Annotated in this window: 54 protein-coding genes (1 of these 54 only partly in view); 23 read left to right on the top strand and 31 right to left on the bottom strand. The window is 66.8% G+C overall.

What is annotated here, in order from left to right; genetic code table 11:
- Together tssM and HW466_RS24175 are read right to left on the bottom strand one after the other, a co-directional pair.
- Positions 1-437, bottom strand: the start of a protein-coding gene (gene tssM / locus HW466_RS24180; RefSeq protein ID WP_174905648.1) for a type VI secretion system membrane subunit TssM. The gene continues 3,523 nt to the left of window position 1, outside the view; 437 of the gene's 3,960 nt are visible here — the first part of the coding sequence; the start codon lies at positions 435-437; its stop codon lies off the left edge, out of view.
- Between the two features lie 301 nt (positions 438-738).
- Positions 739-1,584 carry a M15 family metallopeptidase gene (locus HW466_RS24175; protein WP_059449776.1) on the bottom strand — a complete coding sequence of 282 codons (846 nt, stop codon included), beginning with the start codon at positions 1,582-1,584 and terminating at the stop codon, positions 739-741.
- A 121-nt stretch (positions 1,585-1,705) separates the two neighbouring features.
- On the opposite strand from HW466_RS24175, the gene HW466_RS24170 reads away from it, so the two are divergent.
- Positions 1,706-2,665, top strand: coding sequence for a hypothetical protein (locus HW466_RS24170; protein WP_059805313.1), 960 nt, complete (start codon positions 1,706-1,708; stop codon positions 2,663-2,665).
- A 206-nt stretch (positions 2,666-2,871) separates the two neighbouring features.
- Entirely contained in the window at positions 2,872-3,900 is a 1,029-nt protein-coding gene (locus HW466_RS24165; protein ID WP_059449774.1) for a transporter, read from the top strand.
- 111 nt (positions 3,901-4,011) lie between these two features.
- On the opposite strand, the gene HW466_RS24160 is transcribed toward HW466_RS24165, so the two are convergent.
- A complete protein-coding gene (locus HW466_RS24160) occupies positions 4,012-6,180 on the bottom strand; it encodes a M1 family metallopeptidase (RefSeq protein ID WP_174905647.1) in 2,169 nt (722 codons plus the stop codon).
- 643 nt (positions 6,181-6,823) lie between these two features.
- On the opposite strand from HW466_RS24160, the gene HW466_RS24155 reads away from it, so the two are divergent.
- From HW466_RS24155 to HW466_RS24145, 3 genes are all read left to right on the top strand, one after another.
- Entirely contained in the window at positions 6,824-7,318 is a 495-nt protein-coding gene (locus HW466_RS24155) for an LEA/WHy family protein (RefSeq protein ID WP_059771531.1), read from the top strand.
- Positions 7,319-7,443: 125 nt separating this feature from the next.
- Positions 7,444-8,577: a methyltransferase gene (locus HW466_RS24150; RefSeq protein WP_174905646.1), complete on the top strand. Its 1,134-nt coding sequence runs from the start codon at positions 7,444-7,446 to the stop codon at positions 8,575-8,577.
- An 89-nt stretch (positions 8,578-8,666) separates the two neighbouring features.
- Positions 8,667-9,557 carry a class I SAM-dependent methyltransferase gene (locus HW466_RS24145; protein ID WP_059449770.1) on the top strand — a complete coding sequence of 297 codons (891 nt, stop codon included), beginning with the start codon at positions 8,667-8,669 and terminating at the stop codon, positions 9,555-9,557.
- Positions 9,558-9,629: 72 nt separating this feature from the next.
- On the opposite strand, the gene HW466_RS24140 is transcribed toward HW466_RS24145, so the two are convergent.
- Both HW466_RS24140 and HW466_RS24135 read right to left on the bottom strand, forming a co-directional pair.
- The gene (locus HW466_RS24140; protein WP_059449769.1) at positions 9,630-10,202 is read right to left on the bottom strand and encodes a DUF1415 domain-containing protein; all 573 of its coding nucleotides are present in this window, start codon (positions 10,200-10,202) and stop codon (positions 9,630-9,632) included.
- Positions 10,203-10,284: 82 nt separating this feature from the next.
- Entirely contained in the window at positions 10,285-10,908 is a 624-nt protein-coding gene (locus tag HW466_RS24135) for a TetR/AcrR family transcriptional regulator (protein WP_059504687.1), read from the bottom strand.
- Positions 10,909-11,125: 217 nt separating this feature from the next.
- On the opposite strand from HW466_RS24135, the gene HW466_RS24130 reads away from it, so the two are divergent.
- From HW466_RS24130 to HW466_RS24120, 3 genes are all read left to right on the top strand, one after another.
- Positions 11,126-12,409, top strand: coding sequence for an MFS transporter (locus HW466_RS24130; RefSeq protein ID WP_059449767.1), 1,284 nt, complete (start codon positions 11,126-11,128; stop codon positions 12,407-12,409).
- A 157-nt stretch (positions 12,410-12,566) separates the two neighbouring features.
- Positions 12,567-13,172 (top strand): nitroreductase family protein, encoded by a 606-nt coding sequence (locus HW466_RS24125; protein ID WP_059449766.1) that lies wholly within the window; start codon positions 12,567-12,569, stop codon positions 13,170-13,172.
- Positions 13,173-13,425: 253 nt separating this feature from the next.
- Positions 13,426-14,676, top strand: a complete 1,251-nt coding sequence (locus tag HW466_RS24120; protein ID WP_059449765.1) for an Hsp70 family protein — start codon at positions 13,426-13,428, stop codon at positions 14,674-14,676.
- Between the two features lie 102 nt (positions 14,677-14,778).
- On the opposite strand, the gene HW466_RS24115 is transcribed toward HW466_RS24120, so the two are convergent.
- The gene (locus tag HW466_RS24115) at positions 14,779-14,982 is read right to left on the bottom strand and encodes a cold-shock protein (RefSeq protein WP_006477070.1); all 204 of its coding nucleotides are present in this window, start codon (positions 14,980-14,982) and stop codon (positions 14,779-14,781) included.
- A 420-nt stretch (positions 14,983-15,402) separates the two neighbouring features.
- On the opposite strand from HW466_RS24115, the gene HW466_RS24105 reads away from it, so the two are divergent.
- Entirely contained in the window at positions 15,403-17,001 is a 1,599-nt protein-coding gene (locus tag HW466_RS24105; RefSeq protein ID WP_059799561.1) for an APC family permease, read from the top strand.
- Positions 17,002-17,106: 105 nt separating this feature from the next.
- Here the strand turns inward: HW466_RS24105 and HW466_RS24100 are convergent, their stop codons facing one another.
- The 7 genes from HW466_RS24100 to HW466_RS24070 all read right to left on the bottom strand — a co-directional run bounded on the left by HW466_RS24100 (position 17,107) and on the right by HW466_RS24070 (position 23,216).
- Positions 17,107-17,898: a DODA-type extradiol aromatic ring-opening family dioxygenase gene (locus HW466_RS24100; RefSeq protein WP_151005103.1), complete on the bottom strand. Its 792-nt coding sequence runs from the start codon at positions 17,896-17,898 to the stop codon at positions 17,107-17,109.
- Between the two features lie 217 nt (positions 17,899-18,115).
- Positions 18,116-18,712 carry a UbiX family flavin prenyltransferase gene (locus tag HW466_RS24095; protein ID WP_059504692.1) on the bottom strand — a complete coding sequence of 199 codons (597 nt, stop codon included), beginning with the start codon at positions 18,710-18,712 and terminating at the stop codon, positions 18,116-18,118.
- A 24-nt stretch (positions 18,713-18,736) separates the two neighbouring features.
- Positions 18,737-19,048, bottom strand: coding sequence for a Grx4 family monothiol glutaredoxin (gene grxD / locus HW466_RS24090; protein ID WP_011883132.1), 312 nt, complete (start codon positions 19,046-19,048; stop codon positions 18,737-18,739).
- Between the two features lie 67 nt (positions 19,049-19,115).
- The gene (gene prmC / locus HW466_RS24085; RefSeq protein WP_059449761.1) at positions 19,116-19,958 is read right to left on the bottom strand and encodes a peptide chain release factor N(5)-glutamine methyltransferase; all 843 of its coding nucleotides are present in this window, start codon (positions 19,956-19,958) and stop codon (positions 19,116-19,118) included.
- A 7-nt stretch (positions 19,959-19,965) separates the two neighbouring features.
- Entirely contained in the window at positions 19,966-21,048 is a 1,083-nt protein-coding gene (gene prfA, locus HW466_RS24080) for a peptide chain release factor 1 (protein WP_059449760.1), read from the bottom strand.
- A gap of 81 nt (positions 21,049-21,129) precedes the next feature.
- A complete protein-coding gene (gene hemA, locus HW466_RS24075) occupies positions 21,130-22,428 on the bottom strand; it encodes a glutamyl-tRNA reductase (RefSeq protein ID WP_059449759.1) in 1,299 nt (432 codons plus the stop codon).
- Between the two features lie 26 nt (positions 22,429-22,454).
- Positions 22,455-23,216, bottom strand: a complete 762-nt coding sequence (locus HW466_RS24070; RefSeq protein WP_059504695.1) for a response regulator transcription factor — start codon at positions 23,214-23,216, stop codon at positions 22,455-22,457.
- Between the two features lie 171 nt (positions 23,217-23,387).
- Here HW466_RS24070 and HW466_RS24065 point away from each other — a divergent pair, with 171 nt between their 5' ends.
- The 4 genes from HW466_RS24065 (at position 23,388) to HW466_RS24050 (ending at position 26,710) form a co-directional block, all read left to right on the top strand.
- On the top strand, positions 23,388-23,642 hold the full coding sequence (locus tag HW466_RS24065) for a hypothetical protein (protein WP_059449757.1): 255 nt from the start codon (positions 23,388-23,390) through the stop codon (positions 23,640-23,642).
- A 19-nt stretch (positions 23,643-23,661) separates the two neighbouring features.
- On the top strand, positions 23,662-25,476 hold the full coding sequence (locus tag HW466_RS24060; protein ID WP_059504697.1) for an aminopeptidase P family protein: 1,815 nt from the start codon (positions 23,662-23,664) through the stop codon (positions 25,474-25,476).
- Positions 25,477-25,538: 62 nt separating this feature from the next.
- A complete protein-coding gene (locus HW466_RS24055) occupies positions 25,539-26,090 on the top strand; it encodes a cysteine hydrolase family protein (RefSeq protein WP_060348847.1) in 552 nt (183 codons plus the stop codon).
- The gene (locus HW466_RS24050; protein WP_059504702.1) at positions 26,087-26,710 is read left to right on the top strand and encodes an HAD family hydrolase; all 624 of its coding nucleotides are present in this window, start codon (positions 26,087-26,089) and stop codon (positions 26,708-26,710) included. Before HW466_RS24055 ends, HW466_RS24050 begins: the two co-directional genes overlap by 4 nt.
- 132 nt (positions 26,711-26,842) lie before the next feature.
- On the opposite strand, the gene ettA is transcribed toward HW466_RS24050, so the two are convergent.
- The 3 genes from ettA to gcvA all read right to left on the bottom strand — a co-directional run bounded on the left by ettA (position 26,843) and on the right by gcvA (position 30,015).
- Positions 26,843-28,510, bottom strand: coding sequence for an energy-dependent translational throttle protein EttA (gene ettA, locus HW466_RS24045; protein ID WP_059504704.1), 1,668 nt, complete (start codon positions 28,508-28,510; stop codon positions 26,843-26,845).
- Positions 28,511-28,699: 189 nt separating this feature from the next.
- Complete coding sequence (locus HW466_RS24040; RefSeq protein WP_060348846.1) at positions 28,700-29,008, bottom strand: DUF3761 domain-containing protein; 309 nt, start codon at positions 29,006-29,008, stop codon at positions 28,700-28,702.
- Positions 29,009-29,097: 89 nt separating this feature from the next.
- Positions 29,098-30,015 carry a transcriptional regulator GcvA gene (gene gcvA / locus HW466_RS24035; protein ID WP_151005997.1) on the bottom strand — a complete coding sequence of 306 codons (918 nt, stop codon included), beginning with the start codon at positions 30,013-30,015 and terminating at the stop codon, positions 29,098-29,100.
- 193 nt (positions 30,016-30,208) lie between these two features.
- Here gcvA and HW466_RS24030 point away from each other — a divergent pair, with 193 nt between their 5' ends.
- From HW466_RS24030 to gabP, 3 genes are all read left to right on the top strand, one after another.
- The gene (locus tag HW466_RS24030) at positions 30,209-31,471 is read left to right on the top strand and encodes an MFS transporter (protein ID WP_059771552.1); all 1,263 of its coding nucleotides are present in this window, start codon (positions 30,209-30,211) and stop codon (positions 31,469-31,471) included.
- 82 nt (positions 31,472-31,553) lie between these two features.
- Positions 31,554-31,898 carry an MmcQ/YjbR family DNA-binding protein gene (locus HW466_RS24025; RefSeq protein ID WP_059449848.1) on the top strand — a complete coding sequence of 115 codons (345 nt, stop codon included), beginning with the start codon at positions 31,554-31,556 and terminating at the stop codon, positions 31,896-31,898.
- 467 nt (positions 31,899-32,365) lie between these two features.
- Entirely contained in the window at positions 32,366-33,757 is a 1,392-nt protein-coding gene (gene gabP, locus HW466_RS24020; protein ID WP_059545088.1) for a GABA permease, read from the top strand.
- Positions 33,758-33,923: 166 nt separating this feature from the next.
- On the opposite strand, the gene ychF is transcribed toward gabP, so the two are convergent.
- The gene (gene ychF / locus HW466_RS24015; RefSeq protein ID WP_059504714.1) at positions 33,924-35,018 is read right to left on the bottom strand and encodes a redox-regulated ATPase YchF; all 1,095 of its coding nucleotides are present in this window, start codon (positions 35,016-35,018) and stop codon (positions 33,924-33,926) included.
- A 247-nt stretch (positions 35,019-35,265) separates the two neighbouring features.
- Here ychF and HW466_RS24010 point away from each other — a divergent pair, with 247 nt between their 5' ends.
- The 4 genes from HW466_RS24010 (at position 35,266) to HW466_RS23995 (ending at position 39,934) form a co-directional block, all read left to right on the top strand.
- Positions 35,266-36,444: a UbiH/UbiF family hydroxylase gene (locus HW466_RS24010; RefSeq protein ID WP_060348842.1), complete on the top strand. Its 1,179-nt coding sequence runs from the start codon at positions 35,266-35,268 to the stop codon at positions 36,442-36,444.
- A 90-nt stretch (positions 36,445-36,534) separates the two neighbouring features.
- The gene (locus HW466_RS24005; RefSeq protein WP_059449747.1) at positions 36,535-37,263 is read left to right on the top strand and encodes a DsbC family protein; all 729 of its coding nucleotides are present in this window, start codon (positions 36,535-36,537) and stop codon (positions 37,261-37,263) included.
- Positions 37,264-37,390: 127 nt separating this feature from the next.
- Complete coding sequence (locus tag HW466_RS24000) at positions 37,391-39,190, top strand: M61 family metallopeptidase (protein WP_174905645.1); 1,800 nt, start codon at positions 37,391-37,393, stop codon at positions 39,188-39,190.
- Between the two features lie 147 nt (positions 39,191-39,337).
- On the top strand, positions 39,338-39,934 hold the full coding sequence (locus HW466_RS23995) for an FMN-dependent NADH-azoreductase (protein WP_059449745.1): 597 nt from the start codon (positions 39,338-39,340) through the stop codon (positions 39,932-39,934).
- Between the two features lie 119 nt (positions 39,935-40,053).
- Here HW466_RS23995 and HW466_RS23990 read toward each other — a convergent pair whose 3' ends face one another.
- The 8 genes from HW466_RS23990 to rpe form a co-directional block, all read right to left on the bottom strand.
- Complete coding sequence (locus tag HW466_RS23990; RefSeq protein ID WP_174905644.1) at positions 40,054-40,974, bottom strand: uracil-DNA glycosylase; 921 nt, start codon at positions 40,972-40,974, stop codon at positions 40,054-40,056.
- Positions 40,975-40,987: 13 nt separating this feature from the next.
- On the bottom strand, positions 40,988-41,614 hold the full coding sequence (locus HW466_RS23985; RefSeq protein WP_059449743.1) for a CYTH domain-containing protein: 627 nt from the start codon (positions 41,612-41,614) through the stop codon (positions 40,988-40,990).
- Positions 41,614-42,399, bottom strand: coding sequence for an indole-3-glycerol phosphate synthase TrpC (gene trpC / locus HW466_RS23980; RefSeq protein WP_059449742.1), 786 nt, complete (start codon positions 42,397-42,399; stop codon positions 41,614-41,616). Before trpC ends, HW466_RS23985 begins: the two co-directional genes overlap by 1 nt.
- A 29-nt stretch (positions 42,400-42,428) precedes the next feature.
- Positions 42,429-43,460, bottom strand: a complete 1,032-nt coding sequence (gene trpD, locus HW466_RS23975; RefSeq protein WP_059545097.1) for an anthranilate phosphoribosyltransferase — start codon at positions 43,458-43,460, stop codon at positions 42,429-42,431.
- A gap of 13 nt (positions 43,461-43,473) precedes the next feature.
- A complete protein-coding gene (locus HW466_RS23970; RefSeq protein WP_059504726.1) occupies positions 43,474-44,073 on the bottom strand; it encodes an aminodeoxychorismate/anthranilate synthase component II in 600 nt (199 codons plus the stop codon).
- Between the two features lie 13 nt (positions 44,074-44,086).
- Positions 44,087-45,580 (bottom strand): anthranilate synthase component I, encoded by a 1,494-nt coding sequence (gene trpE, locus HW466_RS23965; RefSeq protein ID WP_059449739.1) that lies wholly within the window; start codon positions 45,578-45,580, stop codon positions 44,087-44,089.
- 358 nt (positions 45,581-45,938) lie between these two features.
- Complete coding sequence (locus HW466_RS23960; RefSeq protein WP_151005758.1) at positions 45,939-46,694, bottom strand: phosphoglycolate phosphatase; 756 nt, start codon at positions 46,692-46,694, stop codon at positions 45,939-45,941.
- A 4-nt stretch (positions 46,695-46,698) separates the two neighbouring features.
- Complete coding sequence (rpe, locus tag HW466_RS23955) at positions 46,699-47,385, bottom strand: ribulose-phosphate 3-epimerase (protein ID WP_151005756.1); 687 nt, start codon at positions 47,383-47,385, stop codon at positions 46,699-46,701.
- A 177-nt stretch (positions 47,386-47,562) separates the two neighbouring features.
- Between rpe and apaG the strand changes: the two genes are divergently transcribed.
- Complete coding sequence (apaG, locus tag HW466_RS23950) at positions 47,563-47,937, top strand: Co2+/Mg2+ efflux protein ApaG (protein WP_057924835.1); 375 nt, start codon at positions 47,563-47,565, stop codon at positions 47,935-47,937.
- A 14-nt stretch (positions 47,938-47,951) separates the two neighbouring features.
- Here apaG and HW466_RS31940 read toward each other — a convergent pair whose 3' ends face one another.
- A complete protein-coding gene (locus HW466_RS31940; RefSeq protein WP_230938212.1) occupies positions 47,952-48,095 on the bottom strand; it encodes a hypothetical protein in 144 nt (47 codons plus the stop codon).
- Between the two features lie 28 nt (positions 48,096-48,123).
- On the opposite strand from HW466_RS31940, the gene mltA reads away from it, so the two are divergent.
- On the top strand, positions 48,124-49,248 hold the full coding sequence (gene mltA / locus HW466_RS23945; protein ID WP_230939795.1) for a murein transglycosylase A: 1,125 nt from the start codon (positions 48,124-48,126) through the stop codon (positions 49,246-49,248).
- 131 nt (positions 49,249-49,379) lie between these two features.
- Here the strand turns inward: mltA and paaK are convergent, their stop codons facing one another.
- The 5 genes from paaK to paaN all read right to left on the bottom strand — a co-directional run bounded on the left by paaK (position 49,380) and on the right by paaN (position 55,003).
- Complete coding sequence (gene paaK, locus HW466_RS23940; protein ID WP_151005523.1) at positions 49,380-50,678, bottom strand: phenylacetate--CoA ligase PaaK; 1,299 nt, start codon at positions 50,676-50,678, stop codon at positions 49,380-49,382.
- A gap of 37 nt (positions 50,679-50,715) precedes the next feature.
- Positions 50,716-51,168: a hydroxyphenylacetyl-CoA thioesterase PaaI gene (paaI, locus tag HW466_RS23935; protein WP_059545100.1), complete on the bottom strand. Its 453-nt coding sequence runs from the start codon at positions 51,166-51,168 to the stop codon at positions 50,716-50,718.
- A 1-nt stretch (position 51,169) separates the two neighbouring features.
- Entirely contained in the window at positions 51,170-51,961 is a 792-nt protein-coding gene (gene paaG / locus HW466_RS23930; RefSeq protein WP_059771565.1) for a 2-(1,2-epoxy-1,2-dihydrophenyl)acetyl-CoA isomerase PaaG, read from the bottom strand.
- 45 nt (positions 51,962-52,006) lie between these two features.
- Entirely contained in the window at positions 52,007-53,209 is a 1,203-nt protein-coding gene (gene pcaF, locus HW466_RS23925) for a 3-oxoadipyl-CoA thiolase (RefSeq protein WP_151005521.1), read from the bottom strand.
- 87 nt (positions 53,210-53,296) lie between these two features.
- Positions 53,297-55,003 carry a phenylacetic acid degradation protein PaaN gene (gene paaN / locus HW466_RS23920; RefSeq protein WP_151005519.1) on the bottom strand — a complete coding sequence of 569 codons (1,707 nt, stop codon included), beginning with the start codon at positions 55,001-55,003 and terminating at the stop codon, positions 53,297-53,299.
- A 129-nt stretch (positions 55,004-55,132) separates the two neighbouring features.
- Between paaN and HW466_RS23915 the strand changes: the two genes are divergently transcribed.
- On the top strand, positions 55,133-55,909 hold the full coding sequence (locus tag HW466_RS23915; RefSeq protein ID WP_151005517.1) for an enoyl-CoA hydratase: 777 nt from the start codon (positions 55,133-55,135) through the stop codon (positions 55,907-55,909).
- Positions 55,910-56,208: the final 299 nt, after the last annotated feature.

The raw sequence follows: 56,208 nt of genomic DNA, 5'->3' as shown, positions 1-56,208 counted from the left end.
GCGCTGCTCTTGCCAGCGGCCGGGTTGCCGATCACGATGTACCACGGCAGCTCGTACAGCGCGGAGCCGCCCGACACCTGCCCGATCTTCGACGTCTTGATCGTCTTGACCGCGTCGGACAGGCGCGTGCGCAGCACGTCGAGGTCGGCGGTCTTCGTGTCGGGGGCCAGCGCGGCCGCGGCCGGCGCGGCGATCTTGCCGGTTTCCGCCTGCTCTTCGAGCACCTGGCCGAGCTGCTGGTTCGCGCGCTTCACGCGCCAGCGGCGCACCAGCGCGACGCCGAGCCACAGCACGAGGATCGCCGCGAAGGCGACTGCCGCCCACAGGAGCGGCAGCTGCAGCATGTCGGCGACGATGAAGAGAATCGCCGCTAGCGCGACGATCCCGACGATCGAGAGCGTACGCGGATGAGTCAGCACGTTGAGGATGCGTTGCATAGGACGTTCAGGTTCCGGTGCGATTCGGTGAGGCGACGCAGGCGCGCCGAGCGGCAAGCGTGGCGCCGCGATGTGTCGCCATGCTGTCAAACGGGATGAAGGGGGCTGGCATCAGTGCGCCCGCGGCATCGGAGAAGGCGCGCGCAATAATGAAAGGACGCTGTGAGAATTTAAACGGAAGCGGCGGCCTGAAAAAATCGCGCAACGGAATGCCCGATCGATTGCGCCGCCCAAATCGTTTCCTGCCGGGTGATTAAAAAGCCCCATGCCGCCCTCATTATTTCTTGTCCGGCAGCCCTGACTAGCTGCCGCGTCCCAGTTTAAAACCGGGTTTATGGTATTCCACGTGTCCGAGGTCCATCATTTTCCATCGGCCTCCCCAGGTCAGGCCGACCTGCTCGGCAACCTGTCCGTACAACTGGTAGCCGCGCATCGCCCAGGGATCTTTCTCGGAAATGACCAGCTTGCCATCGCGCAGAAATGCGTTGTCGGCCGCGAGCCCGAACTGGTGATAACTCTGGAAGGCCGCCGCATTGGTCACGTTGGTGCCCATTTGCGCGAGCCGGTTCTGACGTTCCGGGCTCCGATAACCTTCCAGCAGCGCCATTTCGTAACCATATTGTTCGTGCATGATCTTGTAGACCAGCAGCAAACGCGTGCGGAAATCGGGATCCAGCAGATTCCAGTCGCGGCTCGCATCCTTCAGTGCCGGCCGCACCTGTTCGACTTCCTTCGTGGCAAAGACTTCCGGCGGCAACGGCGGGGGCGGCACGAGTTGTTCGCCCTGCAACAGCGCGGCGATCTTCTCGTCCGGCACGCGCGCCGTGTCGTCGTACTGAAACAATTGCCGACCGCGTAACGCAATGGCCACCAATGGCGGCGTCGCAAGAATACCTGCCGATACCATAATCATCAAGCGCCGCCGAATCAGTAAATTTTGCACATCGCTTAATGCGCCGCGCGTAACGCTTGCCGATTTAACAATTTGACTTCGCGTGCGTGCGGCGCGATCGCTCGCACGGCGCGTCAGGCGGCCGTGAAACTGGGCGACGGATTCGAAAACCGTCGCCCGGATACCCGGTAAAAGCAACAGTGCCGCAACCGCGACGGCGAGGGCGAAATAGACGACGAGTGCGACGGCAATCAACGAAATCCCCGGAAATTGGAATTGATTGTGTTTTGCAATGCTTGCTCTTAGAATCAGGCTGCTTTGAGAGGCCGGGCTATATTATCGCGGTGAATTAAACCAGGATTCAATGAGACGCTGAATGAGTGCGCCGGAAAATTCAAATTCGAAAACCCCGCCGAGCCTGCTGTCCGATACCAAGCCGGCAGGCGAGGGCGGAGCGCAACAGTCGCGCATTCTCGCGAATCTGGAAGGACGTGTCACGCCGCCGGCCGAAGCGCCACGCCGTTCGCTGAAGGCGCCGATCGCGGCCGTCGTCGCGCTCGTGGTCGCCGTCGGCGGCTGGGGGGCATGGCGCTGGCAGCAGCATTCGGGCGAGCAGGCCGTCGTGGCTGCCGCCCCCGCGCAGGCAGCGAAGGCGGACGCCGCCAGCGCCGCCGCCGTGCAGGTCGCGCAGAACGCCGCGTCGGCCGCTCCGGCCGCGCAACCGGCCACGATCGTCAATGACGATGCGGCGTCCCAGACCGTTGCGTCCGCATCGGCTGCGTCGGGCGCGGACAACAGCCGCTTGTCGCGCGCGCTCGCGAACGGTGCGGACGATGCGTCGGGTGCAGCCACGGCCGGCGCGGCCGCCGCGACGGCCGCCGCCGCGGCGACGACGAAATCCGCGAAGGCCGACGCCGCGCAGGGCGGCAAGGTCGCCGCGCGCAGCAAGGCCGATGCGAAGGCCGACGCGAAGGCGGAGGCCCGCAAGCATCACAAGGAACAGCAGGCGGAACTCGCGCAGGCGAAGAAGCGTCGCGACGCGACGACCCGTACCGCGAGTGCGAAGCCTGCCGGGAAGGACGATCCGGACGCGGACCTGCTCGCCGCGCTCGTCGCGCGCACGAAGCCGGCCGACAAGAAGCTCGCCGCGCAGAAGGCGCAGGTCGTGCCGACCAAGGCGGCTGCCACGACAGGCGGTTCGCTTGCGGCGCGCGTGAAGGAATGCTCGGAGCGCGGCTTCTTCGAGGATCAGCTGTGCCGCTGGCGTGTCTGCGACGGCCACTGGGGCAAGGATCCGGCGTGCCCGAGCGCCGCGCAGTCGGAGACCCGGCAGTAGCCGCGCGGCACGCCGGCCTGCTCGTCGCACATGCGCCGCCCGCTGGGCGGCGCATTGCTTTTTGGGGCCGGCCGACGCGGGGCGGGCGCATGTGACGGCGTCACGAGATCGTCACATGCGTCGGGCATACGTTTCCTTTCATTCCCCGGCGTGGCGCCGCGACGCGCGATGCGCGACGCGGTGCGCGCCGCACGACCTTCGACACGATGGACCTGATCGTACAGACTTACGGCGCCGATACGTCCGGCATGGTGTGCGGATTCCGCTTCGTTCCGGGCGGATCGGGCGCGATGCTCGATGCCGACGCGGCCGCCGCATGGCTGCGCACGTGCCGCGAGCACGATGCGGCAGCCTCGGACGATTTCGTCTGGCTGCACTTCAATCTCGCGCACGGCGCGAGCGAGCGCTGGATGCGCACGCACCTCGGATTGCCCGACAGCTTCTTCGAATTCCTTCACGAAGGATCGCGCTCGACGCGCATCGAGCAGGAGGACGGCGCGCTGCGCGCGGTCGTCAACGACGTGATGTTCAACCTCGAGCTGACGCCGTCGGAAATCGCGACGCTGTTCGTCCACGTCGAGCGGCGCATCATGGTCACCGCGCGGCTCAAGCCGTTGCGCTCGGTCGACACGCTGCGCGCGTGCGTGCGCGACGGCGAGCGGTTCCGCTCGCCCGCCGAACTGCTGGTGCACCTGCTGCGCGACCAGGCCGACCTGCTGATCCAGATCATGCGGCGCACGAGCATCGACGTCGATCGCATCGAGGACAGCTTTCTGTCGCAACGGCTCACGTCGAATCGCGTCGAACTGGGCGCGATGCGCCGTACGCTCACGCGGCTGCAGCGCATGCTCGCGCCCGAGCCGGGATCGATCTTCCGACTGCTCGCGAAGCCGCCCGCGTGGCTGCATGCCGAAGACGTGCAGGAGCTGCGCGAGTCCACCGAGGAATTCTCGCTGGTGCTCGCCGACCTGTCGGGGCTCAACGAGCGGATCAAGCTGTTGCAGGAAGAGATCGGTTCGCGCCTCGACGAACAGAACAACCGGACGCTGTTTACGCTGACGCTCGTGACCGTGATCGCGCTGCCGATCAACATCGTCGCGGGCTTCTTCGGGATGAACGTCGGCGGCGTGCCGTTCTCGGAGAACAAGCACGGGTTCTGGCTGATGGTGCTGCTGGTCGCGGGCTTTACCGCGCTCGCCGCGTGGTGGGCGTTTCGCCGGCGCGACGATCGCTAGCGGCGGTCACGAAAAAAACAGGCCCCGCACCGGGGCCTGCCGAAGGACGTGAACGATTGAACGCCGGCCGGCGCCGCGAACTGCGCGGCACCGGCCGGCCGGACCACGACGTTACTGAACCAGCGTCTTGCGCGGCTTGAACATGCCCTGGTAGCGCAACGACGGACGTTCCTTCACCGTCGGCGTGATGCCGCCGAAGCTCGGCGTCTGGCGCAGCTTCATCGCGGCCGGCGATGCGACCGAGCCGATCGACGTCGAACGCGAAGCCGGCGCGAGGTTGTTCGCGACGAGCAGCGCGGCTTCGCTCTTCAGGTTCGCAAGCAGCACCGGATCGGTCGAGCCGTTCATCTGCGTGAGCAGGCCGCTCCACGCGGCGTCGCTGTAGTTCACGACGTAATAGTCGAGCCCGCTCGGGTCGGCGACCACGCCCGTGCAGCCGTCGATCCGCGTTTGCGTCTGCGTATCCTTCAGCGCGAGCGTCGTGCGTTTGGCGAGACCCTGGCCGTACGCGAGCGTGATCGGCACCGTCCACTGCAGGCCCGGATACGCGTTCTTGTTCGGGAACGGCTGCTGTTTGAGCGTGACGATCGTCTGGTTCTTCGTCATGTCGCACTGCGTGTCGAGAGAGATCAGCGGCACGCCCGTCTGGCGCACGTAGCTGTCGCCGATCGGGCCGACCGGCTGGCCGCTCGCCTTCGACAACGCATCCCACAGGCGCTTCGGCGTGCCGTTGCCGAACGAGTAGTCGACCAGGTATTGCTGCAAACCCTTGCGCAAGGTTTGCTCGCCGAGATAGTTCTCGAGCGTCTTCAGCACGTGGCCGCCCTTGTCGTACGTGAACGCGCTCGCACTCAGCACGAAGTCGTTCGACGCCCAGCCGTTGAAGTTCGGCGCGACCGGGAACGCGTTCGGACCGATGTCGCGATTGATCACGCGATACTTGTTCTTCACCTGGTCGAGCCAGCTGAACTCGTCGGGGAAGAACTGGATCGTCGTCTTCGTCTCGAAGAACGTCGCGAACGATTCGTTGAGCCAGACGTTGTCCCACCAGTCGGTCGTGACGAGGTCGCCGAACCACTGGTGCGCGACTTCGTGCGTCAGCACTTCGTTACCGTAGCGCGACATCGGCTGGCCGGGTTGCGGCAGGATGTCGTCGGCGAACTCGAGGATCGACCCCCAGTTCTCCATCCCGCCGAAGTTCAGGTCCTTCTGCTCCTTGAACGCATCGTTCGCGGCGACGGTGTCGAACTTCGTCAGCGGCAGCGGGATGCCCGTGTAGCGGTAGTAGAAGTCGAGCGCCTGCTTGGTGCGGTCCATCGCCGGCTTCGCCCAGTCGCTCATGCCCGGCGGCGTGAACACGCGCAGGTGCAGGCCGCCCTTGCCGCCCGGCAGCGGGCTCGAGAAGTCGTCCTCGTAGGTGTCGAACATGCCGCCGCCGAAGAACAGCAGGTACGACGGCATCGGCGGCGTCTTCTCGAACTGCACGAGCTTGTAGCCGCCGCCGACGTTGGTCGACGGCTTCTCGGCCGCGTTCGACACGACGCGCCAGTTCTGCGGCACTTCGGCCGTCACTTCATACGTCGGCCGGAATGCCGGCTCGTCCCAGCCCGGGAACCACTGGCGCGCCAGGTTGGTTTCGCCCTGCGTGAGGATCGCGCCGCTCGTCGTGCCGTCGGTGCTCTTCAGGTCGACCCGGAACACGCCTTCCGCGGCCGAGCAGCCCGGATACGGATCGTCGCCGCAACTGCCGCCCGTCTGCGTGGCCGGATCGTCGTACGACTTGAAGTTGATGATGCCCGACCACTCCATGTGCAGCGAATAGTTGCCCGGCGCGATCGTGCCGGCCACGGGACGCAGCTGGTAGAAGTCGCCCTTGTCCTGCGGCGTCGCGATCAGCTGGATGTTGCCCGGCTGCAGCGTGATGCGGCCGTTCGTGAACTTGATCCGGTGGCCGGCGACCACGATGTTGTTGACCGGCTTCAGCACCTTGATCTCGACATCGGCGCGGCCGTCGAACGCGTTCAGCGCGTCGTTCGGGCGGAACCACAACCGGTAGTTGACGGGTACCACGGTGTCCGGCAGCTCGACGGGCGACACGCTCTTGTCGACGTTGGACGCGCTCGGCGGCGTGTTGGCGGCGGGCGACGAGCTCGAGTGCGGCGCGCCGGCGGCGCTGAGTGCGGAAGCCGAGCCGACGCCGCTGTCGTCGCCGCCGCACCCGGCGAGCGCGAGTGCGGCGACCAGCGGCAGGTAACGCATCTTGTGAATGTTGATCGACATGACTGAAACCTCGATTGTTGAAAGAATCGTTCAGTGCTGCGAAAACGCCGGCAAAAGAAATCCCTCGCCGTTAATCAACAGCGACGAGAAATGTCAATGACGGATTATTCGAAAAGACGGTCGGCCGACTACGTGAAGGTAATCATGGTTTACTGCCCCCTCTGTGTTTCCGGATGTCGGTTAACTTGCCGGTTCAAAATAGCCGGGCGCGTGTTGTACTGAATTGATTTCGCGCGCACGACACGGGGCCGCCCGCCCTGCGCGGGCGTGCATTTCCCTTGAACCGACGACCCACGGGGCTGGCCGCACCAGGCCGCAGGACGGAAGGACGGCGTGTCGCCGTTCCGTAAAATCGCCGTCATGCGGCTTGAAGGTTTGTCGGCCTGCTCGAAGGATGCGTAAATATACTTGATGGTTTTGGGTAAAGGAAACGAAAAAATTAGAAGGTCCTTAGATTGAATTTTTTGCGCGCCATTGAATACCGGGAAGCATTAATTCGCGTTCCATTCGATTGCCTGTTTCCGTAGTTTTAATCTATTAACGATCTCGGCGGCGTGCGAAAACTACGAATCGGGCGGAGCGTGGCGCGCTCGGTACAATGCAGCGACGATCCGACGATCGATTGCCGCAAGGAGGCGAGCCCATGTCACGAGCCCTGTTCCGTATCGCGCCGCTGCGCGTCATGCTGCTGCTGTTCGCCGCCGTCCTCGTGCTCGGCGGTTGCGCGAGCCTGACGCGCGAGCCGGTGAGCGTGACCGTCGCCGGGCTCGACCCGCTGGCCGGTCAGGGCCTCGAGATGCGCTTCAGCCTGAAGCTTCGCGTGCAGAACCCGAACGACGCGCCGATCGAATACGACGGCATTTCGGTCGCGCTCGAACTGAACGGCGCGCCGTTCGCGAGCGGCGTCAGCGATCGCTCGGGCGTCGTGCCGCGCTTCGGCGAGGCCGTGATCGACGTGCCGGTTTCGGTGTCGGCGTTCGCCGCCGCGCGGCAGGCGTGGAACCTGCCCGGTGCGGCCGCCAACGGCGAACTGCCTTACGCGCTGCGCGGCCGGCTCGCGGGCGGCGTGCTCGGCACCGTGCGCTTCAGCGATGCGGGCACGCTGCGCATGCCGGCGATGCCGGGGTGGGGCGGGTAGGCGATGCCTGAGCGAGGCGCGGGCGGCCGCGCGCTTTGCCTTGCGGGCAAAGCGCGGTATGGTGTGGTCCGCGCGGCGCGCTTCCCTGGCGCCGCCTGTCTGAAGCCAACCGTAGCCGAGCTCGCGTGACCGATTTCCCCGTTTTCCACTGGACCGACGCCGACGGCGCCGAACATGCCGTGCGCTGGCGCTCCGAAGCCGGCGTGCAGCCGCCCCGGCGCGCCGTGCCCGCCGACGACCGCCTCACCGCCGACGCCGCGTACCGCCTCGCGTGCGAGGGCACCGCGCTCGTCTGGCAGGGCGACTTCCAGAACGCGCGCCAGCTCGTGCAGGCGATGGCGCGCCGCGTCGAACGCAAGCCGAAGAAGGCGAAGGCCGCGGCGGGCGTCGACGCATTCAACCTGCACCGGCTCGCGCAGTCGCAGCGCGCCCGCACGCTCGGCATGCTGCTGATTCCGCTCGATGCCGACTACACGATCCCGCTGCGCCGCGCGCCCGACGTGCGCGCCGCGTGCGAGGAAGCGTACGGGCCGGGCGGCGCGCCGTCGGTCGTGTCGCTGCGCGAGTTGCTCGGCCTCGTCGGCGCGCACGAATGGCGCAAGAAGGGCGTGCCGATTCCGGCACTCGGCGGCGCGCCGATCCATCCGCATTACGGCGTGTTCTCGCCCGTGCGCGGCGAATACGTCGAACTCGTCGCGCGCACGCCGCTGCCCGCGACGTCGCTCGCATTCGACATCGGCACGGGCACCGGCGTGCTCGCGGCCGTGCTCGCATCGCGCGGCGTCGAGCGGATCGCCGCGACCGACCAGGATCCGCGTGCGCTCGCCTGCGCGCGCGAGAACATCGCGCGGCTCGGTCATGCCGCGCGCGTCGACATCGTCGAAGCCGACCTCTTCCCGGCCGGCCGTGCGCCGCTCGTCGTCTGCAACCCGCCGTGGGTGCCGGCCCGTCCGAGCGCGCCGATCGAATATGCGGTCTACGACCCCGACAGCCGCATGCTGCGCGGTTTCCTCGCGGGGCTGGCCGACCATCTCGAACCGGGTGGCGAAGGCTGGCTGATCCTGTCCGATTTCGCCGAGCATCTCGGCCTGCGGCCGCGCGACACGCTGCTGCAATGGATCGACGAAGCCGGTCTCGTCGTGCTCGGCCGCGAGGACATCCGCCCCGCGCACCCGAAGTCGGCCGACGCCGACGACCCGCTGCACGCGGCCCGGCGCGCCGAGGTCACGTCGCTCTGGCGGCTCGGCGCGCGAGCCTGATCGCGCATTTTCGGTAAACTGTCGCCATTCCTCACGAATTCCCGCCGCCGGGCCGTGGTCGACCGACCGCGGCCCGGCGCCGCTTCACGATGTCGAACAAGACCTACGAAATCCGTCCGGAGCAGTCCGTCGAGCTGCTGAAGGAACTGCACATCCTCACCCGCGACGGCAAGCTGAACCAGGACAGCCGCCGCAAGCTGAAGCAGGTCTATCACCTGTTCCAGTTCATCGAGCCGCTGCTCGCGAGCGTGCAGGCCGACAAGGGCGGCGTGACGCTCGTCGATCACGGCGCCGGCAAGTCGTATCTCGGCTTCATCCTGTACGACCTGTTCTTCAAGCAGCAGCCGGGGCACGGCACGCCGGCGTTCGCGTCGCACGTGTACGGGATCGAGACGCGCGAGGAGCTCGTCACGCGTTCCACCGAGCTCGCCGCGCGACTCGGGTTCGGCGGCATGTCGTTCCTGAACCTGTCGGTCGCCGATTCGATCACGTCGCCGAAGCTGCCCGAAACGGTCGACGTCGTCACCGCGCTGCATGCGTGCGACACGGCCACCGACGACGCGATCCGTTTCGCGCTCGCGAAGCGCGCGCAGCACATCGTGCTGGTGCCGTGCTGCCAGGCGGAAGTCGCGGGCGTGCTGCGCAAGAACAAGGGCAAGTCGCTCGCGAACGCGCTGACGGAAGTGTGGCGGCATCCACTGCATACGCGCGAATTCGGCAGCCAGATCACCAACGTGCTGCGCTGCCTGCAGCTCGAGGCGCACGGCTATCAGGTCAGCGTGACGGAGCTGGTCGGCTGGGAGCATTCGATGAAGAACGAGCTGATCATCGCGCAGTACAAGAACCTGCCGCGCCGCAAGCCCGGCGAGCGGCTGAACGAGATCCTCGGCATGTTCGGGCTCGCCGAACTGAACGCGCGCTTCTTCACGCCGATGCCCGCGGCGACGTCGGACGAGGCCGCCGAGCCGGCCGCGGACTGACGCAGGCCGACGCGCCGCGCGCGGCCTCGCGTCGCCCGTTTGCCGCGCGCCGAACGGCCGTCGCGCGATGCGTCAGACGTCGTCGCCCGGCCGTCGCATCCATTCACGCCAGCCGTCGTGGCCGAGGCGGCGCAGCGTTTCCTGATTTTTCTCGTAGATCGCGGACGCGTCCGGGAACGCGTCGACCGCGCGCGCGATGCTGTCCTCGCGCAGCAGGTGCAGGATCGGATACGGCGCGCGGTTCGTGTAGTTCTCGATGTCGTCGGCTTCGCTGCCTTCGAACCGGTACGCGGGATGGAAGCTCGCGATCTGCAGCACGCCGTCGAGCCGCAGTTGCTGCACGAGCCGGTCGGCGAAGAACAGCGCGTCGTTGTAGTCGACGAAATCCGCGAACACGCGCGGATAGATCACGAGCGTCGTGTCGACCTGTTGCGGATCGGCTGCTTCGAGTGCGCGCAGCTCGGTTTCGAGGTCGGCGAGTGCGTCCTCGAGCGTCGTCGCTTCGCTGATCGCATAGCGCACCTGCTCCTTCACGTAGACGCTCTTCGCGAACGGGCACAGATTGAGCCCGATCACCGCGCGTGCGAGCCAGTGCCGCGTGGCGGCGAGGATGTCGTCGTGCGAGTCGGGGCGGGTATCGGTCATGGCAAGGGCGGTCGGGCAAAGCGGCAGCGAGGGCCGCATTGTAGCGGGAGCGGGCACGCCGGCTTCGGGCGCGCGCCGCCCGTCACGCGCAGGCGGCCTCGATCAGCTGCGTGACCAGCGCGGGAGCGGTGCCGATCGGCGTTTCGCCGTGCCGGTAGGTCTGGCTGGCCGCGTAAATGCCCTCGATCACGAGCGCGAGCGCATCGGCGAGCGCTTTCGGCTGCCGGGCGCCTGCGCCCTCGCACAGCGCGACGAGCCGCTTCATCAGCTGTTCCTTGTTCTGCGCGACGCGCTCGCGCGCCGGATGCGACGCATCGGGGAATTCGGCCGCGACGTTGACGAACGGGCAGCCGCGATAGTCCTTCTGTGTCGCGCGCTCCGCCAGATCGACGAAATACTGGATCAACTGCGCCTTCGGCTGGCCCGGATGCTTCGCGACGCTCGAATCGAAGCGTTCGAAGAAACATGCATCCATCCGTTCGAGATACGCGAGGATGAGTTCGTCCTTCGACGCAAACTGGCGGTACAAACTCATCTTGTTGACGCCCGCGCGTTCCACGACCGCCTCGACGCCGACCGCGCGCACGCCTTCCCTGTAAAACAGCTCCTCGGCGGCGCGCAGCAGGTGCTCCTGCGCGACGGCCGCGGCGATCGGCTGGCGCGTGCGGCGTGCCGGTGCCTTGTTGGCGGCCTCGATGCCCGACATGATGACCCTCGACTGCGTGGTGAATTGCTTGACATGTTACCGACTGGTAACTACGATCGCAACACACTTGTGACCGATCGGTAACAATACCGGCCGGATCGACAGACGAATGCCAGGTATCGGCCCGGGTCAGCCGATGCAGCGTGCGGCGGAGGTGGCCTGGTAGCAAGGCGGGGCGGGCGCGCGGGCGCCGGCCCGCCAACTGGAGAGCGACGACATGAACTGGGCGGTGACACGAATCGGCGGGCGGTTCCACTACGGATGGCTCGCGGCGGCGGTGGTTTTCCTGATCCTGCTGGCGGCGGCCGGCACGCGCGCGACGCCGAGCGTGCTGATGGTGCCGCTCGAGCGCGAACTCGGCTGGAGCCGCGCGGCGATTTCGCTGGCGATTTCGGTGAACATCGCGCTGTACGGGCTGACGGGGCCGTTCGCGGCCGCGGCGATGCAGCGCTTCGGGCTGCGGCCGACGATCCTGACCGCGCTGGTGACCATGAGCGCGGGTGTCGCGCTGTCGTCGATGATGACGCAGAGCTGGCAGATGGTCGTGATCTGGGGCCTGATGGTCGGCTGCTCGACCGGCGTCGTCGCGCTGACGCTGTCCGCCACATTCGTCACGCGCTGGTTCCACGCGCGGCGCGGTCTCGTGATGGGCATCCTGACCGCGAGCACGGCCACCGGCCAGCTCGTGTTCCTGCCGATGCTCGCCGCGATCGCCCAGCGTCACGGATGGCGGCCGGTCGTGCTGGTGGTCGCGGTGGCCGCCGCGATCGTGATTCCGCTGGTCGCATTCCTGCTGCCGGAGCGGCCGGCCGACGTGAAGCTGCGCCCGTACGGCGAGCCGGCCGACGCGCCGGCCGCGCCCGACGCAACGAAGGACAACCCGCTCGCGGTCGCGTTCCGCACCCTGCTGACGGCGAGCCGCTCGCGTGACTTCTGGCTCCTGTTCTTCAGCTTCTTCATCTGCGGCGCGAGCACCAACGGCTATGTCGGCACGCACCTGATCGCGATGTGCAGCGACTACGGGATGACCGAAGTGCAGGGCGCGTCGCTGCTCGCCGCGATGGGCGTGTTCGACCTGTTCGGCACGACGCTGTCGGGCTGGCTGTCGGACCGCTACGACAACCGCGTGCTGCTGTTCTGGTACTACGGGCTGCGCGGGTTGTCGCTGATCTATCTGCCGCATGCATTCGGCATCGATTTCTTCGGGCTGCCGCTGTTCGCGATGTTCTACGGGCTCGACTGGATCGCGACCGTGCCGCCGACGGTGCGCCTCGCCACCGACGTGTTCGGCAAGGCCGCGGCGCCTGTCGTGTTCGGCTGGATCGTCGCCGGCCACCAGCTCGGCGCGGCGTTCGCGGCGCTTGGCGCCGGGCTGCTGCGTGCGAGCCTCGGCACGTATACGGTCGCGTCGATGATCTCGGGCGGGCTTTGCATCGTCGGCGCGCTGATCGTGCTGCGGATCAATCGCGGCCCGTCCCGCGCGGCCGCGCAGGCCGCCTGAGCGCGGCATTGCCGGCCGTCCGTGCGTGGGGCGGCCGGTCAATGCAGGATCGGTGATTTGCATTGCGCGGGATCATCGGGCGCGTGTCTTCTCGAGCGGTTATGCTTGCGGTTCGCGGGGCGTTCGCGCCCCTTCATCGATGTCAGCGAGGAACCGCATGTCCGTCAAACCTGCTCCCACCACTGTTTCGATTCACGACCTGATCGCGGGCCGCTGGAGCCCGCGCGCGTATTCGGACGAGCCGATCAGCGGCGCCGATCTGCACGCGGTGCTCGAAGCCGCGCGCTGGGCGCCGTCTGCGTACAACGCGCAACCGTGGCGCTTCATCGTGTTCGACCGCACGCGCGACGAAGCCGCGTTCAAGCGCGCATTCGCGACGCTCGTGCCCTTTAACCAGGGCTGGAACGCGCCGGCACCGGTGCTGATCGCCGTGACCGCGCACACGCTCACGCCGAAGGGCGAGCCGGCGCCGACCGCGCTGTACGACGCGGGCGCGGCCGCGATGTCGCTGGTGCTGCAGGCGCACGCGCTCGGTCTCGCCGCACACCAGATGAGCGGCTTCGACGCGAAGGCGTTCCGCGACGCCTTCGAGATTCCGGCCGACGTCGCGATCCCGGCGATCATCTCGCTCGGCCACTACGGCAACGTCGACAAGCTCGATCCGGTGCTGCGCGATCGCGAAAAGGCGCCCCGCACGCGTCATGCGATCGGCGAAGTCGTCTATGCGGGCGCATGGAAGAAGGGTTTCGACGCGGCAGCCTGATTTCGGAGCCGGCAGCACTTCGCCGTACGTTGTCCGCAGCCGGCCGCACGGGCGTCGCAAGCGCGAAAGCCGACGGCATCGACGTGTCGAACGGCCCGCATGCACGCGCTGCCGGTGCGCCGCGGGCCGGCTTGATCGCGGCCCCGGGCCGGTTGCGCGGCCCCGGTGGCCGAGCCGGTTGTGATCCGGCGGGCTTCATGTTAAAAAGCCCGTCCTTTCCGTTTTCGCGCCGGCCATGTTGCGGCACCTTCCCATGACTTACTGCGCGATCGATTTCGGCACGTCCAATTCCGCCGTGGCATTGCCCGACGGCGCAGGCATGCGCCTCGCGCCCGTCGAGGGCGACCACCTGACGTTGCCCACCGCGATCTTCTTCAACAACGACGAGCAGACGGTCGAATTTGGCCGGGCGGCGCTCGCGTCCTATATCGACGGTTTCGACGGCCGCCTGATGCGCTCGATGAAGAGCATCCTCGGCTCGCCGCTCGCGGAGACCACGACCGATCTCGGCGACGGCAGCGCAATGGCGTACACGGAGATCATCGCGCGCTTCCTGACGCACCTGAAGCGCAAGGCCGAGGCGTGCGCCGGCGCGCCGATCGGGCGCGCGGTGCTTGGCCGGCCGGTGTTCTTCGTCGACGACGATCCGCGCGCCGACCGCCTCGCGCAGAACCAGCTCGAAGCGGCCGCGCAGTCGGTCGGTTTCACGGACGTGCACTTCCAGTACGAACCGATCGCGGCCGCGTTCGACTACGAGTCGCGCCAGCAGGCCGAGCGGCTCGTGCTGGTGGCCGACATCGGCGGCGGCACGTCGGACTTCTCGCTGGTGCGCGTCGGGCCGGAGCGGATGGCGCGCCTCGAACGCAAGGACGACGTGCTCGCGCACCACGGCGTTCACGTCGCGGGCACCGACTACGACCGCCGTGTCGAGCTGGCGGCGATCCTGCCCGCGTTCGGCTACCGCGCGCTCGATCCCGAGGGGCGCGAACTGCCGAACCGCATCTATTTCGACCTGGCGACCTGGCACCTGATCAACACGGTCTACACGCCGAAGCGGCTGGGCGAGCTGAAACTGATGAAGCACCTGTACCAGGACGTGCGACAGCACGACCGGCTCACGCGCGTGGTCGAGCGACGGCTCGGGCATGCGCTGATGGCGCGCGCGGAAGAAGCGAAGATCGGCGTGGCGGCGGGCGGCGAGACGATGATCGACCTGAACGACGTGGAAGAGGATCTGCAGATCGCGTTCGACGCCGAGCGTCTCGTCGACGCGAGCGTCGACGACACCGCGCGCATCGTCGATGCCGCGCGCGAAACGGTGCGGCTTGCGGGCGTCGCGCCGCGCGACGTCGGCGCGCTGTATTTCACCGGCGGCTCGACCGGGCTCGCGTTCCTGTCGGGTGCGCTCGCCGGTGCATTCCCGGACGCGCAGCCGGTATTCGGCGATCGCCTCGCGAGCGTCGCGACCGGCCTGGGCATTCACGCGCAGCGGCTGTTCGGCTGAGCGACGGCCATTCCGATCGGCGGCGGTCGCAACGCTGCCGGCGCCGGAAAACAAAAAGCCCCGCCGAAGCGGGGCTTTTTTACACGAAATATCGCGCCGAGCTTAGACCGGACGGATGTTCGCAGCTTGCAGACCCTTCGGGCCCGTCTTCACTTCGAATTCAACCTTCTGGTTTTCTTGCAGCGTCTTGAAGCCTTCGACGCGGATTTCCGAGAAGTGCGCGAACAGATCGTCGCCGCCGCCTTCCGGGGTGATGAAGCCGAAGCCCTTTGCGTCATTGAACCACTTGACGGTACCGGTTGCCATGTTACTTGTTCCTAAAAAGATAAAACGGGGCCGAAGCCCATGGGTGCGGAAAATCAAGGAAGGGGGTAATGGGACCAACCGGAGTACCGTTGATGGGCGAACTACGAAAGAACCAATTCACTCGCCGCTTGAAATCCTGCAACGTTGTTTATACGGCTAATCGGTCGCGCGGTCAACCGTATTTCCATGCACTCAGGGTTATTGCGGAGTTAAGGTTTACAAACCTTGCAAACGACGCGAATTTTTTGTAGGGGACGAACGATTTTGGCGCCAACTTCGAGGTGCAACCGTTAAACTACGCGCCGCGTGGAAGGGTTGCCCCGATCGGGTGATCCATCCCCCCAAAATGGCATGCGCGGTGTTGTCCGAGCCGATCCCGGGCAGCGGGCCGACCATGCTTTTTGAGACATAGGAGAGGATGTGAAGAGTTCTATTCAACGGAACATCGGCCCGTTTGCATTGATGCTGACGGGGCTGGGTTCGATTATCGGCTCGGGCTGGCTGTTCGGCGCGTGGAAGGCTGCGAAGATTGCCGGTCCGGCGGCGATTTGCGCATGGATCATCGGCGCGGTCGTGATTCTCGCGATTGCACTGACGTATGCCGAACTGGGCGCGATGTTCCCCGAGTCGGGCGGCATGGTCCGCTACGCGCGTTATTCGCATGGTTCGCTGGTGGGCTTCATCAGCGCGTGGGCGAACTGGATCGCGATCGTATCGGTGATTCCGATCGAGGCGGAAGCATCGATCCAGTACATGAGCACGTGGCCGTATCCGTGGGCGCACGCATTGTTCGTGAACGGCGAGTTGACGACACCGGGCCTGCTGCTGTCGGCCGTGCTGGTCGTCATCTACTTCATGCTGAACTACTGGGGCGTCAAGGCCTTCGCGCGCGCGAACACCGCGATCACGATCTTCAAGTTCCTGATCCCCGGCCTCACGATCCTCGGCCTGATGCTGTCGAGCTTCCATTCGGAAAACCTCGGCACCGCATCGAATGCGAGCTTCGCGCCGTACGGCTGGTCGGCCGTGCTGACCGCGGTTGCGACGAGCGGCATCGTGTTCGCGTTCAACGGCTTCCAGAGCCCGGTGAACCTGGCCGGTGAAGCGCGCAATCCGTCGCGCAGCGTGCCGTTCGCCGTGATCTCGTCGATCCTGCTCGCACTCGTGATCTACGTGCTGCTGCAGATGGCGTACATCGGCTCGGTGAACCCGGCCGACGTCGCGAAGGGCTGGGCGCACTTCAACTTCTCGTCGCCGTTCGCGGAACTCGCGATCGCGCTGAACCTGAACTGGCTTGCGATCCTGCTGTACGTCGACGCGTTCATCAGCCCGAGCGGCACCGGTACGACCTACATGGCGACGACCACCCGCATGATCTACGCGATGGAGCGCAACAACACGATGCCGAAGATGTTCGGCAACGTGCACCCGATCTACGGCGTGCCGCGTCAGGCGATGTGGTTCAACCTGCTCGTGTCGTTCATCTTCCTGTTCTTCTTCCGCGGCTGGAGCTCGCTCGCGGCAGTGATCTCGGTCGCGACGGTGATCTCGTACCTGACCGGCCCGATCAGCCTGATGGCGCTGCGCCGCGCGGCGACCGACATCGAGCGTCCGCTGTCGATCCCGCTGATGAAGCTGATCGCACCGTTCGCGTTCGTCTGCGCGTCGCTGATCCTGTACTGGGCAAAGTGGCCGCTGACGGGCGAAATCATCCTGCTGATGATCGTCGCGCTGCCCGTGTATTTCTACTTCCAGTCGAAGTCGGGCTGGACCGGCTGGGGTGCCGACCTGAAGGCCGCATGGTGGCTGGTCGCGTACCTGCCGACGATGGCCGTGCTGTCGCTGATCGGCAGCAAGGAATTCGGCGGTTACGGCGTGCTGCCGTACGGCTGGGACATGCTGATCGTCGCGGCCATTTCGCTGGTGTTCTACTTCTGGGGTGTGAACACCGGCTACCGGACCCAGTATCTCGACGAGCGCGAGTCGCACGACGAGATCCTCGAAGGGATCGGTGCCTGACGGCTGATTCGCCACCGGAATCGGCGATGGCGCAAAGCGTGAAAAAGCCCGCTCGAGCATTGCTCGGGCGGGCTTTTTGTTTGCCTCGTCGCTGTGGCGGCGGCTTCAGGCAGTTGCGCTCGCGAACACGTAGTTCGTCATCGCGAGCACGCGTTGATACGTGCCGAGCGACTGGATGCCGAGCTGGTAATCGTCGTCGGCCGCGCCGAGTGCCGTGAACACCGGCAGCAAGTGTTCGTCGGTCGGATGCATCAGCGCCGCGTGCGGCGCTTGCCGGCGATAGTCGAGCAGCGCGTCGACATCGCGCGCGGCGAGCTTTGCCTCGAACCAATCGGTGAATTCCGCGACGCGCGGGTCCGCATCCTCCGGCGCCGCGCTGAAATCGGCCGCGCGCAGGTTGTGCGTGATCTGGCCCGAGCCGATCACCATCACGCCTTCGTCGCGCAGCGGCCGCAGCGCGCGGCCGAGCGCGAAGTGATGGGCGGCATCCGCGCGCGGCTGAATCGACAACTGAGCGACGGGCACGTCGGCTTCCGGGAACATCAGCAGCATCGGCACCCACGCGCCGTGGTCGAGGCCATGGTCGGTCGTCGCGGTGGCGATGCCGGCCGCGTTCAGCAGCGCGGCCGCCCGTTCGGCGACCTCGGGCGCGCCCGGCGCCGGGTACCGGATCTCGTACAGCGCGCGCGGAAAGCCGTAGAAGTCGTGAATCGTTTCAGGGTGCGCGGCCACGCTCGCGACCGGCTGCTGCGTGCCCCAGTGCGCGGACAGCATCAGCACCGCGCGCGGGCGCGGCAATTCGGCGCCGAGGTGCGTGAACGCGCCGGACGGCAGTGTCGGATCGATCGGCAGCGTCGGCGCGCCGTGGGACAGGTAAAGCGAGGGCAAGCGGTTCATGGTGGGAGCCTGCAAAGGGATTTGCCTGTGACTATAGACGCGCACTGGGTATTGATAAATCGACTTTGCGGAATTTGATTGAATCGCACATGTTGATAATGGAGCCGGGCTCGGGCCTGTGTGGCGAGCAGGGGCGCGGGAATGCGGGATCGAGCCGGAAGATGGCCGAATCGGCGAAGATGCATGAAAAACGGCGCCGAAGCGCCGTGTCAGAAGATTACGCGGTCGGCCGGATGCCGGCCCAGGGCGTCGTCATCGGTGCACTGAGTGCGAACAGATCCAGCACGCGCGTGACGGTCTGATCGACGAGCTCCTCGATCGTTTTCGGCATCGCGTAGAACGCCGGCAGCGGGGGAAACACGATGCCGCCCATTTCGGTCACGGCGGTCATGTTGCGCAGATGCGCGAGGTTGAACGGCGTTTCGCGCACCATCAGCACGAGGCGGCGGCGTTCCTTCAGCGTGACGTCGGCCGCGCGCGTGATCAGGTTGTCGGACAGCCCGTGCGCGACGCTCGCGAGCGTCTTCATCGAGCAGGGCGCGATTACCATTCCGTCGGTCGCGAACGAACCGGACGCGATGGTCGCGCCGACATCGCGCACCGAATGCACGACATCCGCCCGGCTTTCGACCTCCGCCTTGGGCAGCTTCAGTTCATGCTGGATATTGAGCCAGCCGGCGTTCGAAACCAGCAGGTGCGTTTCGACGCCGCCGGCGGCGCGCAGCATTTCGAGCAGCCGCACGCCGTAGATCGCGCCGGTGGCGCCGGTGATCGCGACGATCAGCCGGCGTGGCGGCGCGCTGGGAGATGCCATCGGAAAGAGGGCGGGTGTCGCGCCTTAAGCGGCGGCGAACAGCTGCTGCAGTTCGCCGGACTGGTACATCTCCATCATGATGTCCGAGCCGCCGATGAATTCGCCTTTCACGTACAGCTGCGGGATGGTCGGCCAGTTCGAGAATTCCTTGATGCCCTGGCGGATTTCGTCATCCTCGAGCACGTTGACCGTCTTGAACTGGTCGACGCCGCAGGCCTTCAGCACCTGCACGGCGCGGCCCGAGAAGCCGCACATCGGGAATTGCGCGTTGCCCTTCATGAAGAGCACGACCTGGTTTTCGTCGACGATTTGCTTGATTCGTTGTTGGGTGTCCATGACTGACCTTGCGTTTGCGGGGCGTTAGAACGAAATGATAGCGGATTTCAACCGGGCGAGCCGGCCATCAGCCGGGCCGGCGGCCGCCCGTCGTGCGTTCGATCGCGGCCAGATCGGCGAGCGATTCGACCGCGATGAAGCCGCGCGACACGAGCAATGCGCGCACCGCTTCGGCCTGGTCGTAGCCATGCTCGATCCATAGCGTGCCGCCGGGTTTCAGGTAGGCGCCGGCGCCGGCGACGATCGTGCGGATCGCGCTGAGGCCGTCGGCATCGTCGGTGAGCGCGCCGCGCGGCTCGAACCGCAGGTCGCCCTGCGCGAGGTGCGGATCGTGCTGCGCGATGTACGGCGGGTTGCTGACGATCGTGTCGAACGCGAGCGCCGGATCGAGCGCGGCGTACCAGTCGCTCTGCAGCCAGTGCAGCGGGCCGCCGGGGCGGCGCGCGTCGAGCAGCTTGTTCGCGTTGCGCTGCGCGACCTCGAGCGCGGCCGGAGAACGGTCGAGCGCCCATACGCGTGCATCGGGCCGTTCGGCGGCGATCGACACGGCGATCGCGCCGCTGCCGGTGCCCAGATCGAGCACGGCCGGATGCGGCCGCCCGTCGATCGCGTCGAGCGCGGCTTCGACGAGCAGTTCGGTTTCCGGGCGCGGGATCAGCACGTCGGGCGTCACGTCGAACGGCCGGCCGAAGAACTCGCGCATCCCGACGAGTTGCGCGACCGGCTCGCCGGCCGCGCGGCGCGCTTCGAGCGCGCGGTAGCGCGCGATCGCGGCCGGCTCGAGCGGCGCGTCGCCGCGCGTGATCAGCTGCGTGCGGGTCCAGCCGAGCGCGTGTGCGAGCAGCACGCGCGCATCGACCGGGTCGAGCGGCGACGCGCGCAGCAGTTCGTCGGCGGTGGTGTCGGGCATCGCGGCCTCAGTCAGTGTCGCCGAGCGACGCGAGCAGCTCGGCCTGGTGTTCGCTCACGAGCGCGCCGATCAGTTCGTCGAGATCGCCGTCCATCAACGCCTCGAGCCGGTACAGCGTCAGGTTGATCCGGTGGTCGGTCATCCGGCCCTGCGGGAAGTTGTACGTGCGGATCCGTTCGGAGCGGTCGCCCGAGCCGATCAGGCTCTTGCGCGTCGCCGCTTCCTTCGCGTGCTGCTCGTGATACTGCTTGTCCTTGATGCGCGCCGCGAGCACTTTCAGCGCGCGGTCCTTGTTCTTGTGCTGCGAACGGTCGTCCTGGCACTCGACGACGATCCCGGTCGGAATGTGCGTGACGCGCACCGCCGAATCGGTCTTGTTGATGTGCTGGCCGCCCGCGCCCGACGCACGGAACGTGTCGATCCGCAGGTCGGCCGGATTGATCTCGACCTCGCCGATCTCGTCGGCTTCCGGCATCACCGCGACCGTGCAGGCGGACGTGTGGATGCGCCCTTGCGTCTCGGTCGCCGGCACGCGTTGCACACGATGGCCGCCCGATTCGAACTTCAGGCGCGAGTACGCGCCCTGGCCGGCGATCCGCACGATCACTTCCTTGTAGCCGCCGAGATCCGACGGGCTTTCCGACATCATCTCGACCTGCCAGCGCTGGCGCTCCGCGTAACGCAGGTACATGCGCAGCAGATCGCCCGCGAACAGCGCGGATTCGTCGCCGCCGGTGCCGGCGCGGATTTCGAGGAAGATGTTGCGGTCGTCGTTCGGGTCCTTGGGCAGGAGCATCTTCTGCAGCTCGCCTTCGAGGCGAACCATGCGTTCGCGCGCGCTGCGAATCTCGTCTTCGGCGAAATCGCGCATCGATGCATCGGCGAGCAGTTCCTGCGCGGCCGTCTCGTCGCTGCGCGACTGGCGCCACAGCGCGTATTGCTCGACGACCGGGCCGAGTTCCGCGTGTTCGCGCGTCAGCTTGCGGTACTGGTCGAGGTCGGCCGTGACGTTTTCGCGGCTCAGCAGGTCGTTCAGTTCGGCCAGCCGGACAGACAGCTGGTCGAGCTTGCGTTGCATGCTCGTCTTCATGGTGTGGAGCGGCGCTCCCGGGCAAGGGTATTCGGAAAGGATAGGCCGGCGCGCGGCCGGCGGCAGGACAGACGGCCGGCGCTAGTGGCCGGACTGGTCGTTGGAGCGCGGCGCGTGCTGGTAGAAGCCGCGCATCAGTTCGATCAGCGAATCGCGATCGGCGCCGTTCACGCGGTTGAGCGCGCTCGTCGGGCCGTGGATCAGCTTGTTGGTGAGCGCCTGCGACAGCGCTTCGAGGACTGCCGCCGGGTCGTCGCCGCGCGCGAGCAGCTTTTGCGCCTTCTCGACTTCCGCGCGGCGCAGCGCGTCGGCCTGCGTATGCATGTGGCGAATCACCGGCACGACGCTGCGCGTGTCGAGCCACTGCATGAAATTCTGCACGCGCGTCTCGATGATCGCTTCGGCTTGCGCAACCGCGGCCTGGCGCGATGCATTGCCTTCGCGCACGATCGCGCCGAGATCGTCGACGGTGTACAGGAACACGTCCTTCAGCTTGCCGACTTCGGGCTCGATGTCGCGCGGTACCGCGAGATCGACCATGAAGATCGGCCGATGGCGGCGCGCCTTCACCGCGCGCTCGACCGCGCCGAGGCCGATGATCGGCAGCGTCGACGCGGTGCACGACACGATGATGTCGAATTCGTGCATGCGGGCGGGCAGGTCCGACAGCGGCATCGCGCGGCCGTTGAAGCGTTCGGCGAGCCGCTGGCCGCGTTCGGCCGTGCGGTTCGCGACGACGAGCTCGCGCGGGCTTTGCGCGGCGAAGTGCGTCGCGCAGAGCTCGATCATCTCGCCTGCGCCGATGAACAGCACGCGCTGATCCGCAACCTTTTCGAAGATGCGCTGCGCGAGGCGCACGGCCGCTGCGGCCATCGACACCGACTGCGCGCCGATCTCGGTCGTGCCGCGCACCTCCTTCGCGACCGCGAACGTGCGCTGGAACAGCTGGTTCAGGTAAGTGCCGAGCGCGCCGGCTTCCGTCGCCGTGCGCACCGCATCCTTCATCTGGCCCAGAATCTGCGTTTCGCCGAGCACCATCGAATCGAGGCCCGACGCGACGCGGAACGCGTGCCGAACCGCTTCCGACTGCGGCAGCGCATAGACGTGCGGCGCGAGTTCGTCGACCGGAATCCGGTGGTACTCCGACAGCCAGCGAATCGCTCCGTCGCGCGCGGCCCGATCATCGGTCGCGCAATAGAGTTCGGTGCGGTTGCAGGTGGAGAGGATCGCCGCTTCGGGCGCATTGGGCGCCTGGGGGCCAAGGAACACGTTCTTGAACGTGACGAGAGCCGGCTTGATTTGCTCGAGCGGAAACGCCACGCGTTCGCGCAGGGCGACAGGCGCAGTGTGGTGATTGATTCCGATCGTGAGGAGTTGCATATCGAGGGCTATCGTTTAGCCCCGTATTATAGCGTCTCGGTGATTTCCTCACTCGCCGCATACCGGGCATCAGCATGGCGGGGCCTCGAATTTGGGGGCTCGATCGGCACGCGGTCGAGCTGATAGCCGTAGCCGTAGAGCGGCAGAAGCCGGTAGCCACGCTCGGGGAGCAGCTGCAGCTTGCTGCGCAGCCGGGATGCGTGCGTGTCGAGCGTGCGCGACTTCATGTCGCGGTGGCGGGCCCAGACAGTTTCGAGGATATGGGCGCGCGACACGGGCCGGGACAGGTTCGCGAACAGTAGTTGCGCGAAGCGGAACTCCTTCGGCGTGAGCGCGACGACGGCGTCGCCGAAGCGCACGAGGCCGTGGGTCGCATCGAACGCATATTCTCCATACATTTCGCGCGTGCGATTCGGCGGGCGGCGCACGCCGGCGCGCCGGCTCAGCGCATTGACCCGTGCGAGCAGCTCGGGCCCGCTCACCGGGCGCACGAGGCAGTCGTCGGCGCCCGCGTGCAGGCACGACACGACTTCGCTTTCGCGCGGCAGTCGCATCACGGCGATGGCCGGCAGGCCCGGCAGGATCGCCTGCGCACGCGGAATGACTTCCTCGGCCGGTTGATCGCCGGCCCAGTTGCCGGTGATCAGCATGTCGCAGGTATCGGTGGCGAGCCACTCGAAGAACGCGGCGCTGGACGCAAACGCGTGGCACACGTGACCGCCGGCGAAGAGCAGGCGGTTCAGGAGCGCAGCATGACGTGCCTCCGGATCGATCAGGGCGATTCGCATGAGGATTTCTTCAATACGGCTGCCGGTGCGCGCTTGCCATAACGTCGGGTCGGCCCCTACACTCGAATGTTCGCGGCGCCCGGCTGGTCTCGGGTTCGATGGATGAATCGATGCTAGTCGCTGGCAACGTTCACGCCTATGGGACGAATCTGAATTTATAGAAGGCGTCGAATGAACTGGTTTGGAATCCTTGTCCTGGGAGCGGCCGTCGGGCTGTTCGGCCGGTGGCTGCATCCGATGCGGCGCACGGGCCGGCCGGCATGGTGGATCGCGGTACTCGTCGGCATCGCTGGCGCTGCCGCCGCGCGCATGGCCGGCAATCTCTCCGGACTGTTTTACGATGGCGAAACGCTCGAATGGCCGGTCTGCACCGGCGTCGCGTTCCTCGCCGTAGCCGTGACGGTCGCTGTGTCTGCCCGTCGCTGAAAGCCTCTCAGGTGAAATCATGAATGCCCGTCTCCCCGAAGTCTCGTCGGTGCCGGCCCGCCTCGCGCTGCTGCGCGGCGCGATGGTCCGCGAGGACCTGGCCGCCTATCTCGTGCCGTCCGCCGACCCGCACCTGTCCGAGTACCTGCCCGAACGCTGGCAGGCGCGCCGCTGGCTGTCCGGCTTCACCGGCTCGGTCGGCACGCTGGTCGTGACCGCGGATTTCGCGGGCTTGTGGGTCGACAGCCGTTACTGGGTCCAGGCCGAGGCGGAACTCGCCGGCACGGGCGTCCAGCTGATGAAGATGACGGGCGGGCAGCAAAGCGCGCCGCATGTCGACTGGCTCGCCCGGAACGTGCCGGCCGGCGAGACGGTCGGCGTCGACGGTGCCGTGCTCGGCGTCGCGGCGGCGCGTGCGCTGACGGCCGCGCTGAGCGCGCGCGGCATCGCGCTGCGCACCGATCTCGACCTGCTCGACGCGATCTGGCCGGAGCGCCCCGGGCTGCCGGGCGACGCGGTGTTCGAGCACGTCGCGCCGCAGGCCGACACGACGCGTGCGAGCAAGCTCGCCGAAGTCCGCCGTGCGATGCACGCGCAGGGCGCGCAATGGCATTTCGTGTCGACGCTCGACGATCTCGCGTGGCTGTTCAACCTGCGCGGCGCCGACGTCAACTTCAACCCGGTGTTCGTCGCGCACGCGATGATTGGCGCCGATCGCGCGACGCTGTTCGTCGCCGACGGCAAGGTGTCGCCGGCGCTGGCCGCATCGCTCGCGCGGGACGGCGTCGAGGTCCGCGCGTACGACGCCGCGCGCGCGGCGCTCGCGGCACTCCCTGACGGCGCGACGCTGCTGATCGACCCGCGCCGCGTGACGTTCGGCACGCTCGAGGCCGTGCCGGCCGGCGTGAAGCTGGTCGAGGCCGTGAACCCGTCGACGTTCGCGAAATCGCGCAAGACGTCCGCCGAGATCGAACACGTGCGCGTGACGATGGAGCACGACGGTGCCGCGCTCGCCGAATTCTTCGCGTGGTTCGAGCAGGCGGTGAACCGCGAGACGATCACCGAGCTGACGATCGACGAGCAGCTGACGGCCGCGCGCGCTCGGCGCCCCGGCTACGTGTCGCCGAGCTTCGCGACGATCGCCGGCTTCAACGCGAATGGCGCGATGCCGCACTATCGCGCGACGCCCGAGTCGCACGCGACGATCGCCGGCGACGGCCTGCTGCTCGTCGATTCGGGCGGCCAGTACACCACGGGCACGACCGACATCACGCGCGTCGTGCCGGTCGGCACGGTCAGCGATCTGCAACGCCGCGATTTCACGATCGTGCTGAAGTCGATGATGGCGCTGTCACGTGCGCGTTTCCCGCGCGGCATCCGCTCGCCGATGCTCGACGCGATCGCGCGCGCGCCGATGTGGGCGGCCGGGCTCGACTACGGCCACGGCACCGGCCACGGCGTCGGCTACTTCCTGAACGTGCACGAGGGCCCGCAGGTCATCTCGCACTACGCGCCGGCCGAGCCGTACACCGCGATGGAAGAGGGGATGATCACGTCGATCGAGCCGGGCGTGTACCGGCCCGGCAAATGGGGCATCCGGATCGAGAACCTGGTCGTGAACCGCGCGGCCGGGCAGACCGAGTTCGGCGACTTCCTCGCGTTCGAGACGCTGACGCTGTGTCCGATCGACACGCGCTGCGTGCTCGTCGAGATGCTGCACGAGGAAGAGCGTGCGTGGCTGAACACGTATCACGCGACCGTGCGCGAGCGCGTCGGCCGGCACGTGAGCGGCGATGCGAAGGCGTGGCTCGACGCGCGCACGCAGCCGATCTGACGCAACACGCAACACACGACACCGGCCGCCCGACGGCCGGGCCACGACAGAGAGGGCAACCGATGGCAGATACCGCAGTGATCGTGATCGACATGCAGCGCGGGCTGGTGCAGCGGGCGCGGCCCGCGTACCGGCTCGACGACGTCGTATCGGGCATCAACCGTCTGACCGCGGCGGCGCGCGCGGCGCACGCGCCCGTGTGCTTCGTGCAGCACGACGGCGACGCGGACGACGACATCGTGCCCGGCACGCCCGGCTGGGAATTGCATGAGGAACTGATCGTCGATCGTGCCGACTGGCGCATCCGCAAGCAGGTGAGCGATGCGTTCCACGAGACGCCGCTCGCCGCGCAACTCGACGGCAACGGCATTCGTTCGGTGCTGATCTGCGGCTATGCGACCGAGTTCTGCGTCGATTCGGCCGCGCGCCGCGCGGCGCTGCTCGGCTACCGGACGACCGTCGTGTCCGACCTGCACACGACGAACGAGCGCTCGCACCTGTCGGCCGCGCAGATCGTCGCGCATCATCACTTCGTGTGGGAAAACAATACGCTGTCGGGCAATTCCGTGACGCCGCGCCCGCTTGCCGACGTGCTCGCGACGGAGTTCGCATGACGATCAAGGCCGTGGTGTTCGATTTCGGCGGCGTGCTGATCGACTGGAGCCCCGAGTATCTGTACCGGCAACTGATTCCTGACGAAACCGAGCGCCGCTGGTTCCTCACGCACGTATGCGCGATGGACTGGGTGGTCCGACAGGACGGCGGGCAGACGATCGACGAAGGGACGAGCGAGCTCGTCGCGAAGTTTCCGGCGCACGAGGCGCTGATCCGCGCGTTCTACGCGCGCTGGCACGAGATGATCGGCGGCGTGCTCGACGACGGCGCCGCGCTCGTCGAGCGGCTCGACGCACAGGGAATGCCGCTCTTCGGGCTGACCAACTGGTCCGCGCAAACGTTTCCGTATGCGTGGGACAACTTCCCCGTGCTGCGGCGCTTCAAGGACATCGTCGTGTCGGGCCGCGTGAAGCTCGTCAAGCCCGATCCGGCGATCTACCGCGAGATGCATGCGCGGATCGATCCGCACGTGCCGGGCATCGCGCCGCACGAGCTCGTGTTCATCGACGACAACGCGAAGAACGCCGCAGCCGCGACGGCGCTCGGCTGGCATGGCATTCACCACACGAGCGCAGCGGCGACCGAGGCGCGCTTGCGCGAGCTGGGCGCGCTCGCATAGGCAGCGGCCGAACTATCGCCGGATGACGAAAGCGGGCCATGGGCCCGCTTTTTCGTTATGTCGGCCCGGCAGCCGTGGCGTTCGGCATCCGGCAACGCATGACCGCGTTGCCGGATGCGCGAGCCGCGCCGCTCAGCGGCTGATCGGCTTGTAGCGCAGGCGCTTCGGCTTCGCTGCTTCCTCGCCGAGGCGCGCACGCTTGTCGGCCTCGTATTCCTGGTAGTTGCCGTCGAAGAACGTGACCTGTGAATCGCCTTCGAACGCGAGGATGTGCGTCGCGATCCGGTCGAGGAACCAGCGATCGTGCGAGATCACCATCACCGAGCCCGCGAATTCGAGCAGCGCGTCTTCCAGTGCGCGCAGCGTTTCGACGTCGAGGTCGTTCGACGGTTCGTCGAGCAGCAGCACGTTGCCGCCGGAGATCAGCGTCTTCGCGAGATGCAGGCGCCCGCGTTCGCCGCCGGACAGATTGCCGACGATCTTCTGCTGGTCGCCACCCTTGAAGTTGAAGCGGCCGATGTACGCCCGCGACGGCGTTTCGTACTTGCCGACCGTCAGCACGTCGGCGCCGCCCGAGATTTCCTCGAACACCGTCTTCGAGCCGTCGAGCGCGTCGCGGCTCTGGTCGACGTACGCGAGCTTCACGGTCGGGCCCATCACGACTTCGCCCGAATCCGGCTGTTCCTTGCCGGTCAGCATCTTGAACAGCGTCGACTTGCCGGCGCCGTTCGGGCCGATGATGCCGACGATCGCGCCGGCCGGGATCTTGAAGCTCAGGTTGTCGATCAGCAGACGGTCGCCGAACGATTTGCTGACGTTCTTGAACTCGATCACTTCATTGCCGAGGCGATCGCCGACCGGAATGAAGATTTCCTGCGTTTCGTTGCGCTTCTGGTATTCTTGGCTGTTCAGCTCCTCGAAGCGCGCGATACGCGCCTTCGACTTCGCCTGGCGGCCCTTCGGGTTCTGGCGTACCCACTCCAGTTCCTTCTTGATCGCCTTCTGGCGGGCCGATTCGGCTGCCTCTTCCTGCTTCAGGCGCTCTTCCTTCTGGTCGAGCCAGCTGCTGTAGTTGCCCTTCCACGGAATGCCGTGGCCGCGGTCGAGCTCGAGAATCCACTCGGCCGCGTTGTCGAGGAAGTAGCGATCGTGCGTAACGGCGACGACGGTGCCGGGGAAGCGCACCAGGAACTGCTCGAGCCAGTCGACCGATTCGGCGTCGAGGTGGTTGGTCGGTTCGTCGAGCAGCAGCATGTCCGGCTTCTCGAGCAGCAGCTTGCACAGCGCGACGCGGCGCTTTTCGCCGCCCGACAGGTGCTCGATCTTCGCGTCCCACGGCGGCAGGCGCAACGCATCGGCGGCCACTTCGAGCTGCTGCTCGGGGCTGCCGCCGTCGCTCGACGCGAGGATCGCTTCGTACTTCGCCTGCTCGGCCGCGAGTGCGTCGAAGTCGGCGTCCGGTTCCGCATACGCGGCGTAGATTTCCTCGAGCTTCTTGTTCGCCTGGAACAGGTCGCCGAGGCCTTCCTCGACGGCTTCGCGCACCGTCTTCGTCGGATCGAGCTGCGGTTCCTGCGGCAGGTAGCCGATGTTCAGGTTCGGCATCGGCGTCGCTTCGCCTTCGATGTCCTTGTCGACGCCCGCCATGATGCGGATCAGCGTCGACTTGCCCGAGCCGTTCAGGCCGAGCACGCCGATCTTCGCGCCGGGAAAGAACGACAGCGAGATGTCCTTCAGGATCTGGCGCTTGGGCGGCACGATCTTGCCGACCCGGTTCATCGTGAAAACGTATTGGGCCATGTGGATGTGAAACTCAGAAAGGGTTGAGACTGCCGCGCAGCGCATCGGCGTGCGTGGCGTCGGGTGATTCGGTACGGGGCGTGCCGCGCGGGGCGCGGCGGTGTCGCCGCGGGTTGGCGGCGCGAGCGCGTATTGTACTTCGCCGCCGGCTGCGGCAGGCACCGCGCAGGCCATTCGGCCGACCCGCGTTCACAGCCACGCGGCGACGCCGCCGTGTCCCGAGCAGGTACCGCGCCGATGCCGGCTGAAGCTGTACGTGCCGTCGCGGCAGCGCGCGCTCGCGCCGTCGGGCACGCGGCCCGATTTCGAATGCGCCGGCGCATGGACGGTGTCGCCGTCGCGATTGCGGTACGTGTCGTGCCGGTCGAGGTCGGCTTCGCTGCCGTATCCGGGCGACGCGCGATACGCGTGTGCCGCGGGCGGCAGGGCGGCGCACGCGACGAACAGCGCGGCCGACAGGCTCGCGATGCGCGTCAGGCGTCGCAACAGGGCAGGCATGGTCTCTCTCCGGATGTCGTTGTCGGTTGCGCGACGCATGTTAGCCGATCGGCCGACGATCGTTGCCGCCGCCCGGCGGGGCAGCGACGCTACGTCGCGCCCGTCATCGATGCCGCTCCATCGGCTTGTGCGGCTTCGAGAATCCATCGACGGAACGCGGCGACTTTCGCGCGTTCCGCATGATGCGGCGGATAGACGAGGTAGTACGCGAAATCGTCGAGCCAGGCGGCGTCGGCAAGCTGGACGAGCCGCCCGCTCGCGAGCTCGCGGCGCACCATCGCCGCCGGCAGCAGGCCGGCGCCCTGGCCGGCGAGGATCGCCTGCAGCAACAGCCCGGAATCGTCGAACGCGGGGCCGCGCGGCGGACCGAAATCAGCGATTCGCTGCGCGTCGAACCAGATGTGCCAGCCCTTGCGCTCGGCGTCGTGCAGATGCGGCCATCCGGCCAGGTCGGCGGGGGTCGCCGGCATCCCGAGCCGCGCGACGAGGGCCGGCGCCGCGAGCGCGACGATCTCCACGGTCAACAGGCGCTCGCTGCATAGCCCGATGTAGCGGCCGAGACCGTGACGGATCGCGACGTCGACGCCGTCGCGCGAGAAATCGGCGAGCGCGTGGCTCGTGACGATCTGCAGGTCGATGTCCGGGCACGCGTCGCGGAATTGCGCGAGGCGCGGCACGAGCCACGCGGACGCAAAAAAGGGTGTGACGCTCACGATCAACGCGCCGCTGTCGGCGGCGCCCGCCACGCGCTGCGACGCGTCGGCGATCTGCCGGAACGCGTTGCGCACGGGCGGCAGGTAATCGCGGCCCGCCGCCGTCAGCAGAATCCCGCGATTCACGCGCTCGAACAACTGTACGCCGAGGTGCGTCTCGAGCGTGCGGATCATCTGGCTCACAGCGCCCGGCGTGACCGACAGCTCCTCGGCCGCCGATTTCACCGACAAGTGGCGGGCGGCCGCCTCGAACGCACGCAACGCGTTCAGCGGGGGCAGGCGGGAACGGATCATTGAGTTTTTCTAAAGCGAAACGCCGACGAAATATCGTTTGAGGCGACGAGCATGCACGAGTACCGTTGTTGCATTGGATCGTAGCGTCGTCATCGTGTTTTGCGGTGTCGATGCAATCAACATAGTTCAACTATATCCATGAGGCAATTCGGGCGCCATGCGGTGTCCGGCGGAACCTGAGAGGAGGATCGTCATGAACGGCCCGCGCGCATCGCGCGTCTTCTACGGCTGGTACGTGGTGGCGGCCGCGTTCGCCGTCACGTTCGTCGGCTTCGGCAGCGCATATACGTTCAGCGCGTTCGTCGAATCGCTGCAGCGGGATTTCGCCGCGTCGCGCGGGCAGATCTCGCTCGTGTTCTCGCTCGCCGGCTTCCTGTATTTCGGCTTCGGCATCGTCAGCGGCCCGCTTGCCGATCGCTTCGGCTCCCGGCGGCTCGCCGTCGCGGGCATGTTGCTGACCGCCGCGGGCCTCGCGGCGGCCGGTGCCGCGCATACGCTGCTGCAGGTCTATGTCGCGTACGGGCTCGGTGTCGGCTTGGGCGTCGGCTGCGCGTATGTGCCGGCCGTCGGGGCCGTGCAACGCTGGTTCGTGCGGCGCCGTGGCTTCGCGTCGGGGCTCGCGGTCGCGGGGATCGGCGTCGGCACGCTCGTGATGCCGCCGCTCGCCTCCGCGCTGATCGCGCACGCCGGCTGGCGCGGCGCGTACGTCGCGCTCGCGGCGATCGCGGTGGTGGTGGGCGCCGGCATGTCGCTGCTGATCGAGAACGATCCGCGCGGGCGTGGATTACTGCCCGACGGCGATGTGGCACGTGCGAAATCGGGCGACGGACAGCCGGGTAACACTTCATCGGTGCCAGCCGGGGCGACGGTGCGCGAAGCCGTGACGTCGCGGCCGTTCGCGAGCCTGTATGCGGCATGCCTCGTCTGCTCGTTCGGCGTATTCGTGCCGTTCGTGCATCTCGTACCGTACGCGCTCGATCACGGCGTTGCGCAGTCGACGGCCGTGCTGCTGCTCGGCGCGATCGGCGTCGGCAGCACGGCAGGGCGCTTCTTCCTCGGCGGCCTCGCCGACCGCTTCGGCCGCCGCGCATCGCTGCTCGCGATGTTCGCCGGCATGGCGGCCGCGCTTGTCGCGTGGGCCGGTGCCGGAAGCGTCGCGACGCTCGCCGCGTTCGCACTCGTATTCGGCGTGTTTTACGGCGGCTGGGTCGCCGTCTTGCCGGCCGTCGTGATGGACTACTTCGGCGGCCGCAACGTGAGCGCGATAATCGGCATCCTGTACACGAGCGTCGCGTTCGGCACGCTGGTCGGGCCTGCCGCCGCCGGTTTCGTTTACGACGCGGGTGGCGGCTATCTCATGCCGATCCTGGCCAGTGCCGCCGCGAATGCGATCGCGTTCGCGATCGTTGCCACCACCGGCCGCGCGCCGGTTGCGGCACGCGCGGCCGGCCGCTAGGGATCCGTCGCCCGGCCAGGCGTCATCCGCGATTTCCGCTACGGTGGCCGCGACATCGATCATCGACCGGCGGAGGCGCATCGTGACATTCGACGAAGTTCGGCAGATCGTGCTGGCATGGCGGGGTGTCGAGGAAGGCACGTCGTACGGCACGCCCGCATTCAAGGTGAAGGGCAAGATGCTCGCGCGCCTGCGTGAGGACGGCGACACGCTCGTCGTGAAGGGCGTCGGCCCCGACGAGCGCGCGTGGCTGATCGAATCGGAGCCCGACGTGTATTACGTGACCGACCACTATGCGGGCTGGCCGATCGTGCTGGTGCGCTTGTCGGCCGCGCATCCCGACGCCGTGAAAAACCTGCTTCTGCGAGAATGGCGCGCGATCGTGCCGGCCAAATGGCGCGACGCGGGGCCGGGCGGCGCGAACTGAGCATCCGGCTCGGCACGCGCGCGGCGCGCACGCGCTTTGGCGGAATGCATCCGTCGTGAGGTCGCAGTGCATGTCTCGCCACGCGGGGCCCGCTCCGGCACCCCGCAAGCGAACCCCGAAACCGGACCATGCGTTGCATCGATCCGCGTCGATGCAACAAGTGGTTCCCTCGAAATTCTTCAATTGGTTCTTAGTCGCGAACCGTTTGATGCTTACACTCCTTCGCTTCGAAGGCGGCTGACCGACAGCCGACGGAAAAGGGCGCACGCGATGCGCCGGCGCCCCGTGTGCCGCATCGCACCCGCAGCTTCGCAGACTGCGTCGCGCACCGACCGTAACAGGCCCGATCCGCTGTCTGCCCGCATGCCGCGCATGCGCGACGGGCTGCCGGATCCAATAACGACAACTTCCGCGCCGCCTTCACGCGACACCCGGTCATATCGGAACCGTTTTTTGGAGAGAGACACATGAGTGGAAGCAAGACAGGCCTCGGCACGGGTCTGAAGCAGCGTCACGTGACGATGATGTCGATTGCCGGCGTCATCGGCGCCGGCTTGTTCGTCGGCTCCGGCCACGCGATCGCGGAGGCCGGCCCGGCTTCGATCCTCGCGTATGCGATCGCGGGCGTCCTGGTCGTGCTGGTGATGCGCATGCTCGGCGAGATGGCCGTCGCGCATCCGGACAGCGGTTCGTTCTCGACTTATGCCGATCGCGCGATCGGCCACTGGGCCGGCTTCACCATCGGCTGGCTGTACTGGTGGTTCTGGGTGCTCGTGATCCCGATCGAGGCGACCGCCGCCGCCACCATTCTCAACGCGTGGTTCCCGGGCATCGCAACCTGGATCTTCGCGCTCGGCATCACGTTGCTGCTGACGATCACCAACCTCTTCTCGGTGAAGAACTACGGCGAATTCGAGTTCTGGTTCGCGCTGATCAAGGTGGTCGCGATCGTCGTGTTCCTGTGCATCGGCGGCGCGGCGATCGTCGGTATCGTGCCCGCGCCGGCCGTCTCGGGCGTGTCGAACCTGTTCGCGCACCAGGGCTTCATGCCGAACGGCGCCGGCGCGGTGCTCGCCGCGATGCTGACGACGATGTTCTCGTTCCTCGGCACCGAGATCGTGACGATCGCGGCCGCCGAGTCGGACAATCCGCAACGCCAGATCGTGCGTGCGACCAACTCCGTCATCTGGCGTATCACGCTGTTCTATCTCGGCTCGATCCTCGTCGTCGCGGCCATCGTGCCGTGGAACGATCCGCTGCTGCCGAAGCACGGCTCGTATCAGCGCGCGATGGAACTGATCGGGGTGCCGAACGCGAAGGCCATCATCGACGTGATCGTGCTCGTGTCGGTCGCGAGCTGCCTGAACTCCGCGCTCTACACCGCGTCGCGGATGCTGTTCTCGCTGTCGAAGCGCAAGGATGCGCCCGCGTTCCTGCACGGCACCGATTCGACGGGCACGCCGCGAGCGGCCGTGCTCGCGTCGACCGCATTCGGTTTCCTGACCGTGATCGCGAACTACCTGATGCCGGAGCAGGTATTCGGCTTCCTGTTGGCGACCTCGGGCGCAATCGCGTTGCTGGTGTATCTGGTGATCGCGATCTCGCAGCTGCGCATGCGCAAGACGCTCGAATCGAGCGGCGCGGACCTGACGCTGCGGATGTGGCTGTTCCCGTGGCTCACATGGGCGGTGATCCTGTTCATCTGCGGTACGCTGACCGTGATGTTCGTGAGCGAGGAGCACCGGATGGAAGTGGCGGCGACGGCCGTGCTTGCGCTGCTCGTGCTGTTCGCTTCGTGGCTGAACAAGCGCGGTCGCGACGCGCGGGCAGGCGCGGGGCGGCGGGTGTCGGCGACGTGATGACGTGACGATCCGAAGGCGGGCGGCGAGCCCGTCTTTGGCCGACAGGCAAGTCCGTGAATGAAAAATGGGCCGATCGACATTCGCCGATCGGCCCATTTGTTTTTGATGCCGAATGCGCATCATGCGATGCCGAGCGTATCGCACGGCATCGGCATCGCACGTATCAGACGTTGAACAGGAAGTTCATCACGTCGCCGTCCTGCACGACATATTCCTTGCCTTCGGCGCGCATCTTGCCGGCTTCCTTCGCGCCCTGTTCGCCCTTGTACGCGATGAAATCGTCGAATGCGATCGTCTGCGCGCGAATGAAGCCGCGCTCGAAGTCGGTATGGATGACGCCCGCTGCTTGCGGCGCCGTGTCGCCGATGTGGATCGTCCACGCACGCACTTCCTTCACGCCCGCGGTGAAGTAGGTCTGCAGGCCGAGCAGCTTGAAGCCCGCGCGGATCACGCGGTCGAGGCCCGGCTCTTCCATGCCCATGTCGGCGAGGAATGCTTCCTTGTCCGCATCGTCGAGATCGGCGATTTCCGCTTCGATCGCCGCGCACACCGCGACCACCGGCGAATTCTCGCTTTCCGCGTACTTGCGCACCGCTTCGAGGTGCGGGTTGTTCTCGAAGCCGTCGTCCTTCACGTTCGCGACATACATCGCCGGCTTCGCGGTAATCAGGCAGAACGGCTTGAGCAGCGCCTGCTCGTCGTCCGACAGATCGAGGCCGCGCACGGCCTTGCCCTGGTCGAGATGCGCGCGCACCTTTTCGAGCACCGCGGCCAGCTTCACCGCTTCCTTGTCGTTGCCCGACTTCGCGGCCTTCGAGTAGCGCGTGAGCGCCTTCTCGACGGTGCCGAGGTCGGCGAGCGCGAGCTCGGTGTTGATCACTTCGATGTCGTCGATCGGGCTGACCTTGCCGGCGACGTGGATGACATTGTCGTCCTCGAAGCAGCGCACGACGTGCGTGATCGCATCGGTTTCGCGGATGTTCGCGAGGAACTGATTGCCGAGGCCTTCACCCTTGCTCGCGCCCGCGACGAGGCCCGCGATGTCGACGAATTCGACGACGGCCGGCACGATGCGCTCGGGGTGGATGATCTCGGCGAGCGCCTTCAGGCGCGCGTCGGGCACTTCGACGATGCCGACGTTCGGCTCGATCGTGCAGAACGGGTAGTTCTCGGCGGCGATGCCGGCCTTGGTCAGCGCATTGAACAGAGTGGACTTGCCGACGTTGGGCAAGCCGACGATGCCGCATTTGAGACTCATGGAATCCTTCGGACGGGTAAGGCGGCGCGGCCGGCCATGGCACGGCAGCGCGGGAAAATAGGGACGGCCAGCGCTGGAGGCGCGCCAGACCGACGTTCAAAGGCGTTATTGTACCGTGCCGATGCCCCGGTTTCCGGCCTTCCCCCGAATGCCCGATGCGACGGGCCGCCGCGCTGCCGGCGCGGTCTGCGATTCTGCTGATTTCCCGCAAAGTCCGGCCGCGTAAGGGATTTGCCCCGCGGCTATAATGCCCGCCATGACTGCCCACCACACCTTCGACGTCGCCGTGGTCGGCGGCGGGCTCGTCGGCAAGACGGCCGCGCTCGCGCTGACCCAGTCCGGCTACAAGACCGCCTTGCTCGCCCAGCCGGCCACGCCGCGCCCCGCCGATCTCGCGTTCGACACGCGCATCTACGCGCTGTCGTCGAGCTCGCAGGCATTGCTGGAGCGGCTGCGAGTCTGGCAGGCGCTCGACCACGCGCGGCTCGCGCCGGTCTACGACATGCGCGTGTACGGCGATGCGCACGCGGAACTGCATTTTTCCGCGTACCAGGCGTCCGTGCCGCAACTGGCGTGGATCGCCGAATCGTCGCTGATCGAGACGTCGCTCGATGCCGCGCTGCGATTCCAGCCGAACCTCACGTGGTTCGATGCGCGCGCGCAGGGCTTCGACGTGCGCCACGACGCGGCCGTGCTCACGCTGTCGTCCGGCCAGGTGCTCGAAGCGGATCTCGTGGTCGGCGCGGACGGCGCGCATTCGTGGGTGCGCTCTCAAATGGGGGCCAGGGTCGAACGGCGCGATTACCGGCAGACGGGCGTCGTCGCGAACTTCAAGGCGTCGCTGCCGCACCGCGAGACGGCCTGCCAGTGGTTCCACGAAGGCGAGATCATCGCGTTGCTGCCGCTGCCGGACGGGAACGTGTCGCTCGTATGGTCCGCGCACACCGCACACGCAGACGAACTCCTCGCGCTCGATCCCGCGCAGCTCGCGGCCGAAGTCGAGCGCGTGTCGCACGGCCAGGTCGGCGCGCTCGAATGCGTGACACCGGCGGCCGGCTTCCCGCTCGCGCTGCAGACCGTCGACAAGCTGATCGCCCCGCGTGTCGCGCTCGTCGGCGATGCCGCGCACCTGATTCACCCGCTCGCGGGGCAGGGGATGAATCTCGGGCTGCGCGACGTCGCGGCGCTCGCCGATGCGATCGCGAACAAGGAGAGCTTCCGCAATCTCGGCGACACGGTGCTGCTGCGCCGTTACGAGCGTTCGCGCCGCGAGGACATCCGCGCGCTGATGGTCGCGACCGACGGGCTGCAGCGGCTGTTCGCGGTGCCTGGCTCGTTGGCGAAGGCAGTGCGCAACGCGGGCATGGCGTTCGTCGGCGCGCAACCGCTCGTGAAGCGCTGGCTCGTGTCGGCCGCGCTCGGCTGATCGAACCTTCGCGCCTTCGGCCTGTCGGACAGGGCTGCGTTACGGCGTACACTGTGACGTGCACTCCGATTGAGCTGAAGGAACTACAGGATGAAAAAAACGATCCGCATCGCATCGCTGGCGCTGGCCGTCGCGATGGCGACGCTCGGCTGCACCGCGCAGGCCGACCAGACCACCGACAAGCTGAAAGCCACGCTGCAAGCGCGCCTCGGCAACGACGCGCCGATCAAGAGCGTGTCGAAATCGCCGGTCGCGGGCCTCTACGAAGTGAACCTCGGCTCCCAGATCATCTATAGCGACGCCGCCGGCGACTACGTGCTGCTCGGCGATCTCGTCGACACCAAGACGCACAAGAACCTGACCGACGCGCGCCTGTCCGACCTCAACAAGATCGACTTCGCGAGCCTGCCGTTCGCGAACGCGATCAAGGTCGTCAAGGGCAACGGCGCACGCAAGATCGCGGTGTTCTCCGATCCGAACTGCCCGTACTGCAAGCGCCTCGAGACGACGCTGCAGTCGATCGACAACGTGACCGTCTACACGTTCCTGTATCCGGTGCTGTCGCCCGATTCGACCGCGAAGTCGAAGGCGATCTGGTGCGCGACCGACCGCGCGAAAAGCTGGGAGGGCTGGATGCTCGACCATCGCGCGCCGACCGGCGCCGGCACCTGCGACACGACCGCGCTCGACAAGAACCTCGCGCTCGGTCGCGGGATGAACGTCACGGGCACGCCGACGATCTTCCTGCCCGATGGTCGTCGCCTGCCGGGCGCGGTGTCGGCCGACCAGCTGAACCAGGCGCTCGCGTCGAGCAAATAACCGACCGGCACGCCGGGCCGCATGGCCCGGTCAGCGAGGGGCGCCCGCGACATCAGCCGGCGCCTCTCTTCGTTTCCGCTCGCCGCATTTCGTCCAAGTTTCGTCCGATTTTCTACCCATTTCCGCGATGACCCAGCCGATCCGTTATTCGATTGCCCCGAAAGATCTTGCCGCGCACCTGTTCGAAGTGTCGGTGACGGTCGCCGATCCCGATCCCGAAGGCCAGCACTTCTCGCTGCCGGTGTGGATTCCGGGCAGCTACCTCGTGCGCGAGTTCGCGCGCAACATCGTGACGCTCGCCGCGTTCAACGACGCCGGCCGCAAGGTGCGGGTCGCGAAAACCGACAAGAACACGTGGCGCGCCGCGCCGGTGAGCGGCGCGCTGACGCTGCGCTACGACGTGTACGCGTGGGACCTGTCGGTCCGCTCCGCGTATCTCGACGAATCGGGCGGCTTCTTCAATGCCACGGCCGTGTTCCTGAGCGTCGCCGGCCGCGAGGATGCGCCGTGCGAAGTCGACATCGCGAAGCCGGCGGGCGCGGCGTTCCGCACGTGGCGCGTCGGCACGTCGCTGCCCGAGGCGCGCGGCACGAGGCGCTACGGCTTCGGTGCATATCGGGCATCGAACTACGACGAACTCGCCGATCATCCGGTGACGATCGGCGAATTCGCGCTGGCGACGTTCGACGCGCACGGCGTGCCGCACGACATCGTGATCGCCGGGCGCGTGACGCAGCTCGACATGGAGCGCCTGCGCGTCGATCTGAAGCGCGTATGCGACGCGCAGATCGCGCTGTTCGAGCCGAAATCGAAGAAAGCGCCGATGGACCGCTACGTGTTCATGACGCTCGCCGTGAGCGACGGCTACGGCGGTCTCGAGCATCGTGCGTCGACCGCGCTGATCTGCAACCGCACCGACCTGCCGGTGAAGGGCCGGCCGGAAACGACGGAAGGCTATCGCACGTACCTCGGCCTGTGCAGCCACGAGTATTTCCATACGTGGAACGTGAAGCGCATCAAGCCGGCCGCGTTCGTGCCGTACGACCTCGCGCGCGAAAACTACACGTCGCTGTTGTGGCTGTTCGAGGGCTTCACGTCGTACTACGACGACCTGATGCTCGTGCGCTGCGGGCTGATGTCGCAGGACGAATATTTCGCGGCGCTCGGCCGCACCATCGGCGGCGTGCTGCGCGGCACCGGGCGGCTGAAGCAGAGCGTCGCGGAAAGCTCGTTCGACGCGTGGATCAAGTACTACCGTCAGGACGAGAACGCGACCAACGCGATCGTCAGCTACTACACGAAGGGTTCGCTCGTCGCGCTCGCGTTCGATCTCGCGATTCGGGCACAGACGCGCAACCGCAAGTCGCTCGACGACGTGATGCGCTTGCTGTGGCAACGCTACGGTCGCGAGTTCTATCGCGGCAAGCAGGCGGGCGTCGAGGAGGACGAGGTCGAGACGCTGATCGAGGAAGCGACGGGCGTCGCGCTCGGCCGGCTGTTCGCCGACGCCGTGCACGGCACGCGCGACCTGCCGCTCGCCGAGCTGCTCGCGCCGTTCGGCGTGACGCTCGCGCCTGAAGTCGCACCTGGCGCTGCCGCGAAGCCGACGATCGGCGCGCGCCTGCGCGGCGGTGCGGACTGCACGCTGGCGGCGGTGTACGAAGGCGGCGGCGCGCACCGTGCGGGGCTGTCGGCCGGCGACACGCTGATCGCGCTCGACGGGCTGCGCGTCACCGGCACGAATCTCGACACGCTGCTCGCGCGCTATCGCCCGGGCGACAAGGTCGAAGTGCACGCATTCCGCCGCGACGAGCTGCGGACCGCGAAACTGAAGCTCGACGGGCCGGAAGTCGCGCGCTACCGGCTCACGGCGGCCGCGAAGCCGGCTGCCGCGCACAAGGCCCGCGAAGCCTGGCTGAAGGGCTGAGCATGCACGGGCGGGTTTCGGGGCGCGATCGACGATCGTTCTGCTGTTGCAACAATCCGTCGCCCGGAACCCGCTTTTTCGCGATCATGCGGCCACGCACAATGGCGTCACTCGCGCTACCGAAGCGCAACCAAACCGGAGCCTGACATGACGACCATTCTGCAAATCAATTCCGCGGCGCGCTCGCAAGGTGCGCAATCCACGCTGCTGGCCAACGAGCTGACGGCAAAGCTGCAACAATCGAACCCGGGCGCGAAGGTCGTGGTTCGCGATCTGCTGGCCGACGCGCTGCCGCACCTCGACGAATCGGTGCTCGGCGCATTCTTCACGCCGGCCGACCAGCGCAGCGCGGAACAGAATGCGATCGTCGCGAAGAGCGATGCACTGATCGCCGAACTGCAGGCCGCCGACATCATCGTGATCGGCGCGCCGATGTACAACTTCGGTGTGTCGTCGCAACTGAAGACGTATTTCGACTGGATCGCGCGTGCAGGCGTCACGTTCCGCTACACCGAGAACGGCCCGGAAGGCCTGATCAAGGGCAAGAAGGTTCACGTGGTCACGGCGCGCGGCGGCAAGTACCTCGGCACGCCGAACGACAGCCAGACGCCGTTCCTGCGCACGTTCCTCGGCTTCATCGGTTTGACCGACGTGAGCTTCATCCATGCGGAAGGCCTGAACCTCGGGCCCGATGCGCAAAGCGCCGCGCTCGCCGGCGCCCGCGAAGCGATCGCTGCCGCGTAACGCCGATGCGGGTGAGTCGCACCCGCTGCGTCACCCGACGAAAAAACGCCGCGCCCCGAAAGAGGCGCGGCGTTTTTGCGTGGTGCAGCCCGACGTGAGCGCGAAACGCTGAACGGCGGTTACGCGAGCGTTTCGGCGACTTCCGGCAGGCGCCAGTCGATCGGCTCGCGGCCCGCTTCGACCAGATAGTCGTTCGCGAGCGCGAAGTGACGGCAACCGAGGAAGCCGCGGTGCGCGGACAGCGGCGACGGATGCGGCGCCTCGAGCACGCAGTGCGCGCTCGCATCGAATAGTGCGCGCTTGGCCTGCGCATGCGCGCCCCACAGCATGAACACGAGCCCGCGATGGCGGTTGGCGAGTTCGCGGATCAGCGTGTCCGTGCACTGCTCCCAGCCGCGCTTCGCGTGGCTCGCGGCCGCGCCGCGCTCGACCGTCAGCACGGTGTTCAGCAACAGCACGCCCTGGCGTGCCCAGCTATCGAGGCAGCCGTGACGCGGCGTGTCGTGGCCGAAGTTCGCGGCGATTTCCTTGAAGATGTTGCGCAGCGACGGCGGCGTGCGCACGGCCGGCGGCACTGAAAATGCGAGGCCATGCGCCTGCGGCGTGCCGCGATCGTCGCCATGGTACGGGTCCTGGCCGAGAATCACGACCTTCACGTCGTCCGGGCTCGTCAGGCGCAGCGCGCGGAACACGTCGGTCGGGTAGACCGTCTTGCCGGCCGCGCGCTCGTCGTCGACGAAGCGGCACAGCGGTGCGTATGCGTCGCTGTCGGTGAAGGGTTTCAGCACGTCGCGCCAGACGGCCGGCAGCGCGTCGAACTGCGCGGCAAGATGCGGGACCTGCGGGGGGGGCGCGACTGCCGGCTGCGGCGCGGAAGACGCCGGGGCGGTCGCCGCAGCTTTTCGTGCAGGCTTGCGCCCGGCCGCGGCGGGCGCGGGCGCGGGCGCCGGGGCGGAAACGTCGTCCTGCGCCGTTTCCGGCACGGGATCGTCGAACAGCGACGCCTGTTGCGGCGTGCGAAGAGTCTTGCGGGTTGCCATGCGTGATGCGGGTTTATTGCGCACGCAGCCGGTAGCCGCGCTGCGCCTTGCTGATGTTTTCGGGAGCGAGGCCCGGCAGCGCCTGCTGCAGTTCGGCGGCGAGTGTCGCGAGCGCCGCTTCCGGGCCGTCGATCAATTCGAGTTCGATTTCGCTGATCGGTTCGCGGCGCGTATCGTTTTCCGCCTGCACGACGATCTCGCCGACGTCCACCGCGGCCTCGACGGTCGCGCCGCCGATTGCGATGCGCCACAGCGTACGCGAAAAATCCGTCCGGAACAGCGCATGCAGCGCGGGCGCCGCGTCGCGCAGCGCGGTGGCGGCTTCCGGCACGTCGCATGCGGTGACGAGCGCATCGATTTCGAGCGCATCGCCGGCGACGGGCAGCTCCCATTCATGGCGCCGATGCAGGCCGGCGTCCGCGCTGCCGACCGTCTTGAAGGTCTGCAGCCAGCCGTGCGGCGTGCGGCGCACGCGCACCGCGCTCTTCGAACGGGCCAGCGCGAGATCGGGCGTGTCGTAGTAGACGTTCGCGAGCGCGATGACGTCGCCGGCTTCGCCGGTCAGCGTCTCGAAAAAGCGTCGCGCCGCATCGGCCTGGCCGGCCGGCAGCGCGAGCTTGATTTCCTTTTCGATCGCCATCAGAAGAACATCCGCGCGAGTTCCTCGCCCGGCTGGTCGGCGCGCATGAACGCCTCGCCGACGAGGAACGCGTTCACGTTCGCCGCGCGCATCGTGTCGACGTCGGCACGCGACAGGATGCCCGACTCGGTCACGACCATGCGGTCCGCCGGAATCATGTCGAGCATGCCGAGCGTGGTCTGGATCGTCGTCTCGAACGTGCGCAGGTTGCGGTTGTTGATGCCGAGCAGCGGCGTCTTCAGCGTCAGCGCCTGCTCCATCTCGTTGCGGTCGTGAACTTCGACCAGCACCGCGAGGCCGAGCGAGTGCGCATAGGCCTCGAGTTCCTGCATCAGCGGCGTGTCGAGCGCGGCCGCGATCAGCAGGATCGCATCGGCGCCCATCGCGCGCGCTTCGAGGATCTGGTACGCGTCGACGATGAAGTCCTTGCGCAGCACCGGCAGCGTGCAGGCCGCGCGCGCTTCCTCGAGATAGCGGACGCTGCCCTGGAAGAATTGCTCGTCGGTCAGCACCGACAGGCAGGCCGCGCCGTGGGCCGCATACGAGCGCGCGATGTCGGCCGGTACGAAATGCTCGCGCAGCACGCCCTTCGACGGGCTTGCCTTCTTCACTTCGGCGATCACCGCCGCATTGCCGGCCGCCTGCTTCGCGCGCAGCGCGCCGACGAAGTCGCGCAGGTCGCGCGCGGACGCTTCCAGTTTCAGTGCCTCGAGCGGCGTGCTGCGCATGGCCGCCGCGACTTCTTCGCGCTTGACGGCGATGATTCGATCGAGAATGTCGCTCATGTGGATTCCTGCTTGATTCGAAAGGGGAGTCAGCGCTTGAACTGCTGCGTGAAGCGCACGAGTTCGTCGACCTTCGCGCGCGCCTTGCCGCTGGCGATCGCTTCGCGGGCGAGCTGGATGCCGTCCGCGATCGATTCGGCGATATTGGCCGCATAGAGCGCGGTGCCCGCGTTCAGCGTGACGATCTCGCGGGCGACGCCCGGCTGGTTGTCCAGCGCGCCGAGCAGCATCGTGCGCGATTCCTCGGCATTTTCCACCTTCAGCGTGCGGTTCGACACCATCTGCAGGCCGAAGTCCTCCGGATGGATCTCGTATTCGTGCACCTTGCCGTCGCGCAATTCGCCGACGAGCGTCGCGGCGCCGAGCGAGACTTCGTCCATTCCGTCCTTGCCGTACACGACCAGCACGTGCTGCGCGCCGAGGCGCTGCATCACGCGCACCTGGATGCCGACGAGGTCAGGGTGGAACACGCCCATCAGCTGGTTCGGCGCGCCGGCCGGATTGGTCAGCGGGCCGAGAATGTTGAAGATCGTCCGCACGCCGAGCTCGCGGCGCACGGCCGCGATGTTCTTCATCGCCGGATGATGGTTCGGCGCGAACATGAAGCCCATGCCGGTTTCGGCGATCGACGCGGCAACCTGGTCGGGCTGCAGGTCGATGTTCACGCCGAGCGCTTCGAGCACGTCCGCGCTGCCCGACTTGCTCGACACGCCGCGGTTGCCGTGCTTCGCGACCTTCGCACCGGCTGCCGCCGTGACGAACATCGACGCGGTCGAGATGTTGAACGTGTGCGAGCCGTCGCCGCCCGTGCCGACGATGTCGACGAAATTCGAGTTGTCCTGCACGTCGACGTGGTTCGCGAATTCGCGCATCACGGTCGCGGCGGCGGCGATCTCGCCGATCGTCTCCTTCTTCACGCGCAGCCCGGTGATGATCGCGGCCGCCATCACCGGCGACATGTCGCCGCGCATGATGAGCCGCATCAGGTGCAGCATTTCGTCGTGGAAGATCTCGCGGTGCTCGATCGTGCGTTGCAGCGCTTCCTGCGGGGTAATCGTCATCGTGCGTCTCCCGTCAGGCCGGCTGCGCGGCCGCGCGGGCCGTTGCACGATTCTGCTTCAGGAAATTCTCGAGCAGCGCGTGGCCGTGCTCGGAGAGGATCGATTCCGGGTGGAACTGCACGCCCTCGATCGGCAGCGTCTTGTGACGCACGCCCATGATTTCGCCGTCGTCGGTCCACGCGGACACCTCCAGGCAGTCGGGCAGCGATTCGCGTTCGATCGCGAGCGAATGGTAGCGGGTGACGTCGAAATGCTTCGGCAGGTCGGCGAACACGCCGCGGCAGTCGGTTTCGATCCGGCTCACCTTGCCGTGCATGATGGTCTTCGCGCGCACGACGCGGCCGCCGAACGCTTCGCCGATCGCCTGATGGCCGAGGCACACGCCGAGGATCGGCTTCTTGCCCGCGAATTCGCGCAGCACGTCGAGCGTGATGCCCGCGTGCTGCGGGTTGCTCGGGCCGGGCGACAGGCAGATCGTGTCGGGGTTCAGGCGCGCGATCTCGTCGAGCGTGATTTCATCGTTGCGGTACGTGCGCACGTCCTCGCCCAGTTCGCCGAAGTACTGGACCAGGTTGTAGGTGAACGAGTCGTAGTTGTCGATCATGAGCAGCATGGTCAGTCTCCGGTCAGAAGTCGCTATCGAGGCCGTCCTGGACCTGTTCGGCCGCACGCAGCACCGCGCGCGCCTTGTTCTCGGTCTCTTGCCATTCGGATTCGGGCACCGAGTCCGCGACGACGCCGGCCGCCGCCTGCACGTACAGGTTGCCGTTGTGGATCAGGCCGGTGCGGATCGCGATCGCGAGATCCATCTCGCCCGAGAACGACAGGTAGCCCACCGCACCGCCGTACAGTCCGCGCTTGATCGGCTCGAGCTCGTCGATCAGCTCCATCGCGCGCACCTTCGGCGCGCCGGACAGCGTGCCGGCCGGGAACGTCGCGCGCAGCACGTCGTAGTTCGTCATGCCGGGCTTCAGCTTGCCTTCGACCGAGCTGACGATGTGCTGCACGTGCGAGTACTTCTCGATCACCATCTTGTCGGTCACCTGCACCGAGCCGATCTCCGCGATGCGGCCGACGTCGTTGCGCGCGAGGTCGATCAGCATCACGTGCTCGGCGATTTCCTTCGGATCGTTCAGCAGTTCGGTCGCGAGTTCCGCGTCGCGCTCGGGCGTGTTGCCGCGCGGACGCGTGCCGGCCAGCGGACGAATCGTGACGATCTGGTCTTCGCCGCGCTTTTCCTGGCGCACCAGGATTTCCGGCGACGCGCCGACCACATGGAAATCGCCGAAGTTGTAGTAATACATGTACGGCGACGGGTTCAGCGAACGCAGCGCGCGATACAGCGACAGCGGATTGTCGCGGTAAGGCTTCGTCAGCCGCTGGCCGACCTGGATCTGCATCAGCTCGCCGGCCGCGATGTATTCCTTCGCCTGGCGCACGGCGGCCAGATAGTCTTCCTTCTTGAATTCGCGGAACGTTTCGGTGCGCACGCTCGCCGACGTCACGGGCGGCTGCACGGTCGTGCGCAGGCGCTGCTTCAGTTCGCGCAGGCGCTGCTTTGCCTTCGTATAGGCTTCGGGCTGGGCCGGGTCAGCGTAGATGATCAGGTAGAGCTTGCCGGCGAGGTTGTCGATCACCGCGACTTCCTCGGTGAGCAGCAACTGGATGTCCGGCAGGCCGAGATCGTCGCGCGGCGCGGTGTTCGCGAGCTTCTTCTCGATGTAGCGCACCGCGTCGTAGCCGAAATAGCCGGCGAGGCCGCCGCAGAAGCGCGGCAGGCCCGGACGCTGCGCGACCTTGAAGCGCGCCTGGAACGACTCGATGAATTCGAACGGGTCGCCGTCGTGCGTCTCGACGACCTGGCCGTCGCGCACCACTTCGGACACGCCGTTGCGGGTGCGCACCAGCGTGCGAGCGGGCAGGCCAATGAACGAGTAGCGGCCGAAGCGTTCGCCGCCGACCACCGACTCTAGCAGGAACGAGTTGGCGCCCGCGCGTTCAGGCTGGGCCAGCTTCAGATAGAGGGACAGCGGCGTTTCGAGGTCGGCGAGCGCTTCCGCGATCAGCGGGATGCGGTTGTAGCCTTCGTTCGCCAGCGATTGGAATTCGAGTTCGGTCATGTTCCGGTCCTGTTCGGGACGAGCGGCGGAGTGCGCCAGGGATCACTTGACGCTGCGCGGGCTGCCGTCGGCGAAAGGGCGGTCGATCGAGAAGTGCCTGTTGCCGGCCGGCACTCCGGGCGTGAACGTCGCGAGCCTGCGGCCGGCCCTGAACGCAAGCATTCGGACGCGGTAGAACTCGAGGTGGTGCGACGATCGGCGCGCGGATGCGCAGCGAGATAAAAAACGGCGCTGAAGACGTGCCTCAGCGTACCTCATCGAAGAGGTTAGCGCGACCAGCGACGCCAGGGCCAGGCTCCCCGGTCGATGCTGCTCAGACTCCGTTTTTTATTCAGAAACATGCGGATGGAAGAAATAATCAGATGGTTGGCCGGCCGGCGTTGTGCGCGGTAATCGCGCGGGCCGCGACCAGCAACGAATCGACTATACCATCCGAATTTATCGTTTGTATAGCTTTGCCGTGGTTGTAGCCGTACGGCACCGTCAGCGTCGCCATTCCCGCCGCGCGGCCGGCCAGCGCGTCGTTTTCCGAGTCGCCGATCGCGACCGCCGCGCCCGGCGCGACGCCCAGCGCGTCGCATGCGGTCAGCATCGGCAGCGGATCGGGCTTCTTGCGCGCGACGCTGTCGCCCCCGAGCACGATGCCGAAGCGATCGATCAGCCCGTATTGCTCGAGCAGCTCGACCGCGAAGCGGTGCGGCTTGTTCGTCACGCACGCGAGCCGGACGCCGGCCGCGCGCAGTGCGTCGAGGCCGGTTGCGACGTCCGGATAGAGGCGTGTGTGGCGCCCGTTGATCTTGGCGTATTCGGTCTGGTAGATCGCGAGCGCGTCGTCGAAGCGCGCGTGCGCCTCATCGGCCGTGAAGCGCGGCTTCAGCACGCTCTGGATCAGGTGTTCGGAACCCTTGCCGACGTAGCCGATCACCTCGTCGCGCGACGTGGCCGGTGCGCCCAGCCGCGCGAGCATTCCGTTCAGCCCGGCCGTGAAATCGTCGGCCGTGTCGACCATCGTGCCGTCGAGGTCGATCAGTGCCGCGTCGATGCGCGGCATCCCGAAACGGATCGGGCCGTCGGCTCCGGCCGATACCGGTCCAGCCAGCGAGGATTCGGCCACGGCGTCAGCTCCGCTCGACGGTGGCGAGTGCTGCGCGCATCTCGTCGATCACCTTGCGGTAGTCGGGCTTGCCGAAGATCGCCGAACCCGCGACGAAGGTGTCCGCACCGGCCGCCGCGATTTCCGCGATGTTGTCGGCCTTCACGCCGCCGTCCACCTCGAGCAGGATTTCGCGGCCGGTGCGTTCCGTGTATGCGTCGATGCGGGCGCGCGCTTCGCGCAGCTTGTTCAGCGTTTCCGGAATGAACGACTGGCCGCCGAAACCCGGGTTCACCGACATCAGCAGCACGAAGTCGAGGCGATCCATCACGTGATCGAGATAGTTCAGCGGCGTCGCCGGGTTGAACACGAGGCCGGCCTTGCAGCCGTGATCGCGGATCAGCGACAGCGTACGGTCGATGTGATCCGAGCCTTCCGTGTGGAAGCTGATCAGGTTCGCGCCGGCCTTCGCGAAATCGGGCACGATCCGGTCGACCGGACGCACCATCAGATGCACGTCGATCGGCACCTGCACGTGCGGGCGGATCGCCTCGCAGACGAGCGGGCCGATCGTGAGGTTCGGCACATAATGGTTGTCCATCACGTCGAAGTGAATCCAGTCGGCGCCGGCGGCGACCACGTTGCGGACTTCTTCGCCGAGCCGTGCAAAGTCGGCCGACAGGATGCTGGGAGCGATGCGGAATTGAGTCATGACAGGGGAGCGGGGACGCTGCGGCGCAAAACCGCCATTCTACCGTCCGGCAGCCCGGTTCGCGGCGACGGGCCGTGCGGTTGCGGCCCGATTCCGAATAGAATGCCGAACCAGTGCGGCGCGCCCGCGGCCCGGCCGCTTCAGTCGGCGCGGGCGGTTACCTACAGTGGAAACACCATGAGTCAGTATCAGTTCACCGTTTCGGTGAAAACCAGCTACTTGCCGGAACAATCCGACCCCGATCGGCGTCAATACGCATTCGCGTACACGCTGACCATCCGCAACACCGGGCAGGTCGCGGCGCAGCTGATCGCGCGTCACTGGATCATCACGGACAGCGAAAATCACGTGCAGGAAGTGAAGGGGCTCGGCGTCGTCGGGCACCAGCCGCTGCTGCAGCCGGGCGAACAGTTCGAATACACGAGCTGGGCCGTGATCGCGACACCGGTCGGCACGATGCGCGGCGCGTACTTCTGCGTGGCGGAGGACGGCGAGCGGTTCGACGCGCCGGTCGACGAGTTCGCGCTGCACATGCCTCGCACGCTGCATTGAGCGTGCGCTGTCGGTCAGCGTGGCTGTCGGTCGTTGCCGCGCGCGTGCTTCTTCCGGCCGGACGACGTCCACACGACGATGAAGACAAGCAGGGCAAGCGCTACGAAAGCCTCGAGCGCGAAGATGAGCATCGGATATTGGTCGAGAAAATCTGACATGGCGGTTTCCATCAAGAACGGACATTGTATGTGGTTTGGGCCCCGGGCGGCCGGCTGGGTTGCGGCCGCCGCGACGGCCGTGCTGCTTGCCGCGTGCGGCGGCGCGCCGACGCGGACGTCGGCACTCAAGCCGCCGACCGGCGCGGCGATCGTGCCGGGACAGGTGGCCGCGAAGCGGCTCACGCCGGTCGCGTGGCAGCAGGTGCCGGGGTGGCAGGACGATTCGCTGATCGGTGCGACGGCCGCGCTGCGGCAGAACTGCGTGCGGCTCGCGCGCCAGCCGGCGTGGCAGCGTGCCTGCGCTGCCGCCGACCGCCTCGACGAGCTCGACGTCAGCAGCGCGCGCGCGTTCTTCGAAACGTATTTCACGCCGTTTCAGCTGGCGAACACCGACGGCACGCTCGACGGGCTCGTGACCGGTTATTACGAGCCGTTGCTGCACGGCTCGCGCGTGCGTCGCGGTCCTTACCAGTACGCGCTGTACCGCTGGCCGGCCGGCTATCGCGCCGGTGCGGCGCTGCCCCCGCGTGCGCAGCTCGAGCGGGCCGGCATCCTGAACGGCAACGAACTCGTGTGGGTCGACGATCCGATCGAGGCATTCTTTCTGCAGGTGCAGGGTTCGGGGCGCGTGCTGCTTGACGACGGTTCGGTGATGCGGGTCGGCTTCGGCGGCACCAACAACCAGCCGTATCGCTCGATCGGCAAGTGGCTGCTCGATCGCGGCGAGCTGACGCCCGCGCAGGCGACGATGCAGGGCATCAAGGCTTGGGCGAAGGCGAACCCGACTCGCGTCGATGCGTTGCTCGACACGAATCCGCGATTCGTGTTTTTCCGCGACATGCCGACGAAGGAAGACGCGCCGCACGGCGGCGCGGACGGCCCGATCGGCGCACTCGGAGTGCCGCTCACGGCGGAGCGCTCGATCGCGGTCGATCCGTCGTCGATTCCGCTCGGCACGCCCGTGTTCCTGCAGACGACGCGGCCGCTGACCAATACGCCGATGAACCGGCTCGTGTTCGCACAGGACACGGGTTCCGCGATCAAGGGCGGCGTGCGGGCCGACTATTTCTGGGGGCTGGGCGACGAAGCGGGCGACCTGGCCGGACGGATGAAGCAGATCGGCCGGATGTGGCTGCTGTTCCCGAATTCGTGACGTGCAGTGGCGCCGGTGTTCAAGTTTGACCGGCGCTCAAATGAAGCAGCCCGACCGGTGTCGTTGGCCGGTCGGGCTGTTTTTTTGTGCGGCCGATGTTGTTGCTCGCGGCGGTCGGGCAGTGGCGGGTATCAGCCCTTGCGCTTGTCGATCACGCGGCGCGCCTTGCCGACCGAGCGTTCGATTCCGTTCACGGGCAACACGTTGATGACGGCCGTCACGCCGATCAATGACTTGATGTCGTGCGCGAGCGCCTGCCTGGCTGCATGGATCGCCGCCGTGTCGGGCGCCGTTTCCGGACACGGCTCGACGTTGAGCGTCAGCACGTCGAGCGGGCCTTCCTTCGTCAGCACGATCTGATAGTGCGGTGCGAGTGCGCGCTGTTTCAGCAGCTGCTCCTCGATCTGCGTCGGGAAGACGTTGACGCCACGCACGATCATCATGTCGTCCGAACGCCCGGTGATCTTTTCCATCCGGCGCATCGTGCGGGCGGTGCCGGGCAGCAGACGCGTGAGGTCGCGCGTCCGGTAGCGGATGATCGGCAGCGCTTCCTTCGTCAACGACGTGAACACCAGTTCGCCGAGTTCGCCGTCAGGCAACACTTCGCCGGTGTCGGGATCGATGATCTCCGGATAGAAGTAATCTTCCCAGATGGTCGGGCCGTCCTTGGTCTCGACGCATTCCGATGCAACGCCGGGCCCCATCACTTCGGACAACCCATAGATGTCGACCGCATCGATGCCCATCCGCTGCTCGATGGCCGTGCGCATGTCGTTGGTCCACGGCTCCGCGCCGAAGATGCCGATGCGCAGCGAACTTTGTGCGGGATCGAGGCCCTGGCGCTCGATCTCGTCGGCGATCGACAGCATGTAACTCGGCGTCACCATGATGATGTCGGGCCGGAAATCCTGGATCAGCTGCACCTGCTTTTCGGTCTGCCCACCGCCGAACGGAATCACGGTCAGCCCCGCGCGTTCGGCGCCGTAGTGTGCGCCGAGCCCGCCGGTAAACAGCCCGTATCCATAACTGACGTGAACCTTGTCGCCGCGCCGCGCACCGGCCGCGCGGATCGAGCGCGCGACGAGATTGGCCCACGTGTCGATGTCGCGTGCCGTATAGCCGACGACGGTCGGCTTGCCGGTCGTGCCCGACGACGCATGAATGCGCGAGATCTGGTCCTGCGGCACCGCGAACATTCCGAACGGGTAACTGTCGCGCAGGTCGGTCTTGGTCGTGAACGGGAAGCGTGAAAGATCCGCGAGCGTCTTCAGGTCGTCGGGATGTACGCCCGCTTCGTCGAATTTGCGGCGATAGACGGGTGAATGGTCGTACGCGTGCCGGAGCGACCACTTCAGGCGTTCGAGCTGCAGTGCGGTCAGCTCGTCGCGCGAGGCGGTCTCGATCGGCTCGAGCGGTAGCGGGGTAGTCATGCCTGTCTCCTGTGATTGTTATGAGCGAGCCGTGACGTCAATGTTCTTCGGGCAGCACCGTGCCCTTGATCTGGGCCGATTTGCCCCGAAACATCGCGACCGTTTCGCCTGTCTGGTTCGTGACGCGGATGTCGTAGATCCCGTGTCGGCCGCTGCGCGTCTGCTCGATCGCTTCGGCCGTCAGCAAGTCGTTGCCGTGTACGGGACGCAGGTATTCGATCGAGCAGCCGGCCGCAACGGTATTCAGGTTGTACGAGTTACACGCGAACGCGAACGTCGAATCGGCGAGCGTGAAGATGATGCCGCCGTGGCAAGTCTGATGTCCGTTCAGGAATTCCGGCCGGACGCGCATTTGCAGGCGCGCATAGCCGGCCCGCACTTCCGCGATTTCCATGCCGAACGCGCGGCTGCAGGCATCCGCGTCGTACATGGCCCGTGCAGTCGCACGGGCGAGCGCATCGGGGTCGAGCATGTCGTTGGACGTGGTCATGTCAACGCCCCTCGAAGCGCGGGGCGCGCTTCTCGATGAACGCCTTCACGCCTTCCGCATAGTCGTGTGACTGGCCGAGCTTGCGCTGCAGGTCGCGCTCGAGGTCGAGCTGTTGATCGAGCGTATTCGTGACGCTGTCGCGCATCGACTGCTTGATCGACGCGATCGCGAGCGTCGGTTGCTGCGCGAGCTGGCTGGCGAGCTCACGGGCGGACGCGGCGAGCTTGTCGTCGTCGACCGCGCGCCAGATCAAGCCCCATTGTTCGGCCTGTTCGGCGCCGAGCTTGTCGCCGGTCAGCGCGAGCCCCAGCGCGCGTGCCATGCCGATGCGTTGCGGCAGGAACCACGTTCCGCCCGAATCGGGCACGAGCCCGATCTTGACGAAGGCCTGGATGAAGCTGCTCGAGCGTGCAGCGAAGACGAGGTCGCAGGCGAGTGCGAGATTCGCGCCGGCGCCGGCCGCCGTGCCGTTGACGGCGGCGATCACCGGAATCGGCATGCGTTGCAGGCGACGGATCAGCGGATTGAAATGCTCGTCGATCAGCGTGCCGAGGTCGGTGGACGCGCCGGGCGTGAAGTCGAGGTCGGCGAGGTCCTGGCCTGCGCAAAAGCCGCGCCCCGCACCGGTCAGGATCAGCGCACGTGCGCCGGCCGTCTCGACTTCATCGAGGGCAGACTGCAGTTCGCGATGCATCGCCCGCGTGAAGCTGTTCAGCTTGTCCGGACGGTTGAGGGTGATCGTGGCCACGCGGGCAGTCTGATCGATATCCAGCTGGATCGCCTCATATGACATGCAGTGTCTCCTTCATGACTTCGTTATAGGCGCGCGGCGCGTCGGTTACACGCGCTCGATGGCGATCGCGATGCCCTGGCCGACGCCGATGCACATCGTACAGAGCGCAAAGCGGCCGCCCGTACGCTCGAGTTGGTGAAGCGCCGTGGTCACGAGGCGCGCGCCCGATGCGCCGAGCGGGTGACCGAGCGCGATCGCACCGCCGTTCGGGTTCACGCGCGGATCGTCGTCGGCGATACCGAGCATGCGCAACACCGCGAGACCCTGCGACGCGAACGCTTCGTTCAGCTCGATTACGTCGAACTGGTCGATCGTCATGCCGAGCTGGCGCAGCAGTTTTTGCGTGGCCGGCGCCGGGCCCATTCCCATCACGCGCGGTTCGACGCCGGCGGTCGCCATGCCGACGACGCGTGCGCGGCGGCGCAGCCCGTATTGGTCGGCCGCTTCCGCATTGGCGAGCAGCAGCGCGCATGCGCCATCGTTGACGCCCGACGCGTTGCCGGCCGTCACCGATCCGTCCGGGCGCACGACGCCCTTCAGCTTCGCGAGCGCTTCGAGCGACGTTTCGCGCGGATGCTCGTCACGCGATACGACGAGCGCGTCGCCCTTCTTCTGCGGAATCGTGACCGGGACGATTTCCTCGGCGAGCGTGCCGTCCTGCTGCGCGCGCGCAGCCTTCTGCTGGCTGCGCAGCGCGAACAGATCTTGGTCGGCACGGCTGATGTTGTAGTCGTCCGCGACGTTCTCGGCCGTCTCGGGCATCGAATCGACGCCGTATTGCTGTTTCATCAGCGGATTGACGAAGCGCCAGCCGATCGTCGTGTCGAAAATGGCGGCCTGGCGCGCGAATGCGCTGGTGGCCTTGCCCATCACGAACGGCGCGCGCGTCATGCTTTCGACGCCGCCCGCGATCATCAAGCGTGCTTCGCCCGCCTTGATCGCGCGTGCGGCGGTGCCGACGGCGTCCATGCCGGAACCGCACAGCCGGTTCAGCGTCGTGCCCGGCACGACTGTCGGCAGGCCCGCGAGCAATGCGGACATGCGCGCGACGTTGCGGTTGTCTTCGCCCGCCTGGTTCGCGCAGCCGTAGATCACGTCGTCGATCGCCGACCAGTCGACGTTGCGGTTGCGTTCGATCAGCGCCTTGAGCGGCACCGCGCCGAGATCGTCGGCACGAACGTCTTTCAGGGCGCCGCCGTAGCGGCCGATGGGTGTGCGAATCGCGTCGCAGATGTAGGCGTCGTTCATGGAAGTGTCGATGTGCAACGAACCCGCCGGTTGGCGGATTCGTTCATGGTAAAGAATGCGACGGCGTTTGCACGTCGGCCATTCGGGTTATGCCGTCTGGCCGGCTTCCACGGGTACGGCCTTCGGCGCAACATGAACGCGGCTTTGCACCACGCGGAACCGGCTGGCGACGAACGCCGGATCGGCGAGCGCCGCATTGGCGGCCGGGTTCGCGCCGGTGCCGTGGAAGTCGGAGAATGCCGCCGACTGGTTGACGAACACGCCGCCCGTCAGGTTGATCGACAGCGCGACGCCGCCTCGCACCGCCGCATCGTGTGCGGCGTCGAGAACCTTGTCGTCGGTGCTGTAGACGGAGAGCGTCAGCGCGCCATGTTCCGCGGCGATTTCGCCGGCGAGATCGAGCGACTGCGCGGTCGAGTCGGTCGCGATCACGAACGAGATCGGGCCGAACCACTCCTGCGTGAATTTCGCGCGATCGGCCACGTCGAGCTGCAGCACGAGCGGCGTGCGCACTCGGGCATTGGCGAACGTCGGATGCTGGAGCGTCTGGCTGTCGGCGAGCGCACGACCGAGCTTGCGGGCGTCGTCGATCCGCGCGGCCACGCCGTCGTTCTGGATTGCGCCGATCAGTTCGACCGAGCGAGCCGGGTCGCCGGTCAGTTTCTGCACGGAGACGGCGATCGCCTGGGCGACTTCGTCGAAGCTTGCATGGCCGTCCGCCGTCCGGATGCCGTCGCGCGGCACGTAGATGTTCTGCGGTGCCGTGCACATCTGGCCGGAGTACAGCGCCAGCGAGAACGCGATGTTCTTGGCCGCGGCCTTCAGGTCGTCGGTCGAATCGATCACGATCTGGTTGACGCCGGCCTTTTCGGTATACACCTGTGCCTGATGCGCATTGCGTTCGAGCCACGTGCCGTTTTGCGTGCTGCCGGTGAAGTCGATCAGCTTGATTTCAGGGCGCAGCGCGAGGTCCTGCACGAGGGCGCCGTCGTTCGGTTCGGTCGCGAGGAGCGTAACGACGTTCGGATCGAAGCCGGCTTCGCGCAGCACGTCGCGCGCAATGCGGACCGTGATCGCGAGCGGCAGGATCGCGCCCGGATGAGGTTTGACGATCACCGTGTTGCCGGTCGCGAGGTCGGCGAACAGGCCGGGATAGCCGTTCCAGGTCGGGAATGTGCAGCAGCCGAGCACGAGGCCGGTGCCGCGCGGAACGATCGTATAGCGCTTGTGCATCGCGAGCGGCGGGTTCTTGCCTTGCGGCTTCTCCCAGTGTGCGTCGGCGGGGACGCGACGCAATTCGGCCCACGCGTAGGCGACCGCTTCGAGCGCTCGATCCTGCGCGTGCGGGCCCCCGGCCTGGAACGCCATCATGAACGCCTGGCCCGTCGTGTGCATCACGCTGTAGGCGATCTCGAAGCTCGCGCGATTCAGCCGTGCGAGGATTTCGAGACTGACGCCAATCCAGGCGCTCGGGCCGGCTTCACGCCATGCACGCTGGGCAGCGGCGGCTGCGGCAATCAGTTCGTCGGGCGTCGATTTCGGATAGCGGACGCCCAGCGCGATCCCGTACGGCGACTGCTCCGCACCGACGGTTCCGCCGGAGGCCGGCTGGTCGAGCGCGAACGTGTTGCCGAGGTGTGCGTTGAACGCCGCTTCGCCATCTGCGTTCGCGCTTTCCCCGTACACTTTGGGGCTCGGCATTTCCGCGAACGGGCTCCAGTACCCGCGGCTCTCGATGGCGGCGAGGGCGTGTTTCAGCGTGTCTTCGTGCTTCGTGAACAGTGCATGGGTCATGACGGCAGCCTGATGGACATAGGGAAGGGTTGGATCGATTAATTAACCGACCGGTTGGTCGGAGAATGGTAGCATCAAACTATTCGCATGTGCGAGGCGTTTCTCATTTCATTGATCGAGGAGAAATAGATGTCTTACGAGAACATCCTGGTGGAGACCCGGGGGCGAGTCGGGCTGATCACGCTGAACCGTCCGAAGGCGCTGAATGCGTTGAACGATGCGCTGATGGATGAGTTGGGCGCTTCGCTGAAAGCGTTCGACGCGGACGACGGAATCGGCGCGATCGTCGTGACGGGAAGCGAGAAGGCGTTCGCGGCCGGGGCCGACATCGGCATGATGGCGACCTATTCCTATATGGATGTCTATCGCGGCGACTACATCACGCGCAACTGGGAGACCGTCCGCGAGATTCGCAAGCCGATCATTGCTGCCGTGGCTGGCTTTGCGCTTGGCGGTGGCTGCGAGCTCGCGATGATGTGCGACATCATCTTCGCGGCGGATACGGCCAAGTTCGGCCAGCCCGAGATCAAGCTGGGCGTGATGCCGGGCGCGGGCGGCACGCAGCGCCTGCCGCGTGCTGTGTCCAAGGCGAAGGCGATGGACATGTGCCTGACGGCGCGCTTCATGGACGCAGCCGAGGCGGAGCGGGCGGGGCTCGTGTCGCGCGTGCTGCCGGCCGACAAACTGCTTGACGAAGCGATTGCCGCTGCGACGACGATCGCCGAGTTTTCGCTGCCGGCGATCATGATGGTCAAGGAGTCGGTGAATCGCGCCTACGAGACGACGCTGGCCGAGGGTGTGCATTTCGAGCGTCGACTGTTCCATTCGCTGTTCGCGACCGAAGATCAGAAGGAAGGGATGGCGGCATTCGTCGAAAAGCGCAAGCCGGTGTTCAAGAACCGCTGATTTGGGCGGCGACTGGCTAGTCGGTAGATCGTCCGGTGCGCCGAGCCCGAAGCCCCCGTGCGCGGCAGCGCACGGGGGCTTTTCAAAATATTTTCACAAGGGGCTTGCGGAGACGGGGGCGGGTGCATAGAATCACGCCTCTTTCGCGCTAACGGCAACGCGGCGCGGGGAAATAAGGGAAGCGGTGCGGTTGGGCTGGCTGTAGAGCCGCCGGCGCACACGAAGTTGAACCCCGGTCGTCGCAACGAAGCAGTTCAAAAAGTTGTTGACGAACCGAGAAACGCGGTTCATAATCTCGC

The sequence above is a fragment of the Burkholderia territorii genome (genome assembly GCF_902833055.1).
GTDB classification, from domain to species: domain Bacteria; phylum Pseudomonadota; class Gammaproteobacteria; order Burkholderiales; family Burkholderiaceae; genus Burkholderia; species Burkholderia territorii.
The sequence above is the reverse complement of the archived record's forward strand: the minus strand, read 5'-3'. Positions and strand labels throughout refer to the sequence as shown.

Bases quoted from the DNA above. Each gene is read 5' to 3' on its own strand.
- HW466_RS24170 (WP_059805313.1), top strand. From the start codon at position 1,706: ATGAGTGCGCCGGAAAATTCAAATTCGAAAACCCCGCCGAGCCTGCTG.
- HW466_RS24165 (WP_059449774.1), top strand. From the start codon at position 2,872: ATGGACCTGATCGTACAGACTTACGGCGCCGATACGTCCGGCATGGTG.
- HW466_RS24160 (WP_174905647.1), bottom strand. From the start codon at position 6,180: ATGTCGATCAACATTCACAAGATGCGTTACCTGCCGCTGGTCGCCGCA.
- HW466_RS24155 (WP_059771531.1), top strand. From the start codon at position 6,824: ATGTCACGAGCCCTGTTCCGTATCGCGCCGCTGCGCGTCATGCTGCTG.
- HW466_RS24145 (WP_059449770.1), top strand. From the start codon at position 8,667: ATGTCGAACAAGACCTACGAAATCCGTCCGGAGCAGTCCGTCGAGCTG.
- HW466_RS24140 (WP_059449769.1), bottom strand. From the start codon at position 10,202: ATGACCGATACCCGCCCCGACTCGCACGACGACATCCTCGCCGCCACG.
- HW466_RS24135 (WP_059504687.1), bottom strand. From the start codon at position 10,908: ATGTCGGGCATCGAGGCCGCCAACAAGGCACCGGCACGCCGCACGCGC.
- HW466_RS24130 (WP_059449767.1), top strand. From the start codon at position 11,126: ATGAACTGGGCGGTGACACGAATCGGCGGGCGGTTCCACTACGGATGG.
- HW466_RS24125 (WP_059449766.1), top strand. From the start codon at position 12,567: ATGTCCGTCAAACCTGCTCCCACCACTGTTTCGATTCACGACCTGATC.
- HW466_RS24120 (WP_059449765.1), top strand. From the start codon at position 13,426: ATGACTTACTGCGCGATCGATTTCGGCACGTCCAATTCCGCCGTGGCA.
- HW466_RS24115 (WP_006477070.1), bottom strand. From the start codon at position 14,982: ATGGCAACCGGTACCGTCAAGTGGTTCAATGACGCAAAGGGCTTCGGC.
- HW466_RS24100 (WP_151005103.1), bottom strand. From the start codon at position 17,898: ATGAACCGCTTGCCCTCGCTTTACCTGTCCCACGGCGCGCCGACGCTG.
- HW466_RS24095 (WP_059504692.1), bottom strand. From the start codon at position 18,712: ATGGCATCTCCCAGCGCGCCGCCACGCCGGCTGATCGTCGCGATCACC.
- grxD (WP_011883132.1), bottom strand. From the start codon at position 19,048: ATGGACACCCAACAACGAATCAAGCAAATCGTCGACGAAAACCAGGTC.
- prmC (WP_059449761.1), bottom strand. From the start codon at position 19,958: ATGCCCGACACCACCGCCGACGAACTGCTGCGCGCGTCGCCGCTCGAC.
- prfA (WP_059449760.1), bottom strand. From the start codon at position 21,048: ATGAAGACGAGCATGCAACGCAAGCTCGACCAGCTGTCTGTCCGGCTG.
- hemA (WP_059449759.1), bottom strand. From the start codon at position 22,428: ATGCAACTCCTCACGATCGGAATCAATCACCACACTGCGCCTGTCGCC.
- HW466_RS24070 (WP_059504695.1), bottom strand. From the start codon at position 23,216: ATGCGAATCGCCCTGATCGATCCGGAGGCACGTCATGCTGCGCTCCTG.
- HW466_RS24065 (WP_059449757.1), top strand. From the start codon at position 23,388: ATGAACTGGTTTGGAATCCTTGTCCTGGGAGCGGCCGTCGGGCTGTTC.
- HW466_RS24060 (WP_059504697.1), top strand. From the start codon at position 23,662: ATGAATGCCCGTCTCCCCGAAGTCTCGTCGGTGCCGGCCCGCCTCGCG.
- HW466_RS24055 (WP_060348847.1), top strand. From the start codon at position 25,539: ATGGCAGATACCGCAGTGATCGTGATCGACATGCAGCGCGGGCTGGTG.
- HW466_RS24050 (WP_059504702.1), top strand. From the start codon at position 26,087: ATGACGATCAAGGCCGTGGTGTTCGATTTCGGCGGCGTGCTGATCGAC.
- ettA (WP_059504704.1), bottom strand. From the start codon at position 28,510: ATGGCCCAATACGTTTTCACGATGAACCGGGTCGGCAAGATCGTGCCG.
- HW466_RS24040 (WP_060348846.1), bottom strand. From the start codon at position 29,008: ATGCCTGCCCTGTTGCGACGCCTGACGCGCATCGCGAGCCTGTCGGCC.
- gcvA (WP_151005997.1), bottom strand. From the start codon at position 30,015: ATGATCCGTTCCCGCCTGCCCCCGCTGAACGCGTTGCGTGCGTTCGAG.
- HW466_RS24030 (WP_059771552.1), top strand. From the start codon at position 30,209: ATGAACGGCCCGCGCGCATCGCGCGTCTTCTACGGCTGGTACGTGGTG.
- gabP (WP_059545088.1), top strand. From the start codon at position 32,366: ATGAGTGGAAGCAAGACAGGCCTCGGCACGGGTCTGAAGCAGCGTCAC.
- ychF (WP_059504714.1), bottom strand. From the start codon at position 35,018: ATGAGTCTCAAATGCGGCATCGTCGGCTTGCCCAACGTCGGCAAGTCC.
- HW466_RS24010 (WP_060348842.1), top strand. From the start codon at position 35,266: ATGCCCGCCATGACTGCCCACCACACCTTCGACGTCGCCGTGGTCGGC.
- HW466_RS24005 (WP_059449747.1), top strand. From the start codon at position 36,535: ATGAAAAAAACGATCCGCATCGCATCGCTGGCGCTGGCCGTCGCGATG.
- HW466_RS24000 (WP_174905645.1), top strand. From the start codon at position 37,391: ATGACCCAGCCGATCCGTTATTCGATTGCCCCGAAAGATCTTGCCGCG.
- HW466_RS23995 (WP_059449745.1), top strand. From the start codon at position 39,338: ATGACGACCATTCTGCAAATCAATTCCGCGGCGCGCTCGCAAGGTGCG.
- HW466_RS23990 (WP_174905644.1), bottom strand. From the start codon at position 40,974: ATGGCAACCCGCAAGACTCTTCGCACGCCGCAACAGGCGTCGCTGTTC.
- HW466_RS23985 (WP_059449743.1), bottom strand. From the start codon at position 41,614: ATGGCGATCGAAAAGGAAATCAAGCTCGCGCTGCCGGCCGGCCAGGCC.
- trpC (WP_059449742.1), bottom strand. From the start codon at position 42,399: ATGAGCGACATTCTCGATCGAATCATCGCCGTCAAGCGCGAAGAAGTC.
- trpD (WP_059545097.1), bottom strand. From the start codon at position 43,460: ATGACGATTACCCCGCAGGAAGCGCTGCAACGCACGATCGAGCACCGC.
- HW466_RS23970 (WP_059504726.1), bottom strand. From the start codon at position 44,073: ATGCTGCTCATGATCGACAACTACGACTCGTTCACCTACAACCTGGTC.
- trpE (WP_059449739.1), bottom strand. From the start codon at position 45,580: ATGACCGAACTCGAATTCCAATCGCTGGCGAACGAAGGCTACAACCGC.
- rpe (WP_151005756.1), bottom strand. From the start codon at position 47,385: ATGACTCAATTCCGCATCGCTCCCAGCATCCTGTCGGCCGACTTTGCA.
- apaG (WP_057924835.1), top strand. From the start codon at position 47,563: ATGAGTCAGTATCAGTTCACCGTTTCGGTGAAAACCAGCTACTTGCCG.
- HW466_RS31940 (WP_230938212.1), bottom strand. From the start codon at position 48,095: ATGTCAGATTTTCTCGACCAATATCCGATGCTCATCTTCGCGCTCGAG.
- mltA (WP_230939795.1), top strand. From the start codon at position 48,124: ATGTGGTTTGGGCCCCGGGCGGCCGGCTGGGTTGCGGCCGCCGCGACG.
- paaK (WP_151005523.1), bottom strand. From the start codon at position 50,678: ATGACTACCCCGCTACCGCTCGAGCCGATCGAGACCGCCTCGCGCGAC.
- paaI (WP_059545100.1), bottom strand. From the start codon at position 51,168: ATGACCACGTCCAACGACATGCTCGACCCCGATGCGCTCGCCCGTGCG.
- paaG (WP_059771565.1), bottom strand. From the start codon at position 51,961: ATGTCATATGAGGCGATCCAGCTGGATATCGATCAGACTGCCCGCGTG.
- pcaF (WP_151005521.1), bottom strand. From the start codon at position 53,209: ATGAACGACGCCTACATCTGCGACGCGATTCGCACACCCATCGGCCGC.
- paaN (WP_151005519.1), bottom strand. From the start codon at position 55,003: ATGACCCATGCACTGTTCACGAAGCACGAAGACACGCTGAAACACGCC.
- HW466_RS23915 (WP_151005517.1), top strand. From the start codon at position 55,133: ATGTCTTACGAGAACATCCTGGTGGAGACCCGGGGGCGAGTCGGGCTG.